General features: G+C 39.3%; 57 protein-coding genes and 2 pseudogenes. 32 read left to right on the plus strand and 27 right to left on the minus strand.

Annotated features, from left to right (window positions below; translation table 11 throughout):
• The 5 genes from CXF74_RS06330 to CXF74_RS06350 form a co-directional block, all read right to left on the minus strand.
• On the minus strand, nucleotides 1–443 hold a 443-nt coding region (locus CXF74_RS06330), incomplete at its 3' end, for a pseudouridine synthase (protein ID WP_101081575.1).
• 321 nt (nucleotides 444–764) lie between these two features.
• Nucleotides 765–2,009, minus strand: coding sequence for a cysteine desulfurase-like protein (locus CXF74_RS06335; protein WP_101081576.1), 1,245 nt, complete (start codon nucleotides 2,007–2,009; stop codon nucleotides 765–767).
• A complete protein-coding gene (locus CXF74_RS06340; RefSeq protein WP_101081577.1) occupies nucleotides 2,010–2,648 on the minus strand; it encodes a 2OG-Fe dioxygenase family protein in 639 nt (212 codons plus the stop codon).
• Nucleotides 2,649–2,829: 181 nt separating this feature from the next.
• Nucleotides 2,830–3,198 (minus strand): ribosome recycling factor family protein, encoded by a 369-nt coding sequence (locus tag CXF74_RS06345; RefSeq protein ID WP_101081578.1) that lies wholly within the window; start codon nucleotides 3,196–3,198, stop codon nucleotides 2,830–2,832.
• Nucleotides 3,199–3,413: 215 nt separating this feature from the next.
• Complete coding sequence (locus tag CXF74_RS06350) at nucleotides 3,414–3,809, minus strand: EAL domain-containing protein (RefSeq protein WP_101081579.1); 396 nt, start codon at nucleotides 3,807–3,809, stop codon at nucleotides 3,414–3,416.
• Between CXF74_RS06350 and CXF74_RS06355 the strand changes: the two genes are divergently transcribed.
• A complete protein-coding gene (locus tag CXF74_RS06355) occupies nucleotides 3,808–4,188 on the plus strand; it encodes a hypothetical protein (RefSeq protein ID WP_232772457.1) in 381 nt (126 codons plus the stop codon). The genes CXF74_RS06350 and CXF74_RS06355 overlap by 2 nt on opposite strands.
• 77 nt (nucleotides 4,189–4,265) lie before the next feature.
• Here CXF74_RS06355 and CXF74_RS06360 read toward each other — a convergent pair whose 3' ends face one another.
• The 3 genes from CXF74_RS06360 to murQ all read right to left on the minus strand — a co-directional run bounded on the left by CXF74_RS06360 (nucleotide 4,266) and on the right by murQ (nucleotide 7,865).
• Nucleotides 4,266–5,309, minus strand: a complete 1,044-nt coding sequence (locus CXF74_RS06360; RefSeq protein WP_101081580.1) for a porin — start codon at nucleotides 5,307–5,309, stop codon at nucleotides 4,266–4,268.
• Nucleotides 5,310–5,491: 182 nt separating this feature from the next.
• Nucleotides 5,492–6,904: a PTS N-acetylmuramic acid transporter subunit IIBC gene (murP, locus tag CXF74_RS06365; RefSeq protein WP_442965939.1), complete on the minus strand. Its 1,413-nt coding sequence runs from the start codon at nucleotides 6,902–6,904 to the stop codon at nucleotides 5,492–5,494.
• 52 nt (nucleotides 6,905–6,956) lie between these two features.
• Nucleotides 6,957–7,865 (minus strand): N-acetylmuramic acid 6-phosphate etherase, encoded by a 909-nt coding sequence (gene murQ / locus CXF74_RS06370; RefSeq protein WP_101081581.1) that lies wholly within the window; start codon nucleotides 7,863–7,865, stop codon nucleotides 6,957–6,959.
• Nucleotides 7,866–8,107: 242 nt separating this feature from the next.
• Here murQ and CXF74_RS06375 point away from each other — a divergent pair, with 242 nt between their 5' ends.
• Nucleotides 8,108–8,959 carry an SIS domain-containing protein gene (locus tag CXF74_RS06375; protein WP_101081582.1) on the plus strand — a complete coding sequence of 284 codons (852 nt, stop codon included), beginning with the start codon at nucleotides 8,108–8,110 and terminating at the stop codon, nucleotides 8,957–8,959.
• A 222-nt stretch (nucleotides 8,960–9,181) separates the two neighbouring features.
• On the opposite strand, the pseudogene CXF74_RS06380 reads toward CXF74_RS06375, so the two are convergent.
• Nucleotides 9,182–9,355, minus strand: a pseudogene (locus CXF74_RS06380) (glyoxalase); the annotation flags it as partial.
• A 326-nt stretch (nucleotides 9,356–9,681) separates the two neighbouring features.
• Between CXF74_RS06380 and CXF74_RS06385 the strand changes: the two are divergent.
• Nucleotides 9,682–11,442, plus strand: a complete 1,761-nt coding sequence (locus tag CXF74_RS06385) for an adenylate/guanylate cyclase domain-containing protein (RefSeq protein ID WP_198552801.1) — start codon at nucleotides 9,682–9,684, stop codon at nucleotides 11,440–11,442.
• A 286-nt stretch (nucleotides 11,443–11,728) separates the two neighbouring features.
• Complete coding sequence (locus CXF74_RS22820) at nucleotides 11,729–13,735, plus strand: GAF and HD-GYP domain-containing protein (protein ID WP_198552802.1); 2,007 nt, start codon at nucleotides 11,729–11,731, stop codon at nucleotides 13,733–13,735.
• 87 nt (nucleotides 13,736–13,822) lie between these two features.
• Here the strand turns inward: CXF74_RS22820 and CXF74_RS06395 are convergent, their stop codons facing one another.
• Nucleotides 13,823–14,308 carry a VOC family protein gene (locus CXF74_RS06395; protein WP_101081585.1) on the minus strand — a complete coding sequence of 162 codons (486 nt, stop codon included), beginning with the start codon at nucleotides 14,306–14,308 and terminating at the stop codon, nucleotides 13,823–13,825.
• Nucleotides 14,309–15,177: 869 nt separating this feature from the next.
• On the opposite strand from CXF74_RS06395, the gene CXF74_RS06400 reads away from it, so the two are divergent.
• Nucleotides 15,178–15,990, plus strand: coding sequence for a YbaY family lipoprotein (locus tag CXF74_RS06400; protein WP_101081586.1), 813 nt, complete (start codon nucleotides 15,178–15,180; stop codon nucleotides 15,988–15,990).
• A gap of 193 nt (nucleotides 15,991–16,183) precedes the next feature.
• On the opposite strand, the gene CXF74_RS06405 is transcribed toward CXF74_RS06400, so the two are convergent.
• From CXF74_RS06405 to CXF74_RS06420, 4 genes are all read right to left on the minus strand, one after another.
• Nucleotides 16,184–16,417, minus strand: coding sequence for a helix-turn-helix domain-containing protein (locus CXF74_RS06405; RefSeq protein ID WP_101081587.1), 234 nt, complete (start codon nucleotides 16,415–16,417; stop codon nucleotides 16,184–16,186).
• 9 nt (nucleotides 16,418–16,426) lie between these two features.
• Nucleotides 16,427–16,978 carry a DUF2975 domain-containing protein gene (locus tag CXF74_RS06410; RefSeq protein ID WP_232772459.1) on the minus strand — a complete coding sequence of 184 codons (552 nt, stop codon included), beginning with the start codon at nucleotides 16,976–16,978 and terminating at the stop codon, nucleotides 16,427–16,429.
• A 649-nt stretch (nucleotides 16,979–17,627) separates the two neighbouring features.
• Nucleotides 17,628–19,487, minus strand: coding sequence for a methyl-accepting chemotaxis protein (locus CXF74_RS06415; RefSeq protein ID WP_101081588.1), 1,860 nt, complete (start codon nucleotides 19,485–19,487; stop codon nucleotides 17,628–17,630).
• A gap of 288 nt (nucleotides 19,488–19,775) precedes the next feature.
• On the minus strand, nucleotides 19,776–20,684 hold the full coding sequence (locus CXF74_RS06420) for a LysR family transcriptional regulator (RefSeq protein ID WP_101081589.1): 909 nt from the start codon (nucleotides 20,682–20,684) through the stop codon (nucleotides 19,776–19,778).
• 120 nt (nucleotides 20,685–20,804) lie between these two features.
• Here CXF74_RS06420 and CXF74_RS06425 point away from each other — a divergent pair, with 120 nt between their 5' ends.
• Both CXF74_RS06425 and CXF74_RS06430 read left to right on the plus strand, forming a co-directional pair.
• Complete coding sequence (locus tag CXF74_RS06425) at nucleotides 20,805–21,254, plus strand: DoxX family protein (RefSeq protein ID WP_101081590.1); 450 nt, start codon at nucleotides 20,805–20,807, stop codon at nucleotides 21,252–21,254.
• Between the two features lie 66 nt (nucleotides 21,255–21,320).
• Nucleotides 21,321–22,034 (plus strand): pirin family protein, encoded by a 714-nt coding sequence (locus CXF74_RS06430; protein WP_101081591.1) that lies wholly within the window; start codon nucleotides 21,321–21,323, stop codon nucleotides 22,032–22,034.
• 105 nt (nucleotides 22,035–22,139) lie between these two features.
• Here CXF74_RS06430 and CXF74_RS06435 read toward each other — a convergent pair whose 3' ends face one another.
• Nucleotides 22,140–22,529 carry a VOC family protein gene (locus CXF74_RS06435; RefSeq protein ID WP_101081592.1) on the minus strand — a complete coding sequence of 130 codons (390 nt, stop codon included), beginning with the start codon at nucleotides 22,527–22,529 and terminating at the stop codon, nucleotides 22,140–22,142.
• Nucleotides 22,519–22,698, minus strand: a complete 180-nt coding sequence (locus tag CXF74_RS06440) for a hypothetical protein (RefSeq protein WP_101081593.1) — start codon at nucleotides 22,696–22,698, stop codon at nucleotides 22,519–22,521. Before CXF74_RS06440 ends, CXF74_RS06435 begins: the two co-directional genes overlap by 11 nt.
• 217 nt (nucleotides 22,699–22,915) lie before the next feature.
• Here CXF74_RS06440 and CXF74_RS06445 point away from each other — a divergent pair, with 217 nt between their 5' ends.
• Nucleotides 22,916–24,742 (plus strand): SgrR family transcriptional regulator, encoded by a 1,827-nt coding sequence (locus tag CXF74_RS06445; RefSeq protein ID WP_101081594.1) that lies wholly within the window; start codon nucleotides 22,916–22,918, stop codon nucleotides 24,740–24,742.
• A gap of 85 nt (nucleotides 24,743–24,827) precedes the next feature.
• Here CXF74_RS06445 and CXF74_RS06450 read toward each other — a convergent pair whose 3' ends face one another.
• Nucleotides 24,828–25,211: a 3D domain-containing protein gene (locus CXF74_RS06450; protein WP_101081595.1), complete on the minus strand. Its 384-nt coding sequence runs from the start codon at nucleotides 25,209–25,211 to the stop codon at nucleotides 24,828–24,830.
• 482 nt (nucleotides 25,212–25,693) lie between these two features.
• Between CXF74_RS06450 and darT the strand changes: the two genes are divergently transcribed.
• From darT to CXF74_RS06490, 8 genes and pseudogenes are all read left to right on the plus strand, one after another.
• Nucleotides 25,694–26,380: a type II toxin-antitoxin system toxin DNA ADP-ribosyl transferase DarT gene (darT, locus tag CXF74_RS06455; RefSeq protein ID WP_101081596.1), complete on the plus strand. Its 687-nt coding sequence runs from the start codon at nucleotides 25,694–25,696 to the stop codon at nucleotides 26,378–26,380.
• A gap of 1 nt (nucleotide 26,381) precedes the next feature.
• Nucleotides 26,382–27,419, plus strand: a complete 1,038-nt coding sequence (gene darG, locus CXF74_RS06460) for a type II toxin-antitoxin system antitoxin DNA ADP-ribosyl glycohydrolase DarG (protein WP_101081597.1) — start codon at nucleotides 26,382–26,384, stop codon at nucleotides 27,417–27,419.
• 131 nt (nucleotides 27,420–27,550) lie between these two features.
• Nucleotides 27,551–27,799: pseudogene (locus tag CXF74_RS06465) on the plus strand (hypothetical protein); the annotation flags it as partial.
• A gap of 91 nt (nucleotides 27,800–27,890) precedes the next feature.
• A complete protein-coding gene (locus tag CXF74_RS06470; RefSeq protein ID WP_101081599.1) occupies nucleotides 27,891–28,883 on the plus strand; it encodes a transposase in 993 nt (330 codons plus the stop codon).
• Between the two features lie 361 nt (nucleotides 28,884–29,244).
• Complete coding sequence (locus tag CXF74_RS06475; protein WP_101081600.1) at nucleotides 29,245–30,222, plus strand: hypothetical protein; 978 nt, start codon at nucleotides 29,245–29,247, stop codon at nucleotides 30,220–30,222.
• Between the two features lie 628 nt (nucleotides 30,223–30,850).
• On the plus strand, nucleotides 30,851–31,360 hold the full coding sequence (locus CXF74_RS06480; protein WP_101081601.1) for a hypothetical protein: 510 nt from the start codon (nucleotides 30,851–30,853) through the stop codon (nucleotides 31,358–31,360).
• Between the two features lie 258 nt (nucleotides 31,361–31,618).
• Entirely contained in the window at nucleotides 31,619–32,107 is a 489-nt protein-coding gene (locus CXF74_RS06485) for a hypothetical protein (RefSeq protein ID WP_101081602.1), read from the plus strand.
• An 86-nt stretch (nucleotides 32,108–32,193) separates the two neighbouring features.
• The gene (locus tag CXF74_RS06490; RefSeq protein ID WP_101081603.1) at nucleotides 32,194–32,454 is read left to right on the plus strand and encodes a hypothetical protein; all 261 of its coding nucleotides are present in this window, start codon (nucleotides 32,194–32,196) and stop codon (nucleotides 32,452–32,454) included.
• Between the two features lie 66 nt (nucleotides 32,455–32,520).
• On the opposite strand, the gene CXF74_RS06495 is transcribed toward CXF74_RS06490, so the two are convergent.
• Complete coding sequence (locus CXF74_RS06495) at nucleotides 32,521–33,396, minus strand: replication endonuclease (protein WP_101081604.1); 876 nt, start codon at nucleotides 33,394–33,396, stop codon at nucleotides 32,521–32,523.
• Nucleotides 33,397–33,909: 513 nt separating this feature from the next.
• Here CXF74_RS06495 and CXF74_RS06500 point away from each other — a divergent pair.
• The 6 genes from CXF74_RS06500 (at nucleotide 33,910) to CXF74_RS06525 (ending at nucleotide 39,068) form a co-directional block, all read left to right on the plus strand.
• On the plus strand, nucleotides 33,910–35,115 hold the full coding sequence (locus CXF74_RS06500) for a multidrug effflux MFS transporter (RefSeq protein WP_101081605.1): 1,206 nt from the start codon (nucleotides 33,910–33,912) through the stop codon (nucleotides 35,113–35,115).
• 240 nt (nucleotides 35,116–35,355) lie between these two features.
• Nucleotides 35,356–35,625 carry a hypothetical protein gene (locus tag CXF74_RS06505; protein WP_101081606.1) on the plus strand — a complete coding sequence of 90 codons (270 nt, stop codon included), beginning with the start codon at nucleotides 35,356–35,358 and terminating at the stop codon, nucleotides 35,623–35,625.
• An 85-nt stretch (nucleotides 35,626–35,710) separates the two neighbouring features.
• Entirely contained in the window at nucleotides 35,711–36,343 is a 633-nt protein-coding gene (locus CXF74_RS06510) for a LysE family translocator (RefSeq protein WP_101081607.1), read from the plus strand.
• A gap of 55 nt (nucleotides 36,344–36,398) precedes the next feature.
• Complete coding sequence (locus tag CXF74_RS06515; RefSeq protein WP_101081608.1) at nucleotides 36,399–36,959, plus strand: dihydrofolate reductase family protein; 561 nt, start codon at nucleotides 36,399–36,401, stop codon at nucleotides 36,957–36,959.
• A 656-nt stretch (nucleotides 36,960–37,615) separates the two neighbouring features.
• A complete protein-coding gene (gene abiEi, locus CXF74_RS06520) occupies nucleotides 37,616–38,155 on the plus strand; it encodes a type IV toxin-antitoxin system AbiEi family antitoxin (protein ID WP_101081609.1) in 540 nt (179 codons plus the stop codon).
• Nucleotides 38,145–39,068, plus strand: a complete 924-nt coding sequence (locus CXF74_RS06525; RefSeq protein WP_101081610.1) for a nucleotidyl transferase AbiEii/AbiGii toxin family protein — start codon at nucleotides 38,145–38,147, stop codon at nucleotides 39,066–39,068. Before abiEi ends, CXF74_RS06525 begins: the two co-directional genes overlap by 11 nt.
• Nucleotides 39,069–39,179: 111 nt before the next feature.
• Here the strand turns inward: CXF74_RS06525 and CXF74_RS06530 are convergent, their stop codons facing one another.
• The gene (locus CXF74_RS06530; RefSeq protein WP_101081611.1) at nucleotides 39,180–39,923 is read right to left on the minus strand and encodes a class I SAM-dependent DNA methyltransferase; all 744 of its coding nucleotides are present in this window, start codon (nucleotides 39,921–39,923) and stop codon (nucleotides 39,180–39,182) included.
• 215 nt (nucleotides 39,924–40,138) lie between these two features.
• Between CXF74_RS06530 and CXF74_RS06535 the strand changes: the two genes are divergently transcribed.
• Complete coding sequence (locus CXF74_RS06535) at nucleotides 40,139–40,618, plus strand: GNAT family N-acetyltransferase (protein ID WP_101081612.1); 480 nt, start codon at nucleotides 40,139–40,141, stop codon at nucleotides 40,616–40,618.
• A 165-nt stretch (nucleotides 40,619–40,783) separates the two neighbouring features.
• Here CXF74_RS06535 and CXF74_RS06540 read toward each other — a convergent pair whose 3' ends face one another.
• A complete protein-coding gene (locus CXF74_RS06540; RefSeq protein ID WP_101081613.1) occupies nucleotides 40,784–41,623 on the minus strand; it encodes a mechanosensitive ion channel family protein in 840 nt (279 codons plus the stop codon).
• A 242-nt stretch (nucleotides 41,624–41,865) separates the two neighbouring features.
• Between CXF74_RS06540 and CXF74_RS06545 the strand changes: the two genes are divergently transcribed.
• The gene (locus CXF74_RS06545) at nucleotides 41,866–43,221 is read left to right on the plus strand and encodes a magnesium transporter (RefSeq protein WP_232772460.1); all 1,356 of its coding nucleotides are present in this window, start codon (nucleotides 41,866–41,868) and stop codon (nucleotides 43,219–43,221) included.
• A gap of 105 nt (nucleotides 43,222–43,326) precedes the next feature.
• On the opposite strand, the gene CXF74_RS06550 is transcribed toward CXF74_RS06545, so the two are convergent.
• From CXF74_RS06550 to CXF74_RS06565, 3 genes are all read right to left on the minus strand, one after another.
• Complete coding sequence (locus CXF74_RS06550; protein WP_101081614.1) at nucleotides 43,327–43,797, minus strand: ATP-dependent zinc protease family protein; 471 nt, start codon at nucleotides 43,795–43,797, stop codon at nucleotides 43,327–43,329.
• Nucleotides 43,798–43,814: 17 nt separating this feature from the next.
• A complete protein-coding gene (locus tag CXF74_RS06555; RefSeq protein WP_101081615.1) occupies nucleotides 43,815–44,840 on the minus strand; it encodes a succinylglutamate desuccinylase/aspartoacylase family protein in 1,026 nt (341 codons plus the stop codon).
• Nucleotides 44,841–45,472: 632 nt separating this feature from the next.
• Nucleotides 45,473–46,318 carry a LysR family transcriptional regulator gene (locus CXF74_RS06565; protein ID WP_101081617.1) on the minus strand — a complete coding sequence of 282 codons (846 nt, stop codon included), beginning with the start codon at nucleotides 46,316–46,318 and terminating at the stop codon, nucleotides 45,473–45,475.
• A gap of 174 nt (nucleotides 46,319–46,492) precedes the next feature.
• Between CXF74_RS06565 and rimK the strand changes: the two genes are divergently transcribed.
• Nucleotides 46,493–47,401, plus strand: coding sequence for a 30S ribosomal protein S6--L-glutamate ligase (gene rimK, locus CXF74_RS06570; protein WP_101081618.1), 909 nt, complete (start codon nucleotides 46,493–46,495; stop codon nucleotides 47,399–47,401).
• A gap of 337 nt (nucleotides 47,402–47,738) precedes the next feature.
• Nucleotides 47,739–49,373 carry a methyl-accepting chemotaxis protein gene (locus CXF74_RS06575; RefSeq protein WP_101081619.1) on the plus strand — a complete coding sequence of 545 codons (1,635 nt, stop codon included), beginning with the start codon at nucleotides 47,739–47,741 and terminating at the stop codon, nucleotides 49,371–49,373.
• A 68-nt stretch (nucleotides 49,374–49,441) separates the two neighbouring features.
• Here CXF74_RS06575 and CXF74_RS06580 read toward each other — a convergent pair whose 3' ends face one another.
• On the minus strand, nucleotides 49,442–50,833 hold the full coding sequence (locus CXF74_RS06580) for a PepSY-associated TM helix domain-containing protein (RefSeq protein WP_101081620.1): 1,392 nt from the start codon (nucleotides 50,831–50,833) through the stop codon (nucleotides 49,442–49,444).
• Nucleotides 50,834–50,925: 92 nt separating this feature from the next.
• The gene (locus CXF74_RS21915) at nucleotides 50,926–51,321 is read right to left on the minus strand and encodes a DUF2946 family protein (protein WP_157822341.1); all 396 of its coding nucleotides are present in this window, start codon (nucleotides 51,319–51,321) and stop codon (nucleotides 50,926–50,928) included.
• Nucleotides 51,322–51,601: 280 nt separating this feature from the next.
• Between CXF74_RS21915 and CXF74_RS06585 the strand changes: the two genes are divergently transcribed.
• Nucleotides 51,602–52,213 (plus strand): DUF6942 family protein, encoded by a 612-nt coding sequence (locus CXF74_RS06585; RefSeq protein ID WP_332870267.1) that lies wholly within the window; start codon nucleotides 51,602–51,604, stop codon nucleotides 52,211–52,213.
• 18 nt (nucleotides 52,214–52,231) lie between these two features.
• Entirely contained in the window at nucleotides 52,232–52,477 is a 246-nt protein-coding gene (locus CXF74_RS06590; protein WP_101081621.1) for a Rho-binding antiterminator, read from the plus strand.
• 20 nt (nucleotides 52,478–52,497) lie between these two features.
• Here the strand turns inward: CXF74_RS06590 and CXF74_RS22455 are convergent, their stop codons facing one another.
• Nucleotides 52,498–52,962, minus strand: a complete 465-nt coding sequence (locus tag CXF74_RS22455; RefSeq protein ID WP_232772461.1) for a helix-turn-helix transcriptional regulator — start codon at nucleotides 52,960–52,962, stop codon at nucleotides 52,498–52,500.
• 42 nt (nucleotides 52,963–53,004) lie between these two features.
• A complete protein-coding gene (locus CXF74_RS22460) occupies nucleotides 53,005–53,322 on the minus strand; it encodes a hypothetical protein (RefSeq protein ID WP_232772462.1) in 318 nt (105 codons plus the stop codon).
• Nucleotides 53,323–53,425: 103 nt separating this feature from the next.
• On the opposite strand from CXF74_RS22460, the gene CXF74_RS06600 reads away from it, so the two are divergent.
• The 4 genes from CXF74_RS06600 (at nucleotide 53,426) to cspE (ending at nucleotide 57,079) form a co-directional block, all read left to right on the plus strand.
• Complete coding sequence (locus CXF74_RS06600) at nucleotides 53,426–54,139, plus strand: glutamine amidotransferase-related protein (protein ID WP_101081622.1); 714 nt, start codon at nucleotides 53,426–53,428, stop codon at nucleotides 54,137–54,139.
• Nucleotides 54,140–54,462: 323 nt separating this feature from the next.
• Entirely contained in the window at nucleotides 54,463–55,002 is a 540-nt protein-coding gene (locus CXF74_RS06605; protein ID WP_157822342.1) for a heme NO-binding domain-containing protein, read from the plus strand.
• Nucleotides 54,999–56,558: a sensor histidine kinase gene (locus CXF74_RS06610; RefSeq protein ID WP_101081624.1), complete on the plus strand. Its 1,560-nt coding sequence runs from the start codon at nucleotides 54,999–55,001 to the stop codon at nucleotides 56,556–56,558. Before CXF74_RS06605 ends, CXF74_RS06610 begins: the two co-directional genes overlap by 4 nt.
• A 308-nt stretch (nucleotides 56,559–56,866) precedes the next feature.
• A complete protein-coding gene (gene cspE / locus CXF74_RS06615; protein WP_101081625.1) occupies nucleotides 56,867–57,079 on the plus strand; it encodes a transcription antiterminator/RNA stability regulator CspE in 213 nt (70 codons plus the stop codon).
• The last annotated feature ends 592 nt before the right edge of the window (nucleotides 57,080–57,671 follow it).

Consider the following 57,671-nt stretch of genomic DNA (forward strand, 5'->3'; position numbering starts at 1 on the left):
CCATGCCTTGGATCGCGGATTTTACGGCCACGACTAGGTAGCTCAGGTTCCACGTCTAGCTTGAATGCTTTGCAAGGTAGGGTTAAATATTTACTGCCATTAATGCCAATCTCAACCCCATTTTGTAGCAGAAACATTGCCGCCTCTGTGATCGCGCCATCCACTTGCACGTAGTACTCTTTTTCTATGCCTTTGCTTCTGACGTTGTAGCTCATCATACCGTCGGTGGTAAGTAACAATAACCCTTCGGAGTCGTGGTCTAATCGGCCAATCGCCATGATTTTATCGGGGAAGTTAAATAGCTCGCCAAGCAGGTGTTTCTTCTTGCGTTGTTCAGGTACAAACTGGCTTAAAAAACCATAGGGCTTAAATATTTTGAAGTGTTGATGAGTTTGGCTTGGTTCAGCGAGTGCTGTTAAACAAGTTGGGGGAGTGCTTGGCATTAAGTCTGGCCTTAATCGTAAATCAGAGTGATAGCATATTATACGGTTAGTTTGGCTGAGATGCACTGCGTCTGAAATGGTTTGTGGTTAATTGAAATTAACCTGCACTCGGTAAATTTCTGGGCTATTTTTTGCGGGGGACGAGCAAAAGGCAAAATAGTCATTTAAGTTAAATAATGTTTTTTAGTCTGTGGTTTGCCCTGCGCCACAGGCTCTTTTTAAGTGTTTAGCCTGCTACTTTCAAATCTCACAGAACCCACCTATAAAAGACCGCTACTAATGTCAGTCTTAAATATGGCCGTCTTAAATTTAGCTTCTTTATTATTTTATTCCCTCCATTAATGTTGTTAACGCCGTAAAAAGCTGATCTATCTCTTGCTCAGTATTGTAATGCATAAAACCAATGCGGATAACGCCTCCCGAGTCCAGTATGCCTAATTGAGTGCATAAACCCTGCGCGTAACAATGACCGTTCCAGACACAGATATTAGACCGGCCTAATTCCTGAGCCACCTTTATTGGTGTTATTGCGGTTATTCGTAGCGCAAAAGTGGGTGTGCGCTGTTCAAGTTGTGATGGATTGGTTATGCCAAATAAGGTGATTTTTTCTTGTCCTGCAATTTTGCTTAAAAAATAACGACTCAATTGCATTTCATGTTGATGGTACTGGGCAAAACTATGCTGCAAGCGTAAACGCAACGATAAGCTTGGATCTGCCCATTGGGCAAGATATTCCACACTGGCAATCAGCCCCGCTAATGCTTCAAAGGATAGTGTGCCTGTTTCAAATCGGCCCGGGCCACTGTTGGTAGCAGGTTCGACTTTATAGGGCTTTAATATTTGTAACCAGCGAGGGGCAATATACGCGATAGCTAAATGAGGTCCAAAAAACTTGTAGGCAGAACAAAGCAAAAAATCACAATCTAAAGCCTGAACATCAATTAACCCATGGGCTGCATAATGTACTGCATCAACATAGACTAGCGCGCCAACTGCATGAGCGGCATTAACGATACGTTGTACATCCACGATTGAGCCAGTGAGATTGGATGCATAAGTGATGGCAACGAGTTTTGTTTTGTTATTAATTAATGCTAACAGGTGATCGTAATCGAGAGTGCAGTCCTGTTCATTGATACGCGCTTGTCGTATATATGCACCTTTATCTTCTGCTGCTTGCTGCCAGGGAGAAACATTCGCATAGTGATCCAAAGAGGTCACAATTATTTCATCTTTTACTTGCCAATCTCGGCTAAGGGCACGGCTAAGTTGAAAGGTCAGCGAAGTCATATTCGGCCCAAAAATAATGTTATCTTCGCTGTTTGCATTGAGCAAAGCTTGCGCGGATTGACGGGCTTTGTTAACGACGGCGACGGTTTTTCTACTGGAAAAAAATTGGCCACCAAGATTGGCATTATATTGCCCTAAATAATGTGTCATGGCAGAGAGAACAGATTCGGGGACTTGTGTCCCGCCTGGCCCGTCAAAGAAATAAACTGCTCTATTGTTTATTTTCTGTTGCAAGGCCGGGAATTGTTTACGGGCTTCATTCGCAGTGAAGTACACTCACAAATCCTTAGCGGTTAATACAAATACGTCCATATGACCGGCTTCTGATTTATTAATCAAAGAGATTGGCGTTGCGTTATGCCAAAGACGATGATCATCCAACAACGCGACTTCGCCTGAGGTTAATACTTTATGCAAGAAGGGGGCTTCTTTATTGCTATTGTAAATCAGTAGCTCACCACCACTAATATTATGACGATCAATGCCAATCATGGCGATATGATCAAAACCATCCTGATGAATGCCTTCAGGCGATACCTTAGTTTGGTCATAAATCGCAGTGATGCGCATTTGGTGAATATCGATGATTTGTTGATCTGATAGGTGATTTGCTTGTTTAAAAATCTCACACATTTCTAATAAAGCATCACTATTAATGATGTGCTCTTGCAGTTCTTCAAATTGTCGAACCACGTCGCCTTGAAAATGATTTATTTCTTCCGATTGGACAAACTGATGACTCGCTAAGTGATTGATTCCTTTTGGGCCTAGCGTGATACTGGAATACCTACGCAGGCGATATTGCCCATCAGCGTGATCTGTTTTTGGCAACGATGCAAAAGAAGGAGCGAGTGCTTTGACCGCTTGAGCACTTAATTGAGTCAGTTCTAATGTAAAATCTGCTTGAGGTTGCATAATAAAACTCCTTTGTTACTTATCTATTAAGCCTATGCAATCGGGCTAGGAATTCAAGTAAACAGCAGGGATTTCTTAGCTATGCAGTTTTAGTCAATCAGTCGGCTGAGCACAGTGTTTGTAGCAAGGTAGGTTAAATAAATGAGGTCAAATAAGCAGAAAGATCGGAAGTTTCCTCTTTTTAAATAAAACCTTCAGCAGTATCAATGGCATCTCGTGCCTCAATCAAGGTGCAACCTGTCTCTGCTATTAACTGATTAACTGTCATTGCAGGGTTAGATTTCATGAGCAACGCTAAATTAAAGGTTGGTTTTGATCCGGCGGTATTAATGGCTTGTACAATCCACATTGTTTTTTTCTGTCGTAATTTATCCGCTATCTCAATAAGCTGACTTTGGCTGCCCATTAATAACCAGTTTTTTGAACGGCGAATACGTTTTAAGCGACAGCAGTGTTGAGTTGCAAGCGCTATCATGGCGACTTTACAATCAATCCGGTGGATAAAGTTGTTTAACTTAATGGATAGGATTTTTGAATTTTCATTGGGCATAGCACCTCCATCAAGATCGTTTGATAAAGGGTAATTGTTACACAGGCGTTTGCTGAACAATAGTCTTATTCCTGCATCGATGTTTTTTTGAGGCGCTTTAAATGAGGGGGGGGGATAGGATTGACAGTCGTTATAAACAATAGTCCTCTGTCTTATTTTAATAGGACAGAGGACTAATTGCATTAATACGAAATGGCATACTTATTTTTTACTAGTTATTTTTTAATGTTTAACCACTGTTGCTCAAACGCGCTTGCGGGTAACGGTTTTGCGTAATAATACCCTTGACCTGTTATGCAACCAAAATCTTGTAATACCGCGGCTTGCGCTTCTGTTTCAATACCTTCGATCACCGTATCAATTTTTAAGGTGTTCGCTAATGAGATAATCGCTTTCACTAAGTCCTGATTCTTCTTATTACTTTCGATATCTTGAACAAAAGTACGATCTACTTTTACACCATCAAAATGGAAGCTTTGCAGGTAACTCAGCGATGAATAACCCGTACCAAAATCATCTAACCACACTGTGACTCCCATCTCCTGAATTGAGGTGAGTACTTTATCGACCAGCTTTTTATCACTAAGCAGTAACGATTCGGTGACTTCAATGTCACTTGATCACGGCAATGCATTTACGACTAATGCCACCATTGCTGCCTACCAAGAAGGTAAAGCATGGTTTGATGAATTTTTAACTTATACCGAAAAGACACGTAACTGGATTGTTGCCTTTATGGCGAAAGAATTACCACAGGTTAAGATCTTTGTACCAGAGGGCACGAATCAAATATGGTTTGATTTTACTGGGTTAGGTTTATCATCTGCTGAGCTTAAACTGATGTTAACGCAACAAGCTAAATTAGCATTAACCCCTGGGACTTGGTTTGGTGAAATGGATGAAAACTTTTACCGCATGAACTTTGCCTCACCATTAGCGCAAGTACAGGCCTCTTTTGAATTGCTGAAGTTATCGATTCAAAATAATTAGCGGTAATTGTAGTTGCTCAACAAAACCAATACAAAATAATACAGAGGGGATTCCCTCTGTATTTTAGAGCGTGTTAATTACCACTCGTAACGCAGTCCAATATGATAAAAGCTTTCTTCATTTGAACGACTAAAGCTCCCCTTTTCAGTTGTTCCATCATCACCATCTTGCAACATGTAGGCTGCAAATATAGAAGATTTATTGGTTACTTTGTATTGAAACTCAAATGTTTTGGTATCGACTTCTACTTCATCTCCTCCCTCATTTTTTAAATTTCGGTAACCTGTTTTGAAATTCCAGTCCTCTGCAAAGTTGTACACTAGAGTCATCTCTATATCAGTGTCTTTACTTTCGGTGGAGGAGTTTAGGTAAGTTAGATTGTCTTCAGAATAAAGTGCGCCAAGCATAACGTCACCAATGTAATATCTAAAACCCGCACCCCATAAATCGTAGCTGTCGATATTATTGACATTATCCAGGTTATCTCTTGATTGGTTATGCTGATAAACAACAACAGGCGCAAACTGACCAGCATTACCAAAATCAAAGGTATAGCGTAGTGCTGTGTTATAACTACTCTTTAAATTAGATTCACTGTTACCAAGAATGTAAGCTGCTGAAAAGTCGAAATTAGCGATAGAGTTTTGGTACTGTAAAGTACCATCTTGTCGAAATACTTGTGTCGCCGTAGTATCAACTTTGCTAACTTGACGACCAACTGCGACATCCGAAGATGCAAACACATCACCAATATCAGTGAACATGATTAAGCCAGAGGCAACACGACCAAAAGTTGCTTTACCGTATTCATTTGCATCAAAACCAGTCCAAACATAACGAGGGCTAAATGAATTACTGCCTTTGTTGGCCATTTCCATCGCGCCCACTTGAAATTGAGCTTGTCCAATTAATGAAAACTGATCATTAATAACTTGTTTACCGCTAAATCCGAGGCGCCCATCAAATTTTCCTTCTGCATGCTCATCAGCCTTATCCGTTATATTGAAACCTAAACGTGTATAAAGATTTACAAATGAACCATCTTCATAAATTTTGGCTGCATCTGCATTGACTGTAAATAGACAGGCGGGGATCATTATCGCTAATAGTTTCTTCTTCATTTTGTTTCCTTAGTTTTAATTTTAGTTTTAATTATTATTTTTTAAACGTAAGAATCCCTTCACCTTCCGTTTAAACGGTAAGGTTAATCATTTCATTCCGTGGGGGGGGAACAGGTAAATCAGATTTACCTGTTCAAAATTGTTAGCAAGCAGCTGATAGTTAAGCTACTTGCTAACAAGGATTAGCTGAGGTCTACATTTTTAGTACCAAAGAACCAGGTCGCTAAAAATCCGACTGTGTATGAGATAAGTAATCCGGCGGCAAAGACTGCCATGGCGATAAAGATGCCTGAATCAGAGGTCATGAGTGGTAATGCAATGATTCCCGAGGGACCAAATACGGTATTTAATCCGACAGGTAAGCCCATATAAGAGACCATTCCGATAAAGAAGCCACCCGCTGAGCCACCAATACATGCGGTAACAAAAGGTTTCACACGGGGTAGCGTGACGCCGTAAATCAGAGGCTCACCAATACCAAATATTCCAGGTACAATTGCACCCTTTATTTGTGCACGAGTGACAGATCCTTTCTTCGCTTTAAAGAATACAGCGACAGAAGCGCCGACTAAACCTCCTCCCGCCATTGCAAGAATAGGAAATAGTGAGTTAAAACCCTGTGTTTCCATTAGTGCGAAATAAACAGGTACAAACCCTTGATGGATACCAAACATAACAGAGATTAAAAATAATCCCGCTAAAATAGCGCTACCAATTGGGTTGCCATTGAGGTGAATAAACAACCAAGACATTCCTTGGAACAAGAGAGCGCCAATAGGCATGATCACAATAAATACCATTGCGCCCATAATTAGTAGTGTAATAAGTGAAGTGAGGATCATATCAAGACTATCAGGTACAAACTTGCGTACTTGACGTTCAACCCACGCCCCCATTATCGCGGCAATTAAAACACCAATAATATTGCCACGAGGGTCAATCGCAAAACCAAAGAACTCGCTCATGCCTGAGTAGACGCCTGTCGCTACCTCTGGGTTATAACCCATTACAAAAAGCGAGGCTAAAATGGCGCCATTTACACCTGACCCACCAAAGGCTTGTTGTGCATTGTAACCAATCAAAATACTGAGGAAGGCAAATAGCCCGGTACCAAATATGCGCATATATTGTAAAAAATGAACTAAATGCGCATTAGGTAGCTCATTGCCAACCACCCAAATTTGCTCAAAGAGTGTCGCAAAACCAAGCAATAAACCTGCGGCAATAAACCCTGGAATTAAGGGGGTGAATATCGTTGCAAATTTACTTAAAAAGCGTTGCACAGCGCTCGTTTGTTTTTTCTTTAAGTTGCCTTTTTTAGCCGATGTAATATCCGCCAAGCTTTTATCTTGTTCGTTATCAAGCACTGTATCGTCAGTTGAACTGATCTGCTCATTCATTAACTCTGCTGCTTGTTGTGCTTTGCCTGGGCCTAAAATTATTTGAAATTGGTCATCACTCTCAACCATGCCTAAAACACCGCTTATCTTTTTAAGCGAATCCCTATCTGCCAAGCTGTCATCTGCCAGTGTTAAGCGTAAGCGTGTCATGCAGTTGCCACATTTACTTACATTTTTAGCGCCACCAATAGCCACCAATAGCCACTAAAATATTAGCAATCATATCTTCTGTGATTTTAGCCATAATCTAAGCCTCTTGAAGTGTTAATGCTGGGCGAATAAAGCCTTTGCTTTGTTGAAGTTTTTGTTTTGCATCGCAGGCATTGAGATCAAGTAGAATCATTACAATGGCTGTCTTACAATGAAAAGCGCATTCATTTAAGGCCGCTTCAGCCTGTTTTAATGAGCAACTTGTTGCTTCTACTACTATATTTTTTTGGCGTTGCATCAGTTTTGCATTGGTTGCTTCAACATCGACCATTAAGTTACCAAACACCTTGCCCATTTTAATCATTGCCCCCGACGTGATCATATTCAGCACTAATTTTTGTGCTGTTCCCGCTTTCATGCGAGAAGATCCAGTTACGACCTCTGGTCCTACAATTGGCGTGATAGCGATGGTTGCAAGATCTGTCATTGGACTTTTCGGGTTACAGCTTATGCTCGCAACTATTGCCCCTAATGAGAGGGCATATTCCATGGCTCCTAATACATAAGGGGTGCGCCCACTTGCAGCAATACCAACCAGCAAATCATTTTTATTAAATGAAAGTGCCTGTAAATCTGATATCGCCAGTTCTTTATTGTCCTCAGCATTCTCCACGGCACTTAAAATTGCTTTTTTACCGCCAGCAATCACTCCAACAATAAGTTCAGGTGCCGACCCATAAGTAGGAGGGCATTCACTTGCATCCAAAATGCCTAAACGGCCCGATGTGCCTGCGCCGATATAGATCAGGCGCCCATTATTGTTAAAAGCAGTAACGGCAGCGTCTACGACTTGAGCGATCTCTGGCAGTGTTTTTTCAATCGCACATGCTACTTTTTGGTCTTCGTTATTGATCACTTTCAACATATCAAATGTTGATAAAGTATCGATTGTTTCTGAATGGCTATTACGACTTTCTGTCACTAACGTTGTTAAATCAATACTCATTTTTTATCCTTATCCGGGTTAATTTCAATTTTTTTTCAGCATAATACTGAATTTTAGTAAGGAAAAAGTGAGCTGGTTCACGCTAAAAGTCATTCTAAAAAGAGGGTTTGTTGGAATAATTTATTACTTTAATTAGGAGGGGAGTAATTAAGTTACTTTAAGTTGCAGGCTTATCTGCATTTGACTTTGGAATAACAACCAAGCAAAGTGGAATAATATATTACAAATAATTCCAGGGTTTTATGTCTATTTTGCAGCAGTTATTAAATCAACGCAGCTCTCTTTCTCCTAGTCGCATTAAAATTCTTGATTATATTGTTGAGAATCAAGAATTATGTAGTGAGATGACCAGCCAAGTACTTTGCGAAAAAATTCAAGTTAGCCAATCTAGTATTATAAAATTTACTCAACAGCTTGGTTACAAAGGTTTCACTGATTTTAAGTTTGCGCTAATAAAAGAGCAAAACCATAAAGCGTCATTATTGAATGCACATATCCCTCTGCATAGTAAAATTAACGACCAAGATAGTATTTTAATGATGGCGCAGAAGCTTGCTCAGGAAAAACAACAAGCATTACTCAATACAACGAATGCCATTAATCATATTGAATTTTCAAAAATTATTAAGCTCATTAATAGCGCAGCAAGAGTGCAAATAATGGGCATCGGCGGTTCCGCATTAACAGCAAAAGATCTCTCTTTTAAATTATTAAAAATAGGCATTATTGCACTCTCAGAGCAGGATACTCATGTGCAGATTGCAACGGCAAATACGTTAAAGAAAGGAGATGTACAAATTCTATTATCGTACTCTGGCCTGCGTAAAGAGATATTAATAGCAGCAAAAGCTGCGCGTGATAAAGGGGCAACTGTGATCGCCTTAACCAGAAAAAAACGTAATGGACTAAGAGATATAGCCGACTATTGTATTGATACCATTGCCGATGAAGAGAAATACCGAAGTTCATCTATCTCTTCTCGAACCGCTCAAAATGCAATTACTGATCTTATTTTTATGTCACTACTGCAAAAAAGAGGATCTGATGTAAAACTGCTTATGTTTGATATTTCATCCTCGATTAACAAAATATAGGCACACAGCTTTCTGATTTAATTATCTTGCGCAAAGGTACGATTTTAAATGAGCGGTGAGCTATTTATGCACATCGTTGTTTTCATGTTTTCATGTTTTCATGTTTTCATGTTTTCTATGCAATGTCATTCAATAGGGCACAAAGCTCCCTATAAAATTCGTTATTAACTACAAAAAACGACGCTATAAACAGCTTGTAATGCGCGAATTAGGTTAAAATTTTTATTCGTAATCTGCAGCGTAAGTTTCTTCATAACTATGCGAGTAGAACTCAAATAAATTGCCAAACGGGTATTCTAAGTAAACCATTTTTGCTTGTTTACTGTCGTCTTCTGGGCGGTAGCGCATAATGTCCATACGCGCTTTACCGCCATATTGCTCAGTACGTGCAATAGCCCTTTCACTGTTGTGACGCAGTAAAATTGGCCACATAGTGGCTTATAAAATACTCTTCGTTATTTCCCAAGTGAGTGGTCAGAGCCACTTATCCATTACACTAATGTAGATAGATAATTGCAGAGTGTTTATTCTAAATTTATATAATTTAAAAACAAAAACACGCAAAAAAAACGGGCAATGAGCCATTTTTCGTGATGATTGAATTCACAAGCAACTCTGCTAATCTTAATCTAAATAATGCAATATATTCGACTACTTTAACAACTCATATTCAAGGTTACTCGGCAAGGGTAACACTGAAAATGGGGAGGCTAAGAGCGATTATGAAAAGTAATAATCTTTCACAAATTGATATCAGTAACGAAGAAATTGGCAGTCTCAATGGTTATATCAAACGTAAAAATACAGCCGTATTAACGGTCATGTTTACCGACATTAAGAACTTTACCTTAGTGACCGAAGAGAAAGGCGAAAAGTACTCTCGTGAAATACGCGAGGCACACGATAAGTTGCTTACAAATATTATTCAAAAAAATAATGATGGGTTGGTTATCAAATTTATAGGTGATGCTGTGATGGCTGTTTTTTCTGAACCTAGTTCAGCCGTTGAGCGCGCATTAGAAATTCAAAAAGCAATTACCGCGTTTAATAATAACCACCCGGAATATGAAGATTTATCTATTCGAATAGGTATGCATATGGGACAAGTTGCAGTAGACGATAACGTTCAGGCAGATGTTTTTGGTCGCCATGTTAATAGAGCATCTAGGATAGAAAGCCTTGCTGATGGTGGGCAAATTTATTTAAGTTATACGGTATTTGACAGCGCTAAAGGTTGGTTGAGTGAACACGAGAATATCCAATGGCAGCCACACGGGCGTTATTTAGTTAAAGGAATCAAAGAGCCCATCGAAGTTTACGAAGTGCTTAATAACAGTCACGCTAAACCTAGAGCGCCACTGAACGGAAAGAAGCAGACAAATTTCCCCAAAGGTCTCATTTCTGTAGGGCTAGTTGTAGCCGGTTTTATATTCGCCTTTTCTTTGTCAAACTATACAAAAATCGAAAGCGGGTCTGCCAGTCTCTCCTCTGATATAGGCGCTAGCAACTATGCTAACAATGCTGACACAGCAGGCGAGCAGACTAATCCAGTGATTCTTAACGGTGTTAGTATCGACTCTTGGATGTATCAAATCCAGGGGCTAGATGAAAATGCTAAAATCGACTCCTTGGCTGTCACCGATTACGACATGCTTGTGGTTGAACCCGGCAACGATTTTATTGATTTTTCCTACGATACCGATTATCTGGTAAAACGGCTTGAACGTAAATTAAATGGAGATGATCGTATTCTTTTAGCCTATGCAGATATTGGGCAGGCCTCAGATTACCGTAGTTATTGGCAGTCCGACTGGATAGCGCCCACTAAAAACAAGCGAGGCTCTCCTAGTTTCTTGATCACGACTGACCCTGATGGATGGGTTGGTAACTATCCAGTAGCCTACTGGCAGAGCGAATGGAAAGAAATTTGGTTAAAACCAGACGGAATAGTGGCCAAGTTAGCCAAAGCAGGATTTCATGGCATTTATTTAGACTGGGTCGAAGCCTATGACGATGATGCTGTTCGCGATGTTGCACTGCTTCAAGGTGTGAGCCCTGAAAATGAAATGATGTTATTTATCGAACAAATCGGTGCAGCAGGCAGAGCCATTCGTCCCGATTTTATTGTTATTGCTCAAAATGCCCCTTACCTCATCAATCACAATCCGGCACGTTATGTGGCGATGATAGATGGTATTGCCACCGAAGATACTTGGTTTTTTGGAGAAGGTGATGCTGAATGGGATGATGCCAATGCCGGTGATCTTACCGGTGGAGAAAGGCACTATGAAGAATACTCTACAACAAACAGGATTAGTCAGAATCAAATTTATCTTAGTTTAGGTGTGCCAGTCTTTACCGTTGATTATTGCATATCAGAGAAGAATGCTAACCTGACTTACAGCAACTCTCGTCGAGCAGGTTTTATCCCATTGGTTACCCGTGTGTCTCTTTCTGAGCTAAGTGAAACACCACCCAATTAGAACGGCAAAGGATAATACGCAAGGGCAGAAAACAGCAAGCTGGCAAGTCGCTTTAGCTTTATTCATACCATTAAAAGTCTTATCTGAGCCTCGCGCATATTATCAAGTTTATATCGATCGTTTAATTGCCAAGCAGGGCGGTGATTTTTACTCATAGTCAAAAATAGATTCGATAAATCATCTCAATAAAAAGCCTTCCTGATGTTTACACCTACCATCAACTTTGTTTATTGCCTGCCTATTTATCAAAACTGAACTATTCTAAAAACGTAAAATGGGAGTAATTATGAAGTTAACTAATGATAAGCATTTACTTCAGAAACTAGTGATCGGACATGGCCCTGCTTTTTCAAACACCGGCATGCAAAAAGAGTTAAACGAGCAACAGCTGCGTTGCGTCGAGGTAAATAGTGCGCAGGAGATACTCAAATTATCACCTGCTTTACTTATATTAGATCAGCAATTACTCGAAGCGTTAACCATACCCACCGTTGAACAGTGGCGCAGTAAGCAGTTTTTAATGGTTATTGCTGAGCAGCACCTCGAAGTGGAGGCCGATCTTTATGTACCAACGGGGTTCAATAAAAGGATCACGCTTAAACATATCGAGTCCGCTCTATTAATATATATCCAACAGTTACAGCATCAAGAGTTAAGGCAACAATTTAGTAACAAGTCTAATAGTTTAACCAGGCTCACTGAGATAGGCATTGCGCTTTCTGCTGAAAAGAACCTAACCGCTTTATTAAATAGGATTTTAGATGAAGGCAGAAAGTTAGCCTGTTGTGATGCAGCATCTTTATTTCTGCTTGATAATGAAGATAAAAAAAACAGTCATCTGATTCTTAAGCTGACACAAAATGCTTCTATTGAGTTTGATTTTGAGGAGCAGTGTTTTGCTCTGAGTGACAGCAGTATTTCAGGATATGTTGCAACCCATGGCAACGAACTGAATATTGAAGATGTTTACCAGATGCAAGACAGTCCCTATCAATTTAACCCTATTTTTGACCATGCAACAGGTTATCGCTGCCAATCTTTATTAGCCCTGCCAATATGTAACCATTTAGGAAATATTATTGGTGTATTACAGTTTATTAACCATACCAAACAAGCAGGAGTCTGCTTAAACTCTCATTCGGTGACCAAAGAAAATGTTATCCCCTTTGAACAATCGATTTGCCCATTATTACGTGCGTTAGCTAGCCAATCTGCGATTGCTATTGAAAATAGGCGTTTGATTGAAAGCATTCATCGCCTCTTTGAAGGTTTTGTACAAGCCTCTGTAACTGCGATTGAACAACGTGACCCTACCACCAGTGGTCACTCATTTCGTGTTGCAGACCTTTCTATTGCGTTGGCAAACTGCTTGCCAAATTCAGGGCTTACACAATACCAACAACAGCTACTCAGCAAAAAAGATCTACGCCAGCTAAAATATGCTGCACTATTGCATGATTTTGGAAAAGTAGGGGTTAAAGAGTCCGTTTTAACCAAAGCTAAAAAGCTGACAGAGCATCAATTAGATATTATTAAATATCGTATTCGCTTAACGCAACAAACCCTACTTCGTCAGCGCGCAGAAGTTGAGCTTAAGCTATTTAATGAAACTGAGAATTTAAACCCGCAATTAATGCTTAAACAGCAACAGAGTATCCAACAACAAATCGCGCAATTAGAACAGTTTTGGTTAGATATTTTACAAGCTAATGAACCCACTATTCTGGTTGAATCTATTTCTGAAAACTTACAACAGATTCATGCTTATCAAGCCGTTAATGACAGCGGGATATTGACCCCTTTAATCAATAAACAGGAGTTACTCGCTTTATCAATTCCTAAGGGCAGTTTGACAGGAGAAGAGATGGATGAGATCCGCTCTCACGTGATTCATACTGAAACATTTTTAAGACAGATCCCCTGGACACATGAGCTACAAGATATTCCAAATATTGCCGGTGCGCATCATGAAAAAAAAGATGGCAGTGGTTACCCAAGAGGGTTAACCGGTCAGCAGATTCCGCTTGCTTCACAAATTATGACAGTGTGTGATATTTATGATGCACTCACCGCTTCTGATAGGCCCTATAAAAACGCGCTACCTAATGAAATTGCCTTTAAAATATTAAACAATGAGGCTGAAAAAGAGCAGTTAAATGGGGACTTAGTGAAACTGTTCATCGATTCAAAAGCCTATTTAGTGATAAAAGATAAACAGTATAAAAAAGACGGTAATGAGTGTGGTAATTTCCACCATCATGTTTGTGATTTTGACTTGCTTGACGAGAACTAAATATGTACTCAGGCAAGCAAATACGTTTTATAAAAAACAGCGCGCTATCTTGGCTCTGTTTCTCATTTTTTTGTTACATTTAAATGGTTACTCGTAATCAGTTGCGTAAGTTTCTTCATAGCTATGTGAGTAGAACTCAAATAAATTGCCAAACGGGTCTTCTAAGTAGACCATTTTTGCTTGTTTACTGTCGTCTTCTGGGTGGTAGCGCATAATGTCCATACGCACTTTACCGCCATATTGTTCAGTACGTGCAATCGCCCCTTCAAAGTCATCTGTCTGAAGACAGAAGTGGAAGATGCCCAATCGAGAGAAATCAACTTCGTGACGTTCTTGGCGCTCTTTCATTTCAAATAGCTCAATACCAATACCGTCAGTTGTCACTAAGTGCGCAATGTTAAAGCCTTTAAAACCTTCACCAAAAACAGCGACACACATTCTACCAATCGCTGTTTCACGCTCTTCTTGTACCTTAGTGTTGTTCATTACAATTTTTAAACCCAGTGCTTTAGTATAAAACTCAACGGCTTTATCCATATCACCCACCATTAGACCTACGTGATTCATTTTCATAATTTACTCCAAATAATGCGATTGATTAATGTGTATCTCGTTTCGATGAGGTGATACTACGGCGGATGCGATTAAATATAAAATTATCAAATGTTATAAAGTTCATAATTAATGGTTATGGTTTGGGGCGTATATAACAAACAGGTATTTTCTATCAATGATCGAAAATTAATCACAGCTAGGCGTTTTAGAAAATAACAATATAACTATGCCAATCCAATTTAAATTAAACTAAGTATAATCAGTGTTCTCCTATGATATGTCACAGGATCTTCTTTTTAAGGAATGGTAATGGCTGGGTGGTGTGCAGAGTGAGGCTGCGCAATCATGCCAGTCTGTGTAAAAAGCACAGTGTAAAATAAGGTGAGCAGTTATAAGCTTGCCATTGATTATCCTTTGTTGCTGGTGGTACGGGGTTCCCGAATACAAACTAGCCGCAATTAAATAAAATCGTGATATCTATACCCATGCTACTTCAAGATGCAAAGTCAGCAAGGAAAATTGTGCCGAGATACCAGGCATAAAATTGAAGCCTAGTCATTCTAAGTCGATATTTTATAACGACGTAGATGGGTGCAAGTTACCTTGCCCTACGGGGCGCAAGCTCGCTTCTTATTCAACCATGGCAGCCCAGTGTTACAACAATCGAAAAGTGAATAACAATAAAGGATTAAAGTCTTTTTTTAATCCTACCGTTAGAAGGTTCACGTAGTTAACCGTTCGATAGGTTACCTCATGTTGTGCCTTGCTCTGGTTATCGAGCTTGTGCCTGACAAAGCATTTTGAGGTGGCATGGGTATACTACGTAAACGTATCGGTGTGAATTGCATCAGATAACATTTTTAAAAACCTATGTTCGAGGAAAAACTATGTTGAATTGGAAAAGTATTTCATTATTAGCTGCTATATTAGCATTAGCGGGTTGTACACAACCAAGCCAATCAGAGGCTGACGCACAACAAGCACAAGTAAGCAGTGAGCAAGCAAGCGTTAATGGCGAAGTTTGGTACCGTGAGCGTATCGCACTGCCTGATCATGCAAAACTAATCATCACGTTAGAAGATGTTGCGCGTCAAGACGTCGCTACAGATGTGATTGCAACTGAGATGTTAGTATTAGACAAACAACAACCTTGGGCATTTAACCTCAATTACGATGCTGCTAAAATAACTGAAAAAGGGCGTTACGTATTACGTGCGCGCATTGAAGTAGATGGTCAACTGAAGTTTATCAATACAACCAGCATTCCTGCGTTTAATAACAGCGACAAAGCGGTACGTATTATGGTTTCATCTGTTGCTCAAAAATCAGCGCCAGTCGCAACGGCTGCATTAGAAAATACCTACTGGAAATTAGACACATTAAACGGTAAAACGATTAAAACAGCAGCAAAACAAAAAGAAATTAACTTTGTTTTACATGCTCAAGAATCTAAAGTGGTTGGTTTTTCTGGCTGCAATAAGTTCTTTGGTCAATACACTGTTGATGCAAAAAACAATGCGTTTACATTCTCTCCATTGATGTCTACAAAAATGGCCTGTATCAACCAAGATTTTAATGAACATGATTTCTTAAGTGCATTATCTAAAACAACGAAATACAAAGTGAATGGACAAAAGTTAAACTTCTTTACCGCTGAAGGTAAAGTATTAGTGTCTTTCTCAGCTGTGTACCTTTATTAATAAATAATGACTGCTTACCTTAGCGGGGGAGGTAGTTTGTTTTATAAAAAGGCAGAATGAAGCAAGCACTTCATTCTGCCTTTTTTGTATGTATAACAAAGCGCCTGAGAAGAGATACTAATGATTAAAAACCCCAAATTAAATACCAGACCCTCCGATTTTCGAACCACTACTTAACAGAATGATAAAATAATCAAACGTCATCAGCGATGGTGTTTTTAATGTTTTCTTCAAATTCAAGTAGATCGCCAGGCTGACATTGAAGCACCTCACACAGCTTATCTAGTGTCGAGAATCGAACCGCTTTTGCTTTACTATTTTTTAATATAGATAAATTTGCTTCGGTAATCCCGACTTCTTGTGCCAGCTGTTTTAAGCGCATTTTACGCTTAGCCATCATGACATCTAAGTTAATACAAATGGTCATCACGAATCCTTAAATTGTGTGGTTATTTTCGTCAGCCAGTATAAAACCTTCTTTCATTACCCAAGAGATAATTAAAATGATAAATCCAAGCATGATGGTTAACAAATCCATTCCTTCAAAACTGATACTCAAAATGCGTTCACCAGGCGGGTTATTAAAAGACAAAATGACAGACAGAATCGCGCCATATATAACTGAAGCACCTACCCAATAAAATAAGCAATACCCTAGTTTTTGATAGCTCATTGTATTGTTCATAGAAAAAATTTCGTTTCGTTCGTAGTTTCGAAACAGATGAATAAGGACCTGCAAAGCGTACATAATAATAGCGCATAAGAATAAACTGCTGATAGTTGCAATTACACGTGTTGTTACCGTAAGGGGTAACTGCGTGTAACTGCTAATGTCGTAGCTACTTTGAAGGATGCCTAGCGTGGTCAGAAAATCAAATTGAGTGTCAACGGTTAACCAGTAATAACAAACAGAGAGTGGTGTAAGCACCAATAAAACTTGAAAAAGTATCCGTGCACGACGGCTTTGCTTTTGAATATTAGACATCATTGTTACCTCATTGAGTGGATTGAGGGGGCATGTTAAATCAAGGGCTTCTATAAAACAACCAAAATATATCGATAAACGATGTTATTTTGTTGTTGGGCGATTTTTTAGATCGCCTTTGAAGTGTCGTTTTTATCTTTTTAGGTTGGCTATTGAGGCATTATGACTCAATGACTAGCCTGCTAATCCGATTGTGTTTTTCGCTGTATGCAAGGTGATTTCTGGTGTAATGGTGTAATAATGATAAAGCGTCAGAACAGTGTGATTATTGTTTGTTTGGAAAAGGGCGAGGGTATATCAGAAATAAAAAAAGGCGGTAGCACAGAGTTTGTGTCTACAGCCTTTTGAGTCGTTTTAACTAGCCAAATAGATCAGCTATTTATTGTGGTTATACCCAAACTACTTGAAGATTCAGAGGCTCGCTCGGATGTCAGATTAAGGCGCGACATGAAGAGAAGGGTTATTCCCTTTTCGAATCTTGTAACGCAGAGCTGGCTTTCGAGTGAACCTCCCGTAGGGCCAGGTGAGAGGTAACCCTCTTCAGTGTTATGAAGCATTGATTTAGAATGACTAAACCTTCAACTTCATGCCTTGAATATGGCCACCTCTCAACTGGCTGATTCCTGCATCTTCAAGTAGCTTGGGTATAGTATTACACGGTAAAGCGTTTTATCTCATCATGTAATACATTGGCTTGCTCAGATAACTCTTCACTCATATTTTGATTTTGTGTTGCAGAGTTACTCGCGGTTTCTGCTACGTCTCGAATAGAAACAACGTGGCGATTTATCTCTGAAGCAACCGCACTTTGCTCTTGTATTGCAGTGGCGATAGCCGTGGTCATATCCATAATGCCGACGACATCACTGTTAATCTCTTCTAACATATTGCCCGCTTGCATCGCTTGCTGACTACTTTTCTCACCTTCATCGCGACATTCGGTCATTAGCCCAACAATACTGGTCGTGCGGTTTTGCAGTGAACTAATAATCGTTTCTATCTCTTTTGTTGAGGCTTGAGTACGACTTGCAAGGGTGCGAACTTCATCAGCAACAACGGCAAAACCTCGACCTTGTTCACCCGCACGAGCGGCTTCAATGGCAGCATTTAATGCAAGTAAATTAGTTTGTTCTGCAATGCCACGAATAACATCTAATACCGAACCAATGGTCACGCTATCTTCAGCAAGTTCTTTGATCACGTTTTCTGATTCAATTAACTTGTTTGATAACATTTCAATTTGTTGAATGGTGCTATCTACTTCTCGTTTGCCCGCATTGGCGTTTTTAGTGGCCTGTTCTGCTTTGTCTGCTGCATCTGTTGTATTGCAGGCAATATCTTCTACGGTAGCAACCATCTCTGTAACTGCGGTGGCAACCATGTCAGTTTCTTGCATTTGTGAATCAACGCCTTGACTCGTTTCATAGATGTTTTTTGTGAGAACACCGGTTGCTTGGTTAACACTGCTGACGGAGAGATTCACTGAGTGAATAAGCTGTCTAAAGTTGTTCAGCATATGATTAAATGAACGTGCAATGTCTGCTAACTCATCGTTTTTATTCGTTTCTATGGTTAACGTTAAATTATTTGTCTCTGCCGTTTCTACCATTCTTTGTTTAATGGTCGTTAGCGCGGTTAATATAGTGCGCCCTAAAAGACCTGAGATTAATGTTAATACGGTGACGGCAATAGCAAAAATAATATAGGTAATTGATTTAATATCATTAATGTAGTCAACCACCGCTTGATTAACGCTTGCTGTGAGAGTAAGTAGCTGCTGGTCAACTTGGTGAACCGTGGCACGCATCTTAGCTTGTAATCCCTGCGTCGGTTTATAACCTAATACTTTTTGCTTATTAACTAAGTTAGCAAAGGCTTGTTGGTAGGTTTTTAATGAGTTCGCAATCGTGTTTTTTTGCTGTGAAGCAAGGCTACCGTTGTCTAATATATCCTGCATCTGTGTGATGTTTTTCTGAAAACGAGTGACGTATTTATCGTCAAATCGTAACATAAAGTCTTTTTCATTACGGCGTAACTGCAGCATGGCATTTAATAGTTGAAAGTCATCACTAGAGATAGTGCTTTCGACACTGTGTACTGCTTTTCTTAAGTCGCCATAAAGCCCAGTAGTCGGCGTTAATCCCATCTGTTTATGGGTGTTTGCTAGTTCGATAAAGTGCGCTTCGTATTCACTGGCAATCACTATTAGTCGTCTTGCGTCGCTTGTATCTACATTCATCTCATCTAAGTCTTTACTCAGATGACGTAAGTTATTTTTTAACTCGTCTATTTTCTGAGAAAATCTTTCCACGTATTTTTCTTGCTTACGTAATAAAAAGTCCTTCTCATTACGTCTGAGCTGTAAAACATCAGATTCAATCTTGCCTATCTCTTGCACTAGCTTGATCTCTTTTTGCAACGAGTTAGAAACGAAGTTAATTAATACCAACATGCAGACCATGCTAAGAATGGCAACAAGGGTGTTAATGGTTAGTTTGTGTTTTATTAGCATTGATACCTTCAAAAAATAGGGTTATTAATGCGTTTACGTAGGGCGAATACACCAGATCGGGCTTCTGAACCATCACTGCCAAAACTCGCTAAGCATAACGAGAAAGGTTAAATAATATTCTTTATTACTTTGAATTATAAGGTCTTCTGTATTTTTAGGTGGTAGTAACATGATTTTTACAGGTGCACAGCTTCATTCTGATATGAATTTTATATACACGGAAAGTCGGGGTATAAAACAAAATGTGACCGGATTGCTCTTCCACATTCTGCTTTTTAGCACAGGTTATTATTCACCTAAAAAGGTATCACTGGATAATGCTTGTATTTGCTCTATAAACCAAGCGAGTGCTTTTCCTTTGTTATCTTTACGCCACGCAAGGCATAAATCCATCTCTGTTATTTCTGGTTTTTCGAGGGTTAAGGCGACTAATTCACCACTGTTTAACTGTTCTTGAATGCGATGCACAGGTAAATAACCGACGCCTAATCCTAATAACTGCAAGTCAATTTTTTGCGCCACACTGGCTACGGTAATACGTGCTTGGCCATCTAATAAACCCGCTGAACGTGTCACGAGTTGTCTTGAGCTATCTGCAACCACAATAGAGGGGTATTGTTTAATGGTGTTAGCGCTCAGGGGGGCGGGTAAATGACAAAGGGGGTGATCTTTAGCGGCGGCAAAAACAAATGCGAGTTTGCCTATTGAGTGCATTTTAAAGCTATTGTTATGAAAATCGCCCGCGATACCAAGAATAAGATCACTTCGTCCTGCGGTTAAGGCATCCCAAGTACCACCAAATATCTCTTCCGTTATTTTAATGTTAATCCATGGGTTAGTGATTTGAAATTGTTCAATCAGCCTATAGATAGGTTTTAAGCTGAAGGCACCATCTATAGCGATACGTATCTCTAGTTCCCATCCGCTTGCCGATTGTTTGGCCATATAGGTCAGCTCATTGGTGGCCTCTAAAATTAAACGACCTTGCTCCACAATCAATTGTCCTACTGGCGTTAATTCGGCTTTACGTTTGCTACGGTCAAAAATAGCCAGGTCTAAATCTTCTTCGAGTTTATTGACCGTATAAGAGATAGCAGAGGGCACGCGGAATAACTCATCGGCAGCAGCTGCAAAACTTTTTTTGCGTTCAATGGCATCGAGCACTTTTAAGGCATCTAAAGTAATCGGAGAATTCATTAGTTCAATCCTTTTGAATTGGTTGTTCAGTTTTAACCGTTATTAATCGTTAAGGCCATTAAATATAATAGCTTCAACATTCAAACACAACGAACAATCAAACGAACTTAGGAGAAACATATGTCTATATCACTACTTAATAAATTAACTACCTCTACTGCAAACTGGTCTTCATTGGTACTCAGAGTGCCAGTTGGTCTTATCTTTATGGCACACGGCGCACAAAAATTATTTGCAATGTTTGGTGGATATGGTCTTGAAGGAACGGGCCAATGGATGGAATCAATTGGTTTAGCACCCGGTTACTTGATGGCATTAATGGCGGGTAGCGCTGAGTTCTTTGGTGGTTTGTTTATTATTGTGGGTTTGCTGACTCGCCCTGCTGCCTTTGTCTTAGCGATGACCATGGTGGTTGCGGTGTTGGCTGTACATATTGGAAACGGTTTATTTATGAGCAATAACGGTTATGAGTTCGGTTTGTCGCTAATCATCATCAGCTTCGCACTTATGTTGCAAGGCAGTGGCCGTCTCGCATTAGATAACCTTATCGCGCTGCGTACAAAAAGATAGTTTCGGCTTCGGCTATGGGTAAAAATATAAAAACATCAAAACATCAGAATTAAAAGAGGGCATGAGATGATAAGTCATAATAAATTTACAGCATTAGGCAAAGCAAATCATGATTGGTTAGTATCAAGTCACCACTTTAGTTTTGCTCATTATTACAACCCTGCGCGCATGGGGTTCGGAACATTACGTGTGGTTAATGACGATTGGGTAAAACCTGGAACGGGCTTTCCAACACACGCACATAAAAATATGGAGATCATTAGTTTTGTGCGCAGTGGCTCCATTACACATAAAGACAGCGTCGGAAACAAAGGGGTGACACTTACAGGTGAAGTGCAAGTGATGAGTGCGGGAACAGGAATCGCGCATTCAGAGTACAACTTAAGCAAAAGCCCATTAACCTTTTTCCAAATTTGGATTGAACCTAATAAGCACAATGTAAAACCCCGATGGGAGAGTAAAGTGTTTAGCGGTGAATGTGATGCTCATTCATTACCATTATTAGTGTCAGGCTATCCAGAAGATGAAGGCAACGTACTGTTTATTAATCAATTGGCGCGCATATATGGCGGTAAAGTTAAAAAAGGCACTCGTTTTACGCAAACTATTAACCAACAAATGTATGTATTAGCCTCATCGGGTAGCTTTAAGATAATGGATAATCACACTGAGGTGATCATGCAAAAAGGCGATGGTGCAGAAATAACAAAAGAGAAAGAGATCATTATCGAAGCACTGCAAGACAGTGAAATGATTTTTATGGATGTACCTACTCATTAAAACATTGTTTGAGATGGCAATAACATCGCAGTGACTGGAAAATAAACAGTCATTGCGATTTCTGCCTTTTAACGCTTATTCTGAAACACTTTTTAGGCACATTTGTTACACAACAATTTCCAATCGATTCCATTCAGGATCTAACACCACACATTCATAGTAGCCATCACCCGTCCAGCGGGGGCCATCCAATACCTCATAGCCTTGGTCAGTAAAGTGGGCCGCCATGGCATCAACTTTTTCCTGTGAGCCAACAGAAAATGCAATATGGGCTAACCCTGTAATCTGGGGGGTGACATCAACGGATGAGACTAACACTGAATCCATCTGCATTAATTCGATACGTGGTCCATCGGGCAATGTCAGAAAGTAAGATTGGAATGCTTTAAGCGGGTTTTCATATTTTTCATTACTTTTAGCATAAAAAAACTGTTGGTAAAAAGTTTTCATCACTTCTAGATTTTCACACCAGATAGCCACATGTTCAATTCTCATTTAATACCTCACTTTGTAGCGCGGTTTCATTAAAAGATAATAAGGTGTTCATGGAGAGAATGGCTTCTATCTCAACGATATTGTCACTTGATTGCAGGCGTGCCTGATAATAATCAGCTAAACGATTGCTTTGTGTGTTCATGAGTATTGCTTTGATTATCTCTAACATGGTGATTCCTCTGCGTGTTAAGTGGTTAAGTGGTTAAGTGGTTAAGTGGTTAAGTGGTTGAGTCATGAGTGCTTAAACGATGGGTAATTATCATTCAATAAGAGGAAGCTAAAAAGAGAGGTTTTTTAATTGTTTAATTCCGGTTAACGCCGTAATCTGACTGAATCTGTCTTTTAAACCCGATACATGCTCTAAATAAGGAAATGGTGGTGACGATATGCATCCTGTTTTAAGTAATGAGAAAAAAATACTGCACTTCTCACGGTTAACTAAGCTTGGCGTTAAACAAGAAATTTTGATCACCTTGCATGAAGTCGCCGAAGTGATGTGTACCAGCACGCGACATTGCCGCACCTTATTAAATGAAATGCGTGATTTAGGCTGGTTAGCATGGACACCTAAAGTCGGGCGTAATCAACGTTCTCGACTGTATCTCCTGTTTTCTGTTGATGAGCTAACAGTCGATTTAGCACAGCAGATGATTGCCATTGGAAAATATGAAAAGGCACTCGTGTTGATCGGCAATGACCAACTGTTATTTGGGCAATTATTACAAAATACATCGGGTGCGATTCAACGCGAAGGGCGGTTGCACATTCAGCTGACTTACCCGCGGTCATTCTCTACATTACTGCCACATATTGCGTTAAGGAACAGCGAACGTTTCTTATTACGTCAGGTTTATTGCTGTTTAGTGCAGTGTGATAAACAGGGCGTTATTTCACCCCAGTTAGCCCATCACTGGGTTTACAATGAAGCGTTACATCGCTGGCGTTTTTATTTACGCCCTGCACTCACTTTTCATGATGGCAGTGAAATTAACGCGCAAAAGGTCGCTGAGTTATTTAATCAGTTAAAGTCGCTGGTGGCATATAAAGCTGAATTAGCGCACGTGACTGAGATCAACGCGGTCAAGACATTGTGTGTCGATTTTCAATTAGATCAAGCGGATCCTGGATTCGCAGGATTGATTGCAGGTGTGAAATATTCTATTCAACCTTGCTCTCAAATCAATGATCAACTTAATGATCAGGTTAATAGTAAAGTTAATAAAAAGGTGGCAAGTGTTGGCAGTGGAGCGTTCAAGGTAGAAGAGCATACATCACAGTATTTACGATTACAGGCCGACGATAACTATTACGCACATCGCGCCCTCACTGATACCGTGACTATTTGGCACGTTTCACCATTACAAACTAGCGCGGCTTGCACAAAAGAAATACAGACAAATAAGCGACAAAAAACCAGTCAGATCCGCTCAAATTATCCGGCGACTAACCGCGTTGAACAGAACATTAAAAGTGATACGCTAAGCACTGAAAACGATAAAAAAAGCAGAATAGAATATGGCTGTTTACTGGCAATGATAAACAGTCAATCGATGCTTTCTCTGCTACAACGAAAATACCTGAGCGACTTGCTGAGTGCTGATAAATTGATGGCGCTATTAAGTCAATCCACGACTCCGATTGAAGCTATTCCGGCCTATAACCTGCTGTCTAATTGGTTGAAAGTGATGCCGATGGACACAGTAGTAGAGCCTTTACCGCGTAAACTGAGCATCGCACTGTTTGAGCACCATACCTTGCAAGAATGTGCTCATGCGATACAAATATTACTTGAGCAAGCGGGCATTGATTGTGACATTAACGTTTATCCTTTTGCGACATTAATGCGCAAGGCCACTGAAAATAACCTAACGGAAGATCTTATATTGATGAGCGTGGATTTAGACGACAATCTACCCACGTCAATTTTTAGCTGGATGTTATCGAATGCGCTACTTAAGCACAGCCTGTCTGAACAAGCCCAAGCATGGTTACAAACTCAATTAATCGCCATTCGCCAGCAGCAACCCTTAAGCAATTACCTCACCGAGTTAGCGTCAATTAGCACTGCAATGATTAACCAGCATTGGATGATACCGATGTTGCACCATCGGCAAACGCTCTATTTTCAAGACATACTCAAAGGGGTCTCTATCAACGTATGGGGCTGGCCTGATATACAAAATGTGTGGTCTGAGCACCTCGTAGAGAGTTAGCGCTCAAGGCATCAAGTATAAAAAAGCCCTGAGTCGCGAACGACTCAGGGCTGAATAATTTAAACATGAAATAAACGTAGTGGTATTACTCTTTATTTGTCCAATAGATAACCACGTCTTGCTTGCCCCATTTTCTGGCTTTCTTAACATCGTTACCCATGTAGATATCGATTTTCTTTTCCCAGCGCTTATTCATTTTATCCAATACTCGGTATGTACCCTCAAAACCTTCGATTCTTACTTCTTGATTATGAGTCAGACCCATATCTAGTAAGTCTCTCGACACAGCAATTGATTTCATGCCGGGTTTAAGTATGTCACCCCATGCAGCAAGGTTAGGTGTTGAATCGGTTTCTCCAACGCTTGACGTATATGCACTTGCTGTCACTTTAAGTGATTGCTCACCGCCACCACAGCCCATGAGTGAAATAAGTGAGAGTGCAATAACAATATGAAGGCGAGTTTTCATAAGAGGGAATTCCTTTTAATTTGGTTAGTTGATGATGGATAAGTTTTGCTTTGAGATTTTAATCAATCATGTACATGACTGATCGTTGATCGGCGATAGTTTAGTTCATATTTTATTTGTTTTCAGCGGTTTAGTGATAATCGCTGTTGTCGATCTATAGTCGAGCAGTTTTATAGGTAATGGCCAGATATAAATATCCTGTATTCACGCGCAGATCATATAAAACCCCAATCAAAAATGTCACAATACAACTCATTGAAATATCGATAAATATGTTCAGGTACTAGGGTCAGACATTTATCCCCAGATAGAGTCCTTCGTACTCTTATACCAATGTTGCCTTTAGAAGAACAACATCGTATCAACTTTTAAAGTTGATTCTCTAATGAGAATTTTCGACCAACTAAACCAAGCCCAATAAACCCAATTTAATCTAACCGACGCACTTGTAAAAAATACCGTAATTTAGGAGTTAGCACATAATGACAATGCCACGACCTGTTCGATTATTTCATATTACTGCAATTGATAATTTAGATCTTATTTGTCAGCAGGGGGCATTAGTGTGTAAAACGTTGAGTGAACAACAAGGTGTCAAGTATCACAACATTGCGCATGGTGGTGCGCAAGGTGTTCGCTCAAATAAACAAGCGCCGAATCCACCGGGTGGGTTAATACATGACTTTGTTCCCTTTTATTTTGCGCCACGTTCACCTATGTTATCGGCCATTCAGAACGGTCAGGTACAAGATTGTTTGTATGATCAAACAGGTATTATCTATTTTGAAACGACCGTAGAAATGGCGTATCACAACGGGTTACAGGATTTTGTATTTTATGATCGTAACGCAACCAAAGCTTATAGTCAGGATTATACGGATTTAAAACAGTTGAAAGATGCCGTTGATTGGCAGACGATGACTGAAACTCCATCGTTGGATGGTTTTTGTAAGTATTTTTTTGATAAGCATAGCGAACCTCGCTATGTCGATAGAATGGAAAAAAGACAGGCTGAATTTTTGATTAAAGACCAAGTTCCGCTAAGTTGGATGACACGCATTGGTGTGATCGATACAAGCCGAGCAGAACAAGTTAATGCCATTTTGGCTAAACATAACGTAAACTTAGCAGTAGATGTAATGACAGATTGGTATTTTTTAGGGCAATAACATGGCAATTAATTCTGTAAATGGCAACCTTTTAAAACAACACGATGTTGACGCAATCGTTAACACCGTTAACTGCGTAGGCGTGATGGGTAAAGGCATTGCTTTACAATTTAAGAAACAATGGCCTGCCAATTTTAAAGCTTATGCAACGGCTTGTAAAAATGAAAAAGTGAAACTAGGCAGTATGTTTGTTTATGAATTAGGCCCATTAGTAACACCTAAATATATCGTTAATTTTCCGACTAAAGGACATTGGCGAAGCGCTTCAAGACTCGTTGATATTGAAACTGGCCTACAAGATTTAGCAAAGCAAATTAACCATTTTGGTATCACCTCCATTGCCATTCCACCTATCGGTTGTGGTCTCGGTGGCTTGCCTTGGTCTGACGTAAAGCCGCTTATAGTGAAGCATTTAGGCGCCATTGAACATTTAGACGTTCGCTTATTTGAACCAAACGAAGCAATCAGCGCAACAGAAATGCTAAGTAATACCAACAAACCAAAAATGACGGCGGGTCGTGCAGCTATTCTTGCTTTATTAGAAACGTATCAATCGGTCAATTATGGTTTATCTAAGATTGAAGTACAAAAACTCGCTTATTTTTTACAAGAAGCGGGCGAGAATTTAAAGCTTCAATTCATAAAGCATAACTTCGGCCCATACGCGGATGCACTGCGTCATGCATTAAATGCAATGGATGGCCACTATATAAAAGGGGTAGGAGACGGAGTTGTTGAATCACAAATCACACCAGTTGAAGATGCACTTGCAAGCGCAAAACAGTTTTTAGCCGAATCTAATGCTGATATCAACGAACGAATTAATAGAGTAAGCGAGCTGATTGAAGGTTATCAATCTCCTTACGGTGTCGAGTTATTATCTACAGTACATTGGGTCGCAAAACATGAAAACTGCAACAATGCTAATGACGCTTTTCAGGCAATTCAGCATTGGAATGCGCGTAAAAAACAGCTTATGTCTGAAAATCATGTACAAGCAGCATGGAAGCATTTGACGACAACAGGCTGGATTAATTAGGTTCACTGCTTTTATATATTGATCAATAGGAAAAAGATCTTAAAAAGATCTGGACACCCGCAAACTTTGACTGGTTTTCAAGCTTAACCTATGGTTTATGAATGACCTGTAGGTTAATCTTGGAGGCAGTAATGACTCAATCATGCGATTCATTGATTTCACTTTCCGATACCCCTTATTACCACTGTATTTCCCGCTGCGTTCGTCGTGCTTTCTTGTGTGGCAACGATAAATACACTGGGCAAAGCTTTGAGCATCGTCGTCAGTGGGTGATTGATAGAGTCAAATATTTAACTGATGTTTTTTCTATTGAGGTCTGTGCTTATGCCATCATGTCTAACCATTACCACCTTGTGTTGTTTGTTAATGAAAAAAGATCTGAAAAAGATCTGGACACCCGCAAACTTTGACTGGTTTTCAAGCTTAACCTATGGTTGATGAATGACCTGTAGGTTAATCTTGGAGGCAGTAATGACTCAATCACGCGATTCATTGATTTCACTTTCCGATACCCCTTATTACCACTGTATTTCCCGCTGCGTTCGTCGTGCTTTCTTGTGTGGCAACGATAAATACACTGGGCAAAGCTTTGAGCATCGTCGTCAGTGGGTGATTGATAGAGTCAAATATTTAACTGATGTTTTTTCGATTGAGGTCTGTGCTTATGCCATCATGTCTAACCATTACCACCTTGTGTTGTTTGTTAATGAAGATGCGTTAGCTGATTGTTCTGACAGCGACATATGCGAACGTTGGAATAAAATCTACTCTATTTCACCACTTGTATTACGTTGGCAAAAAGGGGAGTTAAACTCAGATATTCAAAAGGAAGAAGCGTTAAACATTATTGCCGAGTGGCGACTGCGTTTATCAAGCATCTCATGGTTTATGCGCTGTTTGAATGAGTTTATCGCGGTCAAAGCGAACAAAGAAGATAAATGCAAAGGGCGATTTTGGGAAGGCAGGTTTAAGTCTCAGGCATTATTGGATGAAAAAGCGTTGTTAACTTGTATGGCCTACGTTGATTTGAATCCGATCCGCGCTAACATGTCAGCAAGTGTTGATGAATCGGAGTACACCTCGGTTTTTGAGCGGATCCATAACAAAAGCCACTACGATGACACTCAAGAGAAAAAAAGCAGTAAATCGTTAGTTAAGTTTATTGGTGCAGAGCATCAAGACCAACCACAAGGTATTCATTTTACACTGATTGATTATCTTGAGTTGGTTGATTGGACTGGGCGCATCATCAGAGAAGATAAGCGCGGTGCAATTTCAGTACAAGCTCCCGCATTGTTGAGTATACTTGGTCTAGACAGCGCAACATGGATTAGTCTAGCCAATGATTTTGGTAAAGAATACCATGGCGCAGTTGGTTCACTTGAGGAGTTAGCGCTGTTTGCTGAACATACAGGTAAGCAGTGGGTCTCAGGAAAAAATAAGTTGCGACGAATATATCAGTAAATAGTCTAAGCATCTCTCATATCGCAGTATCAGCCTTTCCGTTGAAGTTTACGATATCTGTAAATCAATAAGTTACCCAGCATGTTACTTATTTTCCTTCAAATTTACATATCATCTTATTTTTGTGACTAAATATTAGCTTTAGTTGATATCTTGTGTCGCTGTGTCTGTTAACGGATTTAAATCGTCAAAGGAAGATTGGGATGTCCTGTTCTTTTCCGGCCGGAGAAAAAGCGATTAGCATATATTCAGCTGGCCGCTTTTTCTACCTATTCAAGTTATGCACTTATTATTTGAATCTAGGTATAATTGTTAAACAAGGCTGGAGTTTCTAGCCTTTTCTATGAAATGGAGTAATACAATGTACAAGAATTTAACAGCCATAATTTTGGCAATCGTGTCATACACAACGGTAGCCGCAGAAGCGAATGTAATTAAAATTGATCCGGTTTTTGAAGAAATAACAGGAGCCGCATCGCGTAATCTTTCACCAGGTCAACGTCTGACTCAGTGGGTGTTTTTGGAAGCCCCCGCAGGTAAACGGCATTTAGTTTCAGTCAAGTATGATACTAACGCTCCAGACTATTCAACCATGGACTGTCAAGTGTATATATACACAGAGTCTAATGAGCTTTTAAAGAAGCTTAATTGTAGAACTGATGGCGAGTTTTATTTTGAAACGCCAATAACAATGAACCTTGAAAAATATAAAGTTAAGATATCAGCATACAATAGTGATTTTACAAGCGGACGGGAGCGAAAATGGTTCACAGGTAAGTTTGATTTCACATTCGGCAACAGTAATCATGTCGATAATGATTATCTCCCAATGTGGTGGAAATCGTCTTACGATCTTATTGGGGCTGATTCAATATTAGATTATGATGGTGATGGCTTTTCTATTGCTGAAGAATACTTTGGAGGGAGTAACCCTATAAGCGTTGATAGCTTTCCAGCTCATAAACCGCTACTCGAAACAAGTGAAAAGTTTTCTGTTGGAACATCGTTGAGTGTATATCCATTAAAACCGATGACAGAATGGGTAAAAATAAAGCCAGATAATAACAAAAGAATACAGTTCATTGATATGGAAGTAGAAGTCTCTGATAATGCGAAACGCCAAAGTATTAGGGCATTTGTTTATAACGAAAATAACGATCGTATTGGAACTGGCTATTTTTACTACTCTGGTAACGACTTAGCCTCCCAACGCCGATTAATTTTAGATGAGCCGATTCAAGTCGAGGAATTGAATATAAAAATAATAGGCTCTCATTATGGTTTTTCAAATCAGAGGGTGCAATACAATGTAAAATTTAACACTGTATTTGTAAAGTGAAAATAGATGGGGATAAGCATTGAATTTTGCAAAAAAATGTAAGATACAAAGTCCCAGAAACAATGGGGTCAGGAATTGTCTTTTGCTCTTTTAGGCAAAAACAAGACTTGACCCGAATGGCACTGCATTAAGGAATTTTTACTGAATAAGTTTCATTAGGAGGCTGCCAACAGCTAGGGAAAATCGTACAATTAATTCATCAAAAACCAATAAACTAGCCCTAACTGCATGACCAATTTCAGTACTAAATATTCTATAAACACAACAAAAAACAGCCCGCATTTTGACGGTGATGATTTCCTTCGCATATTAGAATCTGAACAGATTTCCACCACAATTAGAGATGCTACTTCCAAATGTCGAGAGAGGATTTTTACTCCTTAACAAAATCTGGACAGCCAAACCTTTTTTCAGTTCTTTTAATCCAATAACTTAAACAGCAGTACATAAAACAAACTAAAGCTTTCGTTTAATCACGAAAATAAGAAAATAGGTAATTTCAAAGTCGTATTTTAAATTGAATGTTTGGTAGTATCTAACATACTCATAATAAGACATTTAAACATAATCAAAAAAAGAAAATAATGAAAAAAGTATTGAAGGAAGCAATAGAACAAGGGTGTAAATTATGACACCTTTGAACAAAATTATATTGTTTATTATATTAAGCACTTCTTGGCCTGTAAGCGCCAATCAAGATATTACTTTTTCTCAGCTGAATATTGCATTAAAGGATTACTCTAAAAAAATTGAAGAGTGTGACTTGTCTAAAATACAAATCGAGATTGATCTCGTTAAAGATAAATCAGCAATTGAAGTTATTTTATCGACTCCTTCGGTATTAAGTTATTTGAATGAAAAAGCAAGGAATGAATGTTTACAGCCACAAAAGGGGTTATTAGCGGAGGCAATTTTATATACCAAAGCGGAATCCGAATCTTCGCCTGCATATAAACTTGGCCTAAATACACAAAAAATGGTATTCAAAGTACCTTTTGATGTAGAAAATAGCTTTAATGAATTAAATGATTCTCAGCGTAATACCTTACTTTCAATAAAACATATAAACTTACCATTTGATGCGTTACATCTGTATGAGTCAGCTCTAAGTAGTAGTGATTCAAATAAGGCCATGTAGCTATAAGGCATTTAAACGGAACTAAAACCGTTGGTTAGGTTTCGCTACACATTATAACCCAAAATTTTAGTCCGTTTAATATGGGCGCCACTCTATTCCTCCTGTTAATTTTTTACTTTATATTTACAAGTAAAATTAATTTCAATTAAAAGCATTATTTAAGTAGTCCCTTTGTAAATAATAGTGTTTTTTAATGATGTTTCTAGGTAAACTTACATTTTATCAATAAGTTAACTTTTTAAAATAGGAAGTAAAAATATGTCACTAGTAATCAAAAAATGGTATGCAGGAGAAAGTGAAAATGAAGATGGTAATTTCGTTCACCTTGTTGGAAGGGAAGCAGGTCTTCTTTCTTGGTTATTATCTTTATTTAAAATTGATCCTACAAGTGAAGTTGAAATAAAAGACAATTTATTAAAGTTCACATCATCTTCGTTTGCTGGTCAGGAAAAACGAATTATACCAATGAATTCAATAACATCAGCATATTATGGTTACGAAAAGCCTTGGAAAATGGCTTTAGTACTAGGAACTTTATTTATGCCTTTATTTTTTCTTGGTCTAATAATTGGTCCTTTATATTATATTTTAAATAAAAATTTAACTGTGGGTGTTGTTGAAGCATCAGGTTGGGTTGGCTCATTTTCTTTCAAGCGTTCAATCATTGAAGGGCAAAATATAAATGAAGAAGAGGCATACCAAGTAATTGAGGTTATCAGGTCATTAATCGAAGCTAAAACAGCCTAATAAGAAGTTTAAACGGAAAATAACAGCGGGCTGTCAACTGTTATTTTCCGCTTAGCTAAGCGTTACGTGACAATTGAGATGTTCATATGGATATAATTAATTACCTTAAACAATACACTTTTTTAGTGTTAGGCATTGGATATTTACTTCTTTTTTTTGGCTCAATATATGGGCTTATCGTTAGTGAAGTATCTATAAAATTTACCTCCAATGCTCAATATCATATTGTTTTAAATGGATGGGTGAAAAATTGGACATTTGGCTTAGGGTTCTTACTAGCAATAGGTATAGCTTCTTATCCGATATTATCTGGTTTATATAAAGCTTTAAGCAATGCTAATAGTTAGACCATATACAAGAAATTTAAACGTAACAAAAATAGTTGGCCATCGCTTCGCGATTTCAGCCTGCTATTATGCCCCCTTTAATAAACCACTAATAACCCTCTTCTTCACCTCATAACTTATTTTAAGCTCATCAAAATCACCATCTAACCAAGTTCTAGACAGTTTCATCCTTTCAATACGCCTTTCATCCCCAACAATTCGGTCGCTTAAAATAAGTGCCCCTCCTGCGGTTAAAATTCGATCCTCAAACTCATCAATAATGACACCTAACTGTCCAGCTTGGTCAATAACTGGCTGTTCAACCGCCTCAACTTTACTCTGCGTACAGTTATTGACAGTACTCCAAGGGACAAGCTGACGCTTGCAAACCCCATCGTTCCTTGCGTTGCTGGTTTTTCTTGTGATTTCCCACGTTCCTTCTCGAGTGACTTTTTCAACACCCAAACAAATAACACCATTCGTTCGTGTAATTGTTTCACCATAGCCATTCTCAACCTGTTTATACGTAAGTGAGACAGGTGCTAACGAACGAGGGCAAAAGATGCCTCCCATTGCTAAGAGGTACATTGACCAGTTGCCAATATCCGCACTATAGCGGGCTAATTCGAGTGGGTGCTTCTCTTGTTTTAGATCGAGAAAGGATTTTATTACAGAGGTTTTTACCGTTTCTTCCGAGTGGCCTTCAGCTTCTTCATCACTTATTTTAATATTGGTACTTGGCAATCTTCGTAATTCACGCCATACACCAACAGGTGCCCCACCTATCTGTTGAAATTGTCGAATACCCCACAGTGAAGCCCATGCACAGGCAGAAAGCGCATCGTCTTTTGCTGAGCCATCTAGCTTGTAACCATCGATGTTTTTAGCGATATATTTAGCAATATACCCCGTGGCACTGCCCTTGCTTTTATCAATACGTATATATTTAAAGCGTCGCTCCATAAGTCGCGTAGCTTTCTTTTAATGAGGGAAATACCTTAATTTAATTCTAGGTTTCAACACAGAGCGCCTAAATAGTATTCAGTACATTTAAAAGTACCAAAATAGAGAATGAATTATTAATTGAATAAATAAAATTTAAACATTATTAACACTTGTAAATAACTCCATAATTTGGAATAAAATTAAACTTCCCAAAATTAATGGTTCAGCGCTAAAAGAACAAAGTAACATTACCTAAATTCAAAATTTTATATTTAATATTTCACCTGTTTCTTTAAAGGTATTATTTAACAGCATGTTACGATTTTAATGTTTAAAGTTATTTTTTCAATAAAAAGAAAACTCAGGCTGAACTCAGTTCAGTCTTAAAGTATTAATGACACTTTAAGCTGTCTACCGTTTGAGGCGTATTAATAGGGATATTCGTTTTAGGACAATCACTATTGAAAAAATGCCACTTCTGTTCAATTCTTACTTGCACTACACTGCAGGCCTAAATTCCTATAAGAGTAAATAATGACACGTCTATTACCTATCCTCATGTTTATGGTGGTTTTAAGCCCACTGGCCATTGATATATACCTACCTTCTATGCCTGAAATGGCGGCTGAATTTAGTGTTTCTGATGCACAAATCCAATCCACATTAGTCTTGTTTATGCTGGCGATGGGTATTGGTCAAATTTTAATTGGTCCATTAGCGGATCGATTCGGGCGTAAACCTATCGCGTTATTTGGCGTTTGTTTATACATCGGCAGTAGCTTGTTTGCTGTTTTTGTTACTGATTTTCAGTATTTACAGTTAGCACGTGTTTTACAGGGAATCGCGGCGTGTGCGACCTCTATTGTGGTCTTTAGTGCCGTGCGTGATAGTTTCTCTAATGAGAAAAGTGCGCATTATTACAGTTACTTAAACGGCGTTATTTGTGTCATACCGGCTTTAGCACCGACATTAGGTGGCTTGTTAGCATTGCAGTTCGGCTGGCGTTCAACCTTCTTGTTTATGGCCGCCTATGCAGTATTGGTACTATTAGTTGTTGCTTTTAAACTACCTGAAACACGCCCTAAAAATACAGTGACGAGTGGTGCGTTATACCGCTGGTCTCGTTATCAGCCTATTTTATCGAACAGTCATTTTGTGTTTTATGCAAGTGCCTGCATGGTCGCAATGGCCGCTATTTTAACCTATGTTTCTTACGCGCCAAGTTGGGTTATCAAACATTTAGGCTTATCAGAAATGACCTTTAGTTACCTGTTTGGTGTGAATGCGATTATTAATATCGGCGCCTGTTTTATTGCCCCTTGGGTGATCAAAAAATTGGGTAAACGTCATACGGTATTAGTGGCGTTATGGATGATGATCGCATCGGCATTAGTCCAGTTAGCAGTACAAGCATTACCTGCACCGAGTAGCTTAATGGCTGCCATTTACTTTATGTCGCCGATGTTATTGTTATGTATTGGTTTTGCGTTATTACTTGGCCCTGCAACAAGCATGGCACTGAGTGGTTTTGGAGAGCGTGCCGGTACGGCAGCTGCACTATTAGGCTGTATGCAAATGAGTGGTGCTGCGTTATTAACTGGCGCTGTGCAACAAACTGATTTAACGGCACCTTATGCAAGTGCTTTAGTGATTGGTGGCGGGGCGATAGTGTTATTAGTGATTATGTCGTTATCGCGTTTTAACCATTGGCATTATGAGCAACACGTCGCTGCTTAGGGTTAACCTTAGCGCTTCTAAAGCCCCTTATTTCAGACGAAATAGGGGGCTTTTTTTTATTCAAATTTTACAGTGGTGATGATGATTAACCATCCCTTATTGCTTCATAAAAGGATAATAACAAAGTTAAACCGCTACATAGCTGTAAAGGTAAGTGCTTGGTTTTTTGTTGATGTTTAAATTGCAAACACTTGTTTTTATGCATAATATGCCATTATGTTATTTATTAAGGAGTGTTACATGATGCGAATTATTAGAATGTTTTTAGCTTTGCTACTCATTGCTTTTATAGGTTATCTATTTTTTAGTGGCAATATTGCAGCTGCTATCGTGACGTTAATGGCGAGTGCTATTTTTATTCCCATCGTCATGCACCTAACGAATGGTGGTCTTTTTTCCGGGAGTGCATTGAATGGCACTGCGTCTTCATCAAATGATGGAGGTAATAGCGGACAAGGTAGTGCTCATGGTGGAGCCGATGGTGGTTCTGGCGGTGGTGATGGTTGTTAATAAAACATCACCGATTACTTAAACGGAATAAAAACCGTTGATCATTACAGCGCCAAAATAATTTACATCTATCAAGGAAGATCTGATGATACCATTTGAAACACTGATGCTTTTTCTCGCCACTACCTTTGTGGTGGTACTTTCGCCAGGACCTGCAGCCATTGCCGTCACCGCAGAGTCTGCATCTCATGGCTTTAAGCGCTCTTTTTTAGTTATATTAGGCATCGCAATCGCCAACGTAGTTTTCTTTGTTTTGTCAGCAACTGGCATCGCGGCGCTATTAATTGCCTCGCATACACTTTTCTCGATCATAAAATGGGTGGGGGTGGCATATCTTCTGTATCTTGGTTTTAGTGCCATATTCAGCCAAGCGGGCCCTTTGAGTATTAATCCAAGCAGAAATAAAAAAGGCCGTGCATACAAAGTGTTTTTAAAAGGCTTTGTTTTAGAGCTCTCTAACCCCAAGGCGCTTTTATATTTTTCGGCATTGTTGCCTCAATTTATCGACATATCAAACCCCATTCTGCCCCAGTTAGCATTGCTCTGTTTAATCACGCTGATGTTAGATCTTTTTTGTTACTCGCTTTATGGCTATTTGGGGTTCAAATCAATCCGTGTGGGTATAAAACCTGCGATTATTAAATTTATTAATCGTTCAGCTGGCGCCATGCTCATTTTTGCAGGAATAAAAATGGCATCCCTAGAAAATGAAAAATGAAAAGTAAAAAGGTTAAATTGAACAAATAATCTTAAATTTAGAGAGAGAATCAACGATGAAGTGTTCCGTATATATTGCAACCAGTGCCGATGGGTATATTGCTACTTTAGAGGGGGGCGTTGATTGGCTTCATACTGCAGGTAATTTAGAGGCTGATATGAGCCAAAATCCAGACATGGGATTCAATGATTTTATCGCATCAGTCGATTGCATGGTGATGGGGCGTAAATGCATGCAAGTCATTTCCAGCTTTAATTTAACGCCTGAGCAATGGCCTTACGGGGATAAAAAGATCTACGTATTAAGTCACTCCATTAAAGAGCCACCTGAAAACCTCCGAGGTAAAGTCGAAATGTATTCAGGTGACATTCCCAAACTAATGAAGATGCTTGAAAATGACGGTTTTAAACACGCCTACATTGACGGTGGTACAACGATTACCTCTTTCATTAACCTACAACTGATTAATGAAATGATCATCACTAAAGCCCCTGTTATTTTGGGTGAAGGGGTTCCTCTTTTTGGTAAAATTAATCAGCGTATTAAATTGGTAGATGCTACCTCTAATGCATTCCCTAATGACTTTATTCAAGTTAAATATGGTATCAATTACTGATAACGATAAGTCCTTTAGACGGGGCTGGAATACACGGCAAGTGCATTATAATTAGCACTCAAAAATACGTGTTGCTATCGCGTTGTTCTCTATTATTTCAATAAAAAACTACCACGAAGCCACTTCGTGGTTAATTTCTTTTGAATTTATTTCAATTGTTTAATCGCATTTATAATGTACTTACCCTGTGCAGGAATACCTGAGCCCCGTTCATCAGCAAGTTTTGCACACAGTTTTAATTCGCTTAATGCGGGCGTTGAGGCTGTAGAAAAACTTGGCTTTATAAATTCACGTTGATTTTTAATTTTAACTAATTGTTTCTAAAGTAAATAAAATCCATGGGAAGTGTGTTTTCTGAAAAATAGACACTCTACAGCCTCGTTATGAAGTAGTGAGGATTATCGAAGAATAATGTTTAACTTAGGTGCCAGATGTTTCGAAGGTCGCGGGAGTTGCTTTCATTCTATATATCTAGCCAGCGAATAAGTGCATCAAAGCTTCCTTTATAAATGTAGGGTTAATCACTTGAGTTTTTAGAGTCGACTTAGGTAGTGAGTTAACCTGCTTAAACCTGTAATAACTAACCACTCAATGTATTGAATAACATTAAATGGTAAGTTAAACTGCCTATAACTGTAATAAGTGGGTACTTAATTATGAAGCAAGCATTAGCAATTCAAAGACTAAATGAATTAGATAAGAAAGGGCGTTATGTTTATATGCATCGTGATTTGTCTAAAATTTTTCATGAAGACTCTCCACGGTCACTTACCGATAGCCTTGCTCGTCTAGTTAAGGGAGGCGTTATAGAGCGAGTGGCGAGGGGCGTTTATGTTTACGCGTTATCTCGACATAAAAACACCTCGAATACTCTCGATTTGATTGCTACCACCTTAAGGCGTGGAGAGTATAGCTATGTCAGTTTAGAGTCTGCCTTGTCATCATATGGTGTAATTTCCCAAATCCCAATCGACAGATTAACTCTAATGACGACTGGGATTAAGGGGGAATATAAAACTCCTTATGGAGTTATTGAATTTACGCATACTAAGCGTGCTGTGATGGATGTTCTTACTCATATTTTTCAGACCAATAGACCACTAAGAGTCGCATTAAAGGCTACAGCACTGAGAGATCTAAAGCGAGTTGGTAGAAACAACCATTTAATTGATATGGAGGCAATGTATGACGACTAATCAAGAAAACTTTAATTATTTAGTTGAAAGAGCTATCGAAGAAAATGGAGGTTCAAGCAATAAGCCTGTAATCGAAAAAGAACTACTACACTACGATATTTTGTTTGCACTCGACCAAGCTGGTATGTTGGATGATGTAGTGTTTCAAGGAGGAACGAGCCTTAGATTATGCTACGGTTCTAGCCGATATAGCGAAGATCTCGATTTCGCTGGTGGTTATGATTTCAACAGCGAGACATTATCTAAAATGAAAGATGTTATCGAAAAATATATTGGCGACAGATATGGTTTGGAAATTACAGTTAAGGAGCCGAACTCGCTCAAAGAAGATCCTAAATACGCAGAGTTAAAAATTGATAAATGGCAAATAGCAATCGTAACAGCGCCAGAGCAAAAACATATTGCAAAACAAAGAATCAAACTCGAAGTTGCTAATATTCCTGCTCACACGAAAGTACCTCTCCCTCTTAAGCTGAATTATGATTTCTTACCAGATGGTTATCGAGATACGCTTATTTATGTTGAGCCATTAGAAGAAATTATGGCAGATAAAATTATCTCGCTCCCTGCTACTCAAAGGTATGTTAGACATCGAGATATTTGGGATCTTATGTGGTTGCAGCAAGAAGGGGCTACGATCAATAAAGAGTTAATTGAGAAGAAAATTATCGATTATAAGATAGAAGGGTTTATGGGAATGCTTGATGCTAGAATTGCTTCAATTAAAGACATTGTCAATGGTTCAGATTTCGATCAAGAAATGAAGCGATTTTTAAGCCAAGAAGCTTATGACCGTACCTTAGGCAAAGAGAAGTTCCGTGAGTTTTTGATATCAAACTTAGTCGGGTTGCTTTCGTCAGCTAAAAAGGAACTGAGCGGGAATGCTGATAATGAAGCAGGTTTCAGGTTTTAGTGCCAATATAGCAACTATTTTTGTCCACTTAGCACTGCGTTTTGTATTTGGTGAGATCCTGCGACGGTATCATGCAAAGCGTACTCGCCATTGCATGATACAAATCAGCGTTTAAATCTTTACGCAGGTGAAAATGGCGTTGCCAGAGGTCTCATCCCAAGGGACTATTTTCTCATAATCATGCTCGAAAATGTGCACTTCAAAGTAAGGTTTAAGCATTTCTGTCAACTCATCAAAACTGAAAGCAACCATTGGGTGCTCGTCATTCCACAGTTGCGTTTCTTCATCGTTTGTTTTTTCAATGCTCAGTTGCAGCGACTGCTTTTCGCCATCACCACAGTAGTTCCAACCAGAGCGGAAGGTGAACACATTGTTTTCTTGCTTCGCGGTGTGTTTTATAAATGAGTCGTTATTGATTTTGTTTTTGTCGACCACATTAAAGCAGAAAATGCCATCAGCCTTTAACGCGCGATGTACACTTTTGATGCATTCTTTCAATTTTTCAATGCCATCGTTGTAGTGGATGGAATACAAGAAACAAGTGATTAAATCCAGTGGCTCAGCGACCTTAAATTCACTCATGTTTTGCAAAGAAAATTGTGCTTCAGGACAGCGAACGGTTGCTATATCTAGCATCGGTTGATTAAGGTCAAGGCCATGACTTTGGTAGCCAAAATCAATAAAATGACGTACATGTGGACCCGTTCCACAGCCTAAATCAAGGTGTGTGTTTCCATCGTTACCGAAAATCTGGTGTAGTCTGCGAATGGAGCTACTTTGTGCTTTGTAATCGATGTCTGCACACATTAAGTCGTAATAACTAGAAAGGTCAGTATATAGGGCGTTTTCGGACATGTTATCCTAGTAGTATCAGCTGAAATATTGGGTGGCGCATTGTAAACTAATCATTAGACTTTGCGAAGTAGATATAACGAGCAGCCTTGTTGATAAACAGAATAAATTAATCAACAACGAAAAAATACAGCTGGCTATCTTGCTTCGCTACACATTTTAAGCCACTATTTTTGTCCGTTTAATGCGGCATTAGGTGCCATTCCAATAGGTGTTCCATGGATATTAAATTTGAATCAATTGATATAGAGGTTAATTTTTTCCATTGTTTAGAGTTTCGTCGTGATTCTTACTTTTGTAGTTTTGGTACTTATACAGGTTATGAAGATTCTATTGTTGGTTATGAAAAGCGAATGCGTAAACGCATTGATGAGAGCAATTGGTATTATTTTCATATTTGGTGTGGGAGTGAGATTATAGGTCAGTTAGAATTCAGAACATTTTCAGATTTACCTGAAACTGGTTATGTTCATTTAATTTATATTGTCTCTAAATATCGAGGTTTAGGTGTTGCTAAATTAGCACAGAGCTTCATTATCAATACCCTAATTACGAATAACTGTAAAAATGCAATGCTGTCAGTTAGTCGTACAAATAAACGTGCAATTAAGCATTATAAACGCTTCGGGTGGAAATACTTAAAACCCAACCCTAAGCATGAAGCAATGGATTTCTATGTGTCTCAATTAAGCATATAACAAGAACTTTATACGGAACCTGATTTTCCCCCGCTTTAACGGACACCAAAATCTAATTAAATATGAGGTGTCTTATGCAAAAGTACAATAATCCCAAACGCGTTCTGTAAAGAGCAATTGACCATATAGCCAATTGCTCTTTAGTTACCTTTCGCTTTACCTACTTTATTTACACTTAACGGCGCGGCTATTCTCTATTTCTTGATACCAGCAGTGCATTAAGTCTTCGGTTAACTTTTGTTCTATTTCGATGGCCATTTCAGTTGGGCAGAAAATAGTAAACATAATTTTAGTTTCACCTATGTCAGTCGTACCCACAGAAATAGTCGGGTGAGGACCATGAATGTTAATACCTAAACGACTTTCAATTAAATGATTGTAACGTGTGGCTACATCAATAAAGTCAGCACAGTACAAGTCTGCTTTTGCTCTTAATTCATTAATAAATAGAAACGGGTTTACCTTACTGTCACGGATAACATTAAAGTGATGCATGGTATAACGTTTTAAAAAATTCAAATTTTTAATCGGTGCTGTGATCAAATAACTATTAGGTAAATACAAGGTTTTACCCGTGTATTGATAGTCATCGACATTCACTTCCAAAATCGCGACTTTTGCCCAATCTAATTCATTCACTTCACCGGTATAATTGCCCACTTGGATCCAGTCTCCAATACGAAAAGGGCGACTTGAGATTAAGTAAATAAAGCCAATCACACATTGAATAAATTCTTTGGTTGCAATCACTATCGCCATCATAAAAGCAGCAATAGACAATGCAAACTTTTGCATTTCATCGCCCCACAAATAAAAGAAGTAGATTAAAAACAAAACGCTAAATAGATTGTTTAATATATTAATTAATAATCGTTTGTCTTCTTTTTTGTTTTTTGCACGGTTACGTATGACATATACGAAGCCATATTTACAAATAATCACAACGATAAAACCGATGATGGTCATTAATAATTTGCTGTGCAAAAATTGGGTAAGCGTTAGCATTTCTCTCTCTTATAAAGTAGTTAAGATGATTTTTCAAAAGGGGCAGTCTACGCTTCTCATTTTTCGCGGCAAACGAAAAATGTTGCATGGTGTGATAAAAAAAATTGCTTAAGAAGTGATCATTAATCGTTGATAAAAATCCGCTTATTAGGTTATTTTAAACTCGGGCAAATGCCTGTTATGCTTTATATACTAAAGTCAGATAAACAATAAAATTCGTTATTAAATCAGTAGGAAAGAACATGGTGTCATTTACTAAACAAACCTATTACATCGAAAAATTATCCGCGCTTATTGAGCAGGAGCAAGACTTAACGCCCTATGTCGCGAAGATTGAAGATACCTTAAGCAGTGAGCAAATCGCTATTTTATTGGAAGCTTTTCCAATTGAAGAGCGTCTTCTTATTTGGGCTGCTTTTAATGCTGAGACACAACAGCAAATATTCCTTGAGATGCGTACTGAATCTCGAGAGATGATTTTAAACGCCTGTGAAGACGAACAATGTTTTCCGCTGTTTGAAAAGCTGGATGCCGACGAATTATTAGATATATCTGACGAACTCAGTGACCGCTTTGTGTATTATGCCGTCTCTAAAATGACCGCTAAACAGCGTGGTTTATATAAAGAGGCAGAGGAATATGCCGCCGATGAAGTGGGTCACTGGCAAGGTTTTGATGACTTACAAGTGCCAGCAAGATTAAAGGTCTCTGCGGTTAGAAAGATATGCTCAAAGACATTACCGCCATTGTCGGAAGTTTTTTATGTGACAAATGCCGATGCGGTGTTATTAGGCGAAGTGCCAATCTCTAAAATCATCAGCAGTAGCAGTGATAATGAGCAAGCCATTAGTGAACTGATTCAAGGGGACTATGAAACCTTGCTAGTGACGGAAGACATTTACCGAGCTGCCGAAAAAGTGATTGCCTCAGGAAAAGCGGCACTTGCTGTTATTGATGGTTCAGGTTGTTTAACGGGGCGCTTAGGGTTAACCACAGCTTACGAAGTGAAAGATCAACAAATTGAAACACAAATATTACAATCGGGTGGTATTACGGAAGAGGAAGATCTGTTCTCGAACGTTTGGACCAGTAGTAAAAAACGTGCGCTTTGGTTAGGGGTTAATTTACTGACTGCCTTTTTAGCGTCTTGGTTTATTGGGCTGTTTGAAGGCACGTTACAGCAAGTTGTTGCTTTAGCGGTATTAATGCCGATTGTGGCGTCGATGGGCGGTATTTCGGGTAGTCAAACATTAACACTGATTATTCGTGGTTTGGCGCTAGGACAAATCACCGAAGCGAATCAACGCCAAATCGTCTTAAAAGAGTTTAAGGTGGGAGTGATTAACGGCTTTTTGTGGGCCTCTGTTATTGCGCTGATTACTTACCTTTGGTTTGCAAATCCATTGTTATCATTAGCTATTTTTATCGCTATTTTGGGTAACATTATGATTGCGTCACTGTCGGGCGTTTGGGTACCTTGGACACTGACTAAATTGAAGATTGATCCGGCGTTATCGGGCTCAGTACTGTTAACGACTGTGACCGATGTATTTGGTTTTATTGCATTCTTAGGCTTAGGGACATTATTCCTAACGTAGTTTTTATTAGCGCTTACTGATAACGAATGAATAAAACCGCGCTCAACAAAAAGGCCTGCATGTAATTAACATGCAGGCCTTTTTAATTAGTCTGTCTTAATAGCGCTATTCTGTAATGCTGCAGAAGGGCGGTAAATGTGTCACTTCAGACGCGATGAAGGTTTGGCTAGGGTCCACTAAACAGTGGTCGCCCATTGCTTCACGGCCTAATAACATCAGATAATTCATATCAGAGCGGTTGGTTAAAGTAATTTCAATCGGCCAAGTATCATCCCCTAACTTGATCGGTGTTTTGATAACATAACGTTGTTCACTGCTGCCATTCGATGACTTTATCGTGCGTATATCGGCGATAGGTGAGGTACAGTTTACGATTCTATTCACGTCATGCACATCTGGGTGAATATCAAAACTCACATAAGGTTTGCCTGACTGGCTAAATTTCACAATATTATCAACGTGTAACGACGAGGTTTTTGCGCCTGTATCTACGCGTACCTGTAAATTAATAATCGCCAGTTCAAGTAAATCAATCGACTCTAAACGCCCTATAATCTTTTTATTTAATGTTTCCATTACGCTTTCCTCTTTCTCTAACTGTCATCACCACCAAGATGTAAATCATCTTGTACGGTTTCTATAAAGCCACTGATCTGTTTGTCATCTTCTTCAAAATACGCAATATGGAACATCGCTTCTCCCTCTTGTACTAAAGGAATATTTTGTTGACCCACAACAATACCGGCACGATTGGCAATCACTTTGCTGATGATTTCGCCATAAGGGCTACCAATTTCAGCCAGTACATCACCTTCTATCACTTGTGAGCCTAAGGCGACACAGTGATTGACAATACCACTCGCGTTGGCGCGTAACCATTGGCTACTGTTGGCAATGAATGGCGCTGTTTTTTTCTTTTTTGGCTCACTACTTTTACGTAACATGCCTAAGTGTTTGAGCACATTGGTAATACCTTTCATGCCGGCGCGAATTGAAAATTCATCAAAACGTAATGCTTCACCTGCTTCGTATAATAATACTTTTGTTTTGTTTTTAAGGGCTGCACCGCGTAATGAACCATCAATAATATCGGCGTTTAATATCACCGGTACGCCAAACTCCTGCGCTAGTGTTTTTGTTTCACTATCGGATAAATCGGCTCTAATTTGTGGCAGATTTGAACGGTGAATAGCACCGGTATGTAAGTCGATACCATAATCACAATGTTTTACTATTTCGTTTAAAAAAGTATGTGCAACTCGACCCGCTAATGACCCCTGTGGGGAGCCGGGAAAACAACGATTTAGGTCGCGTCTGTCGGGCATATAACGGCTTTGTTGCACCACACCATAAACGTTCACCATAGGTACGGCAATCACGGTGCCTTTTTTAATATTAAACTTTTTTTGACTGATTAAGCGTCGAATAATTTCGATGCCATTAAGCTCGTCTCCGTGCACCGCTGCGCTAATAAAGATAGTTGGTCCGGGCTTTTTAGCGCGAATAATATGTACCGGTAAAGAAACATCTGCATCGGTATAGAGTTTAGCGACAGGCAATTCAATTTTACACTGCTGCCCTGGTAATATTGAAAACTCACCAATTTGTAAGACTTGCATAATGTGATCATCCTAGTTGTAATAATTATCTGTGGTGCAGATCGCTTGATTTATTTCTTGGTTATAAGCATCACGTTGTACTCACTTATATTCAGGGCTGCAGTGTATCGACAGAAGTAAGAACAATAAAACGATAAATTTTATGATGTTTAATCAATTTTTTTTGTTAAGGCGGGACGATATAAGGCGTTATTTACGGCTGGTTTTGGGGATGATTACTTTGATTGATTACTTAGGTGTTTGCTTGTTTTTAAGGTGCGAGGAGGGGATGTCTCTGTTGAGCGTTTGTTGCTAACGCCAAAACACTGCAGGACTGAAGTCCCACTTCCAAAAAATGATACTCCACTGCAACATTCATTTGGAAGTGAGCCTTTAGGCTTGCGGTTGTTGCTGAGTCCACAACCCCTGCAGGACTGAAGTCCCACTTCCTAAACAGTGGGCTAGCAAAGATCACTTGGAAGTGAGCCTTTAGGCTTGCGGTTGTTACTGAATCCACAAAGCCTGCAGGACTGAAGTCCCACTTCCTAAACCGTGCGCTACCAGAGAACACTTGGAAGTGAGCCTTTAGGCTTGCCGTTGTTGCTGAGTCCACAAAACCTGCAGGACTGAAGTCCCACTTCCAAAAATGGCGCTTATGAAACTTCAGGGAAAAACTGAATGGCTTCCTCTACCAGTGTTTTCTTTTGGCTTCGAGCAAGGTAAATAGCAAAAATTTCACGTGAATAAACGGGTGCGTCTTTCACTAAAAATAAGCGTTTATCTTGGATATGTTTATAGGCCAATTGCATCGGCATGTAAGCACAGCCACCGGCTTCTAATATAAAATCTAAGGCGACACTGGGTTGGCTCATATAGTGTCTTGCAGTTACTGTGTCTTGAAACGCACGTATGTGTTGGGCATTCACCGATTCGCCATAATCGACCATGACATATTCAGAAAGCGTTTGCTGGTGGATGTTTAAATGTTCGGTGGTTGAGACTAAATGCAATGGCACCGTGGCGACTTTCTCTGTGATCAGCTCATCGACAAAAGGGGTATCGAATAAAAAGGCAATATCAATCACGCCATTGAGCACGCTGCGGCGTAATTCAATCGGCGAGTTGGTATTGGTTAACAACCCCAAATCATGCTTATTGCAATGCAGTTTATATAACCATTTATGTAAAATAATATCCCAAATAGACATGATAGAACCAATGGCAAGTTGCTCAGAGGTATTGTCGGCAACGCCCACATCTTGTTTGGTTTTCTGCCACATAAAAATCAGTTCATTGGCATGTTTGATTAAGCGATGTCCTTCAGAGGTGAGCTTGAGATTTTTTTGGCTACGATCAAACAGCAATACACCTAATTCACCTTCCAATAATTTAATACGCGCACTCACTGCAGATTGAGTAATAAATAACGATTCCGATGCTATGCGAAAATGTAGGGTCCTGCTGACTTCCAAAAAGGTGGTTAATAATTCTATTTTCATGGCTTACCCTTAATCAAAATTTTTTGTCATAGTAATCGAAATAATGAATTTTATTATAAATCAATTTGCTTTTACACTGCACGTCTTAAATGAGGAACGTGAGAGACGTCATCATTAACAGACAATAATAATGTGAATAGTTTAATCAACAAGTTTTAATAAAAGGTGAAAATAATGAAAATTGCAATTTTATCACGTGGCCCAAACCTCTACTCAACTAAGCGTTTAAAAGAAGAGGGCGAAGCACTAGGACACCAAGTGGATGTGATAGATACGCTACATTGTTATATGGATATTACGAGTAGTTGCCCGACAGTACGTTACAAAGGCGAAGAGTTACCGCGCTACGATGCATTGATTCCGCGTATTGGTGCTTCTATTACTTTTTATGGCACAGCCGTGGCTCGCCAATTTGAAGTGATGGGTACGTTTAATATTAATGAGTCTGTTGCGATTAGCCGTTCACGCGATAAATTACGCTCAATGCAACTGTTAGCGCGCAGAGGCATTGGTATGCCACGCACGGGTTTTGCAAGTCAGCCTGACGATATTAAAGATTTAATTAAAAACGTTGGCGGCGCGCCGGTGGTTATCAAATTGTTAGAAGGCACACAGGGTATTGGTGTGGTACTCGCGGAGACTGCAAAAGCCGCGGAAAGTATCATTGAAGCGTTTATGGGGATTAAAGCCAATATTCTTGTACAAGAGTTTATCAAAGAAGCCAATGGCGCCGATATTCGCTGTTTAGTGCTGGGTGGCAAAGTGATTGCTGCGATGAAACGACAAGCTGCTGAAGGCGAGTTCCGTTCTAATTTACATCGTGGCGGCAGTGCTCAAGTGGTGAAGCTGACTAAACAAGAACGTGAAACGGCAGTGAATGCAGCTAAAGCGATGGGGCTTAATTTTTGTGGTGTTGATTTACTGCAATCAGAAAGTGGTCCGAAAGTCATGGAAGTTAATTCATCACCGGGTTTAGAAGGCATTGAAAAAGCAACGGGTAAGAATATTGCGCGTTTAGTGATTGAATTTATGGAAAAAAATAGTAAAGCAACCAATAGCAATAAAACCAAAGGGCGTGGTTAACCCCTTTTTTGTCATCGCTGGCAGGGAGTTTTGCCACAAGAAGGCGTATCTGTTGATAACTCAGTAGTGCGCCTCATACCTTAGACCGTGTTAATCGCAACATTGGCGTTTATTGACGCCTGTCATCATCTTAAATCTACACGTTATTATCAATAAACAGGGTGTGCTGTTTTTTAAACAATGTTCAACAACGACCTTTTTAGGTTAATAAACGACCATTAAAGACTATAAAAACATCACCTTGTTATAAATTCATCATTCTTGCTGTGTTTTTTTGATTAACAAAGATATTAATCTACATTTTTTATATAAATCTATTATTTTTTAAGGATGTAATGTGGAAGTTTTTAACAAGTTTTCAATAGCATATCGTTTAGCACTGGCTGGTGTTATCGCATTTTTGGGTGTTTTTTTAGTCTCGTTGCAGGCCGTCTCGATGCTTAATACGACGTTAATGGATGAAAAATCAACGCAAACAAAAAACCTAGTAGAAAGTGCACATAGCGTTATTAATAGTTATTACTTGCAATACCAAGCAGGTGATATCAGTGAAGAGCAAGCCAAAGTGCTTGCGATGAATAGCATAAAGCAGATGCGTTACGCTGAGGGTAATTATTTTTGGATTAATGATTTGATACCAAAAATGATCATGCACCCTATTAAACCTGCCTTAGACGGTAAAAATTTAAGCCAAGTAAAAGATGCCAATGGGAAATACCTTTTTGTTGCGTTTGCCAAAATGGTCAGCCAGCAAGGCGCAGGTAATGTTGATTATTTATGGGCGAAACCGGGTCATGAAGATCCCGTGGCTAAAATCTCTTACGTGAAAGGGTTTAAACCTTGGGGATGGGTCATCGGTACGGGTACTTACACGGATGATGCGGATGACATACTTGGGGACGCTATTAACAACCTCTTAATTGAAATAGTGATCATCACTTTATTATTAATTCTCGCTATCTACTTGATGAATAAAAGTATTGTACGACCTATCGTTAATACCACTCGGGCACTTGCTGAGTTGGCAAAGGGTGATGGCGATTTAACCATGCGTTTACCCATTAAAGGCAAAGATGAAATTGCGCATTTATCAACATCATTTAATGACTTTGTTGATAAAATTCATGGCATTATCGTTTCTGTTCAGGACTCTTCAAATGAGGTGGTGCGCTCTTCAAGTGCGTTAGTCGAAAAATCACAATCATCATTATTAGGCGCGCAGGAGCAAAATGCAGAAACTGCGCAAATAGCGACGGCTTCAACAGAAATGGTGAGTACGATTAGCGAAATTGCTAATAGTGCTACGACGGCTGAAAACTTAGCTAAAGAAGCCAATAAAGAAACATTATCGGGGAAAGAGGTGGTGCATCTTTCTGCACAATCCATTGAGCAATTAAGCGCTGAAATTAAAACAGCAAGTGCGGTAATAGACGAGCTTGATGAACAGTGTGCCTCAATTGACAGTGTATTATCGGTGATTAAAGCGATTGCAGAACAAACTAATTTATTAGCCTTAAATGCCGCCATTGAAGCCGCTCGCGCGGGTGAACAAGGCCGCGGGTTTGCGGTTGTCGCCGATGAAGTACGTACACTGGCAGGCAGAACCCAAAGTGCAACCTTGGAAATAAACGGCATTATCGATCAACTTCAAGTGAAAGCGAAAAGCGCGGTTGTCGCGATAGGCAGCAGTTCTGATAAAGCACAAGATGCGGTTGAACAAGCGTTAAAAGCGAGTGATTCTTTAGATTCCATCTTTGCAAGCATTACCGCTATTGCGGATGCTAATCACCATATTGCAACGGCTGCAGAGCAGCAATCATCGGTGACAAGAGAGATAGATGAACGGGTGGTGGCTATTTCTGATTTGGCTAATCAATCGGATCAAATTGCGTCGGATATTCACCAAGAAAGCGAGCGAATTAATCAGCTTGGCTGTCAAGTGAACGGACAAATGTCTACGTTTAAAGTGTAGAAAACCAACTGTTCAATGTATGAAAAAGCCACTCAATGAGTGGCTTTTTGCTGTTTGATACTTTGTACTTACTTTAGGTGGTAGCTGAATTTAGCGACACGTGAAATCAGTAATTTATCCATTATCCAGATAAATGCAATTGCACCGGCGGCTAATGGAAACATAAGCGCTAACAGGCTGGTAATGATTATCGCACTTAACCAACGTGGTGAGGGCGCGACTTTAACGGGCGCTGCTAGCCATTTGTCACTGCTAGTACGGCGTGTCCACCACATGATAACGCCAGAGACGGCAATTAATATGAAGGTGAGGCACAGTAAGGTATTCAAAATACGATTCCATAAACCCATGTCACCTTGATGTAAGGCGATACCTGCAGCCATTGATTTCGCCATTAAAGAGTATTCAGCCCAGCCAATATCGGCTAATACTTTACCGCTAAATTGGTCAATATGCAGCGTTCTATCTTCACGGGCATCGGTAATGTCACCACTCATGGTATTCGCAGAAAGTGTATACACACCATCTGCTTTAGTAGGAATATTTACTTTGAAACGTGTTAACCCAATTTGAGTGGCGTAAGCAACCACGCTGCCTAAATTGACTTGGCCCATTGGGATAGCGTCGATACCCATTTGTGAACCCGATAATGGCAGTTTTGTTTGCTCAAGATTCCAGGGCACTTCCTCTAGTACATCATGATTCATTGAGGCATGTGTTTTGTCTGAAAGTGGCACGTTATTCCATTTTTCAGCGGGAAAACTATTCCACGGTTGCACTATTTTTTCGCCCCAAACACCTGCCCAAGAAAGACCAGAGATAACAAAAAACAGCAGAAATACTGAGGTCACTAAGCCTAAATTCGCATGTAAATCACGCCAAAAAATACGTTTGCCACTGCTTAAACGCAGTTTAAATAATCCTGCTTTACTGGCGTTATCCGTTGGCCACCATAAATACAAACCGGAGACGATTAAAATCACCATCAAGCTGGCTGCTATTTCAATTAAACGGTCGCCATTCTCACCGATTAATAAGGTGCCATGAATACCATTCGCCCAGTTGTAAATACTATTATCACGGTCTATTTTACCTAATATGTCACCTGTATAAGGGTTAATAGTGACAAATAATCCTTGTCCACTGGCGCTGACAATCGCAAAGCGGGCCACTCGCTCTGAGTTCTCAGGGGTAATATATTGTTTGATTGAGGCATCAGGGTAACTGAGTTGCACATTACTTAATTGTTGCTCTAGCGAAATACGCGTTTGTTGCGCCTCAATATTTAATATTGCTCCATATTGTGCATCTTCAATCACATCATCGTAGAGCATGACTAGCCCGGTTATCGATAACATGATCATAAATGGCACCACATAAAGTCCGGCGTAAAAGTGCCATCGCCATGCGCTACTGTGTTTTATTTGTTGCTGACTAGGTTGGTTTTTTTCTTGAAACATATGATGTCCTTGAATGCACTGAGCCTATTGCCTCAATGCATATTATCCTTGTATGATTTTAAAAAATCGGTTCAATTATTAATGCACTTGAATTAAGAAAATTCGGGCGGAGATCGGGGTTGCTTAAAGAAAAGGCGAGTCGATGAGAAAAATAAATTGATGCTAAGAAAAGGTGAAAGCGTGGAATGATGGTTAGCAAAAAGAGCGGGAAAGTTCGCAAACAGTAAACAAACATATTGAGATAAAGGGCAATGATAAAACTTTTTTGCACTGCTAGATGAGGTGCTTTCGTGTGTCTCACTCGCTGGCGTATGCGCCATAGATGAATGGTTAAACATCTCCATGCTAGCCACGGGGCAATGATTGGCTTGTAGTAACGAATTTTTAGTGTTGGCATGAATAACCGGCATTGCGCTTATTAATAACCATGCCAATAGCCATGATCCTATGATGCTTTTTTGTAGTGTTTTATTTAATTGGCGCATCATAGCCTATACGAACAGGAATCAATTAGGGTAACGTTTGGTGGCGTAACTTGCCAAAGTGGTCATCAAGGCGCAACTTACTTTTAGGTCGCTGTGATAGATGTCACGCTATTTTGCTGTATTTGTCTGTTACAACAATGAAAAAAATAAGGTGCTTTGTATCTTTTAGGCGTTAGTTAGCTTGAGAGGAACGCAGGCATTGCATTGAAAAACAGGTTAAAGTGATTGTGGTTTTTGTTATTGTGATTAGAGTAAAAATATAAGCAGACATTAAGGATGAAAAGTGAAACAACAAGCTAAAAATAGTGGGTTAGGTTGCCTTCAACTTAATGCCCCGTTAAAGCCATCACATCGTATTTTGGTTTATATTGCGAATAAACCCAACATGCCAGAATATCGACACTGTAATAGTGTGCAGGCAATGACTTCAGGGGAAATTACCGCGATTGGTTTAGCCTGTGGCAATGGCTGGCGCAAAGTCTTTAATGTTTACAGTAAGTTACTTTATGCACTGGATGCGAATGATTTTTCATTTAAAACCTTAGCGCCTACTTGGCAAACTTATCGAGATGATTTTTTGTTACAACAGGGCAGCGCCACTGCGCTATTATTTAGTGCGCCTTTGTTGTTAAAAGAGTTGTCAAAAGAGTTGTCAAAAGAGTCGCAAGCAAACTCGCATTGTATTCATATTATTAGTGGTAAAACCTATGCTAAAACGTTAATTGATAGTGGTCTATTAAACGTCTCATTAATTTGGATAGATGAGTATTTTGCAATCGATGTGCAGAAACGATTAATCGTTTGTCCGTATTTTGATTACCGACAGTTATCCAATCAAAAAATAGAACAACTCGCCAAACTAATGAGTGGATTAGTAAACCAAAAAACGCATTAAAAAAGAGAGGTAAATAACATGATAAGTTGCAACCAATACGATTACATCGAGATAGTGTGCATGTACCATTATCCTCTTAGTTTGACCCTCAAATCAGGTGAAGTGATTACCTGTAAAGCGCTTGATACAAAGCGTAATGATAACAACGAAGAATGCATTCAAGTTGATATTCAAGGTGTGCAAACATTAGTGCTATTAGATGAACTGAGTGAGTTATCTGTGCTGATTGAAAATCCACATTTCCAAGTTGTTTCTTTTAGCTAAACGCAGTAAAAACACCATCACTACACCATTACTAGCGGCAAGTCAGTGGCCATGTTGTCTTTACGATATTGATTTGGGGTTTGCATGAACAGCGCTTTAAACGCGTAAATGTACGCAGAATCAGATTGATAACCTAAATCCATGGCGATATTTTGTATTGCCATCTGCTCTTCTAATAACTGCAATGATAAAACCAGCCTGATATTTTGTCGCCATAAGGAAAATGACTGATCAAATTCCTTTGCACAGAGCCGAGACAAAGTTCTGGATGATGCCCCCACTTTTACCGCCCAATCTGCGAGTGTTAGCGCTAAATCAGGCTGCAGTTGTAACTGCGTAAATATCGCCAATAATCTTCTGTCTTTTGGTATCAATAGCGGGATCTCATAAGTTTCTGCGAGGGTTATCTGATCGCTTAATACCATTAATAAATGCGCTAACATAAGCGCGCTTTGTTGCTTGGTTTCTTCTTTGAATAACTGCAAAATGAGTGCTTTTAATAGCGGGGTCACTAAGCATGATTTATGCTACTCGCTATAGTCTAAGGTGTTTTGTGTGAGGCTGTTATTAGGATTTAAATAGATAGCCATAAAGTGAGTATTAGTTACCGCAACCGATTTGTGGGTGGTGTTGGCTGGGATATACAAGATGCCATTATGCGGCACAATGATATTTTTTGTTTTGCCTTTTAAGCGTAACTGAGACTGCAAAAGCCCCTTTAAAGGAAAGATGATTTGATGCCATGGGTGTGAATGCCAGTCGTCCACATAACTTGATGGCATCTGTATTATATTGGTCAGCATTTGGCTGTTTTCTGACTGTTGTATTCTTTCGTTTGCTGACATTTTTGGCGACTTATCGATGGTTTGTGTCTGCTAGTATAGGTTAAATAAGCATGAAATTAGATAGCATAATGTCTCATTAATTTAACAAAGGTGAGGAACCGTCATGCATATTCATTTTATCATTCATGAGTCGTACGAAGGACCGGGTGCATTAGCGCAGTGGGTTGAGACAAGAGGACACAAAAAAAGCGAGACCCATTTATACCGTGGTGAGCAATTAGCTCAAGTAATGGATTTTGATTTACTGATTATATTGGGGGGGCCACAATCGCCACAAACCACTGTTTTGCAGTGTGCCTATTTTGATGTGCAGCGAGAAGTAGATTTCATCGCAAAGAGCATCGTGGCAGGTAAAGCGGTATTAGGCATTTGTTTAGGCGCGCAATTAATTGGTGAGGCATTGGGCGCTAAATTTGAAACAAGCCCCAACAAAGAGATTGGCTATTTCCCCATCACTCTGACCGCCGAGGGTAAAGCAAACCCATTGTTACAGCATTTTCAGTCAAAGGAAGTGGTCGGTCACTGGCACAATGACATGCCTGGCATCACAGAGCATGCAAAAATACTCGCTTATAGTGAAGGTTGCCCGAGGCAAATTGTTGCTTATGGCGAATGGGTTTATGGTTTTCAATGCCATTTAGAATTTACCCAAGAAAGTGTGCAAGGTTTAATTGAATCTGCCTTTGATAACACGCTGCTGAACAGTGAAAAATGGGTACAGCAACCCTCTGATATATTGAAGAAAAATACCCAAACAATGAATAATTTACAGTTTCAATTTTTAGATGATTTACTGACGCGATATAAGCACCAATAAGCATCAACAATTACCAATAACTATCAATAATTACCAATGAGCAGCGAGCTCTTGGCGACTGGTATTTGCGCTTTAACAAAAGCGGATGCCTGCGTTTATGTCTCACCGACTAAAGGCTTTATCTACTGCGTTTTTCCTGCAAAAAATAGCGCTAATACCTGCGCTTAATACGCATAGCTTGCGTGTTATCACAGATACTTACGATAACGTTAAAATCTGCGAATTTATTCCCCAATATCATGCTATTAGGTTGGCGAGAAAGGCACGGCGACTCTATAGTGATTTTATACACCTATATTTGTATATGTTATGGAGCATCAAAAATGAAAGGCATTGTATTCAATCAGCTACAAGAGTTTGTAGAAAGTGAGCACGGTATTGTTCTCTGGGATAAAGCGCTAACGGCGTGTGATTTACCTTCTCAGGGTGTTTATGTTTCTACCATGAATTATGACGATAGCGAGCTACAAGGTTTAGTCGGTTTTTTTTGTAATCACTTGTCGGTTGATGCGCCTACTTTAGTACGTGCTTTTGGAGAGTATTTATTCCCGCGCTTATTTGTAATGGCGCCTGACCAAGCTAAAGAAGCAAAAAACTTGAAAGCATTCTTATTAATGATTGAAGATATTATTCATGTGGAGGTCAGAAAGCTCTATCCCGATGCCAGTCTGCCTGAATTTGACTACCAGGATAATAACCAAGACTTACTCATGTTATACCGCTCCCCACGTAAATTATGTCATTTAAGTGAAGGCTTGATTAAAGGGGCAGCTACACATTATCAAGAGAAGGTGAGCATTAAACAAACCTGTTGTATGCACCATGGTGCTGACCACTGTGCTATAGAAATCACTTTCTCATGAGTGATTGCAAAGACGAGTTAATTGCTGCGCTAGAGCGATCTCTCGGGCGAGAAAGACAAGCGAGAAAAATCTCTGAGGTACAGCTTGAAGTTTATTCTCGTGATATTTATGAGTCGAATGTGCAGCTAAAAGCACAAACTAAAGAGGTCAGTTACAAACAGAAACATTTGGCATTTTTAACCGGATTAGCTGAAAATATTTGGCAATTAGAAACGCCACAAGCATTATTAGAAAACTACCTGAAGGAATGTTGCACGTTTTTAAGCCACAGTGTGGCGACTTTTTTTGAGATAAATAAAAGCAACCAAGTTAGTCAGCTTATTTTAAAAAAGACCGAAGATATTGCTCAGCATCCTTTTTATGCGACCTTTGATATCGCGACATTAAGCCATATGTTACAGAAAATCGACATGAAAGCGCTTAAAAGACACCTGATCAAAAAAGACAGTGGGCACTATGTTGAGCTAAGTGCTTATCTAAAAGATACTCATTATTGCTTGCCAAATTTACATGTCCATATGCAGCCCATTTACAGGAATGTTGATCAAGCGGATGAAGATAATTTGGGTGTTATGTGTTTTTTTTATCAGTCTCATAACGACATTAAAGAACTGAAACTGCAAACTATTAATACCTTTCGACCCACGTTAGCACTTGCACTACAGCGTAAACGTGCTGAATATTCGATGCGTAATAAGGTATTAGAGTTAGAGAAAGCAAATAATAATTTAACGACCTTGCAAGCACACCTTGTAGAGTCTGAAAAATTAGCGTCGTTAGGGTTGTTGTCTGCCGGCATTGCTCATGAGATAAATAATCCGCTTGGTTTTGTAATGAGTAATCTTGATACTATGCAAGATTATTTAACTGATTTGCACACTGCGATTTCCCCTTTAGACAGCATTACCCCAGAAACCTTAAATTCACCTGATGGTGCATATAATTTAGCCTTAGCGCTTAAGCAACTTAACGACTCCTTAGAAGTGCCTTATTTATTGAAAGATAGCCAAGAAATTCTTGATTCATCGTTAACAGGCTTGCACCGTGTGAAAGAAATTGTTGCCGATCTTCGTGTTTTTTCGCGTATGGATAATCACGCGCTTGTTAAGGTCGACCTTGAATCTGTCATTTCTCGTTCCTTAAACATGGTCAGTAATGAGCTTAAATATGAGTATCATGTAGAAACCGCGTTAAATAAAGACTGTTATATTTTGGGTAATGACGGTCAGTTACAGCAAGTCTTTATTAACTTATTTATGAATGCTAAACATTCAATGGAAGCGGGCGGTAAGCTAAAAATAAGCTGTGTTAGTCATGATGAACGTGTGGTGGTGTGCGTTGAAGATAATGGCCACGGCATTAAAGAGAAAGATTTAAAGGAGATATTTACCCCTTTCTTTACTACCAAAGCGCCGGGTAAAGGCACTGGGCTTGGGCTTTCTATCTCTTACAGTATTTTACAAGAACACCATGCTGAAATAGAAGTGAAGAGCGAAATCGGTAAAGGCACCACGTTTACTTTAACCTTCGCTGTGTATTATGAACAGAGGTGTTAGTGTCTGCCTCTCTCGCTAGAGAACGTTTAGCGAGTAATGGAACGGACTGTATCGCGTATGAAATCATAGGCTTAAAATATATGTAAATAAAATTAGGTGATGAGAATCTTTTGAGTTAAGATGCTCTCCGCTCTGTAAGTCAGAGTTATTAATGAAATTATAAAGTACAAGTTGTTATCTCTGTTACTCCCGCGTCATCGTAGTTGTCCTTAGTGTATCCCTTAGCTTCATCGTCACATTCAATAATTCAGTCCATAGCACATCGCATTTTCGCGATATTTTTTAATGAATTTATATAAGGGACACATATGTCTAATTCAACTACTGGTATAGTAAAATGGTTTAACGAAGCTAAAGGTTTCGGTTTTCTAACTCAAGATAACGGCGGCGCTGACGTATTTTGTCATTTCCGTGCAATCGCATCTGAAGGCTTCAAAACACTGGCTGAAGGCCAAAAAGTGTCGTTTGAAGTTGAAGAAGGCCAGAAAGGTCTTCAAGCAGCAAATGTTGTTGCTATCTAAAGTCAGCTATCTGTTTAGCTGATTAAAGAAGTAGATGTAACGACATGATTTAATCATCACGTTATATCTGCTTTAATTCGCCGAATCATTACAAGTTTTGCATTAAAAGTTATAAATATTTACCCGCTAACACCCACTTCTGTTTGTGTCTTGTCGTTTTATATTTTCCTCTTTACTCATATAAATTGTACTGTTTCATTATTTAAAATAATTACATCTAAGGATATATTTATGGCTCGTACTACGGGAAGAAAACGCTTTTGGTTCCAACAAAACCGCGAAGTAACGGAAACGTTAGAAACAAAAAGCATCATGAAAAAAGCAGTAGAATTAACTAAATAATTGCGTCATTAGTAATTAGTAGTTAGAAAAAAGAAACAAAGAAACAAAAGAACAAACTAGCCACGTTATTTTTGAGGAGCCTCTATCCTCGATAAATAACCGAGCGAGACCTTCCAAAAATACCCAATAATCCACTGCTCTTATATCTATTCATCATAGAGCGACGATACTCTTTATACATTCTGCGCGAACCAACTTACACACTCAGATTGTAGCCATCGCAAGACCACTCTCTCAACAATTTTATTTG

Origin of the sequence: Psychromonas sp. Urea-02u-13, assembly GCF_002835995.1 — a bacterium.
Classification (GTDB): domain Bacteria; phylum Pseudomonadota; class Gammaproteobacteria; order Enterobacterales; family Psychromonadaceae; genus Psychromonas.

Excerpts from the sequence above, each read along its gene's own strand:
- CXF74_RS06340 (WP_101081577.1), bottom strand. The coding sequence starts at position 2,648 with ATGCAACCTCAAGCAGATTTTACATTAGAACTGACTCAATTAAGTGCT.
- CXF74_RS06345 (WP_101081578.1), bottom strand. The coding sequence starts at position 3,198 with ATGCCCAATGAAAATTCAAAAATCCTATCCATTAAGTTAAACAACTTT.
- CXF74_RS06355 (WP_232772457.1), top strand. The coding sequence starts at position 3,808 with ATGTCACTTGATCACGGCAATGCATTTACGACTAATGCCACCATTGCT.
- CXF74_RS06360 (WP_101081580.1), bottom strand. The coding sequence starts at position 5,309 with ATGAAGAAGAAACTATTAGCGATAATGATCCCCGCCTGTCTATTTACA.
- murQ (WP_101081581.1), bottom strand. The coding sequence starts at position 7,865 with ATGAGTATTGATTTAACAACGTTAGTGACAGAAAGTCGTAATAGCCAT.
- CXF74_RS06375 (WP_101081582.1), top strand. The coding sequence starts at position 8,108 with ATGTCTATTTTGCAGCAGTTATTAAATCAACGCAGCTCTCTTTCTCCT.
- CXF74_RS06385 (WP_198552801.1), top strand. The coding sequence starts at position 9,682 with ATGAAAAGTAATAATCTTTCACAAATTGATATCAGTAACGAAGAAATT.
- CXF74_RS22820 (WP_198552802.1), top strand. The coding sequence starts at position 11,729 with ATGAAGTTAACTAATGATAAGCATTTACTTCAGAAACTAGTGATCGGA.
- CXF74_RS06395 (WP_101081585.1), bottom strand. The coding sequence starts at position 14,308 with ATGAAAATGAATCACGTAGGTCTAATGGTGGGTGATATGGATAAAGCC.
- CXF74_RS06400 (WP_101081586.1), top strand. The coding sequence starts at position 15,178 with ATGTTGAATTGGAAAAGTATTTCATTATTAGCTGCTATATTAGCATTA.
- CXF74_RS06405 (WP_101081587.1), bottom strand. The coding sequence starts at position 16,417 with ATGACCATTTGTATTAACTTAGATGTCATGATGGCTAAGCGTAAAATG.
- CXF74_RS06410 (WP_232772459.1), bottom strand. The coding sequence starts at position 16,978 with ATGATGTCTAATATTCAAAAGCAAAGCCGTCGTGCACGGATACTTTTT.
- CXF74_RS06415 (WP_101081588.1), bottom strand. The coding sequence starts at position 19,487 with ATGCTAATAAAACACAAACTAACCATTAACACCCTTGTTGCCATTCTT.
- CXF74_RS06420 (WP_101081589.1), bottom strand. The coding sequence starts at position 20,684 with ATGAATTCTCCGATTACTTTAGATGCCTTAAAAGTGCTCGATGCCATT.
- CXF74_RS06425 (WP_101081590.1), top strand. The coding sequence starts at position 20,805 with ATGTCTATATCACTACTTAATAAATTAACTACCTCTACTGCAAACTGG.
- CXF74_RS06430 (WP_101081591.1), top strand. The coding sequence starts at position 21,321 with ATGATAAGTCATAATAAATTTACAGCATTAGGCAAAGCAAATCATGAT.
- CXF74_RS06435 (WP_101081592.1), bottom strand. The coding sequence starts at position 22,529 with ATGAGAATTGAACATGTGGCTATCTGGTGTGAAAATCTAGAAGTGATG.
- CXF74_RS06440 (WP_101081593.1), bottom strand. The coding sequence starts at position 22,698 with ATGTTAGAGATAATCAAAGCAATACTCATGAACACACAAAGCAATCGT.
- CXF74_RS06445 (WP_101081594.1), top strand. The coding sequence starts at position 22,916 with ATGCATCCTGTTTTAAGTAATGAGAAAAAAATACTGCACTTCTCACGG.
- CXF74_RS06450 (WP_101081595.1), bottom strand. The coding sequence starts at position 25,211 with ATGAAAACTCGCCTTCATATTGTTATTGCACTCTCACTTATTTCACTC.
- darT (WP_101081596.1), top strand. The coding sequence starts at position 25,694 with ATGACAATGCCACGACCTGTTCGATTATTTCATATTACTGCAATTGAT.
- darG (WP_101081597.1), top strand. The coding sequence starts at position 26,382 with ATGGCAATTAATTCTGTAAATGGCAACCTTTTAAAACAACACGATGTT.
- CXF74_RS06470 (WP_101081599.1), top strand. The coding sequence starts at position 27,891 with ATGACTCAATCACGCGATTCATTGATTTCACTTTCCGATACCCCTTAT.
- CXF74_RS06475 (WP_101081600.1), top strand. The coding sequence starts at position 29,245 with ATGTACAAGAATTTAACAGCCATAATTTTGGCAATCGTGTCATACACA.
- CXF74_RS06480 (WP_101081601.1), top strand. The coding sequence starts at position 30,851 with ATGACACCTTTGAACAAAATTATATTGTTTATTATATTAAGCACTTCT.
- CXF74_RS06485 (WP_101081602.1), top strand. The coding sequence starts at position 31,619 with ATGTCACTAGTAATCAAAAAATGGTATGCAGGAGAAAGTGAAAATGAA.
- CXF74_RS06490 (WP_101081603.1), top strand. The coding sequence starts at position 32,194 with ATGGATATAATTAATTACCTTAAACAATACACTTTTTTAGTGTTAGGC.
- CXF74_RS06495 (WP_101081604.1), bottom strand. The coding sequence starts at position 33,396 with ATGGAGCGACGCTTTAAATATATACGTATTGATAAAAGCAAGGGCAGT.
- CXF74_RS06505 (WP_101081606.1), top strand. The coding sequence starts at position 35,356 with ATGATGCGAATTATTAGAATGTTTTTAGCTTTGCTACTCATTGCTTTT.
- CXF74_RS06510 (WP_101081607.1), top strand. The coding sequence starts at position 35,711 with ATGATACCATTTGAAACACTGATGCTTTTTCTCGCCACTACCTTTGTG.
- CXF74_RS06515 (WP_101081608.1), top strand. The coding sequence starts at position 36,399 with ATGAAGTGTTCCGTATATATTGCAACCAGTGCCGATGGGTATATTGCT.
- abiEi (WP_101081609.1), top strand. The coding sequence starts at position 37,616 with ATGAAGCAAGCATTAGCAATTCAAAGACTAAATGAATTAGATAAGAAA.
- CXF74_RS06525 (WP_101081610.1), top strand. The coding sequence starts at position 38,145 with ATGACGACTAATCAAGAAAACTTTAATTATTTAGTTGAAAGAGCTATC.
- CXF74_RS06530 (WP_101081611.1), bottom strand. The coding sequence starts at position 39,923 with ATGTCCGAAAACGCCCTATATACTGACCTTTCTAGTTATTACGACTTA.
- CXF74_RS06535 (WP_101081612.1), top strand. The coding sequence starts at position 40,139 with ATGGATATTAAATTTGAATCAATTGATATAGAGGTTAATTTTTTCCAT.
- CXF74_RS06540 (WP_101081613.1), bottom strand. The coding sequence starts at position 41,623 with ATGCTAACGCTTACCCAATTTTTGCACAGCAAATTATTAATGACCATC.
- CXF74_RS06545 (WP_232772460.1), top strand. The coding sequence starts at position 41,866 with ATGGTGTCATTTACTAAACAAACCTATTACATCGAAAAATTATCCGCG.
- CXF74_RS06550 (WP_101081614.1), bottom strand. The coding sequence starts at position 43,797 with ATGGAAACATTAAATAAAAAGATTATAGGGCGTTTAGAGTCGATTGAT.
- CXF74_RS06555 (WP_101081615.1), bottom strand. The coding sequence starts at position 44,840 with ATGCAAGTCTTACAAATTGGTGAGTTTTCAATATTACCAGGGCAGCAG.
- CXF74_RS06565 (WP_101081617.1), bottom strand. The coding sequence starts at position 46,318 with ATGAAAATAGAATTATTAACCACCTTTTTGGAAGTCAGCAGGACCCTA.
- rimK (WP_101081618.1), top strand. The coding sequence starts at position 46,493 with ATGAAAATTGCAATTTTATCACGTGGCCCAAACCTCTACTCAACTAAG.
- CXF74_RS06580 (WP_101081620.1), bottom strand. The coding sequence starts at position 50,833 with ATGTTTCAAGAAAAAAACCAACCTAGTCAGCAACAAATAAAACACAGT.
- CXF74_RS21915 (WP_157822341.1), bottom strand. The coding sequence starts at position 51,321 with ATGATGCGCCAATTAAATAAAACACTACAAAAAAGCATCATAGGATCA.
- CXF74_RS06590 (WP_101081621.1), top strand. The coding sequence starts at position 52,232 with ATGATAAGTTGCAACCAATACGATTACATCGAGATAGTGTGCATGTAC.
- CXF74_RS22460 (WP_232772462.1), bottom strand. The coding sequence starts at position 53,322 with ATGTCAGCAAACGAAAGAATACAACAGTCAGAAAACAGCCAAATGCTG.
- CXF74_RS06600 (WP_101081622.1), top strand. The coding sequence starts at position 53,426 with ATGCATATTCATTTTATCATTCATGAGTCGTACGAAGGACCGGGTGCA.
- CXF74_RS06605 (WP_157822342.1), top strand. The coding sequence starts at position 54,463 with ATGAAAGGCATTGTATTCAATCAGCTACAAGAGTTTGTAGAAAGTGAG.
- CXF74_RS06610 (WP_101081624.1), top strand. The coding sequence starts at position 54,999 with ATGAGTGATTGCAAAGACGAGTTAATTGCTGCGCTAGAGCGATCTCTC.
- cspE (WP_101081625.1), top strand. The coding sequence starts at position 56,867 with ATGTCTAATTCAACTACTGGTATAGTAAAATGGTTTAACGAAGCTAAA.